Annotated in this window: 45 protein-coding genes, 1 tRNA gene and 3 rRNA genes (2 of these 49 only partly in view); 33 read left to right on the top strand and 16 right to left on the bottom strand. The window is 65.8% G+C overall.

Annotation, left to right across the window (positions count from 1 at the left end):
* The 8 genes from BACI349Y_RS15830 to BACI349Y_RS15795 form a co-directional block, all read left to right on the top strand.
* Positions 1 to 175, top strand: partial view of a PadR family transcriptional regulator gene (locus BACI349Y_RS15830; RefSeq protein WP_159632935.1) — the end only. Its footprint begins 431 nt before the window's first position; 175 of the gene's 606 nt are visible here — the last part of the coding sequence; its start codon lies beyond the left edge, outside the window; it ends in the stop codon at positions 173 to 175.
* On the top strand, positions 172 to 909 hold the full coding sequence (locus tag BACI349Y_RS15825; RefSeq protein ID WP_159632934.1) for an ABC transporter ATP-binding protein: 738 nt from the start codon (positions 172 to 174) through the stop codon (positions 907 to 909). Before BACI349Y_RS15830 ends, BACI349Y_RS15825 begins: the two co-directional genes overlap by 4 nt.
* On the top strand, positions 909 to 3764 hold the full coding sequence (locus tag BACI349Y_RS15820) for a hypothetical protein (protein ID WP_159632933.1): 2856 nt from the start codon (positions 909 to 911) through the stop codon (positions 3762 to 3764). The genes BACI349Y_RS15825 and BACI349Y_RS15820 overlap by 1 nt, the downstream gene beginning before the upstream one ends.
* Positions 3765 to 3911: 147 nt before the next feature.
* Positions 3912 to 6209 (top strand): carbon starvation CstA family protein, encoded by a 2298-nt coding sequence (locus BACI349Y_RS15815; protein ID WP_159632932.1) that lies wholly within the window; start codon positions 3912 to 3914, stop codon positions 6207 to 6209.
* A complete protein-coding gene (locus tag BACI349Y_RS15810; protein WP_159632931.1) occupies positions 6209 to 6412 on the top strand; it encodes a YbdD/YjiX family protein in 204 nt (67 codons plus the stop codon). Before BACI349Y_RS15815 ends, BACI349Y_RS15810 begins: the two co-directional genes overlap by 1 nt.
* 78 nt (positions 6413 to 6490) lie before the next feature.
* Positions 6491 to 7117, top strand: a complete 627-nt coding sequence (locus BACI349Y_RS15805) for a bacterial proteasome activator family protein (RefSeq protein ID WP_159632930.1) — start codon at positions 6491 to 6493, stop codon at positions 7115 to 7117.
* Positions 7118 to 7124: 7 nt separating this feature from the next.
* Positions 7125 to 7568: a hypothetical protein gene (locus BACI349Y_RS15800; RefSeq protein ID WP_159632929.1), complete on the top strand. Its 444-nt coding sequence runs from the start codon at positions 7125 to 7127 to the stop codon at positions 7566 to 7568.
* A 115-nt stretch (positions 7569 to 7683) separates the two neighbouring features.
* Positions 7684 to 8529 (top strand): aldo/keto reductase, encoded by an 846-nt coding sequence (locus tag BACI349Y_RS15795; RefSeq protein WP_159632928.1) that lies wholly within the window; start codon positions 7684 to 7686, stop codon positions 8527 to 8529.
* Between the two features lie 138 nt (positions 8530 to 8667).
* Here the strand turns inward: BACI349Y_RS15795 and BACI349Y_RS15790 are convergent, their stop codons facing one another.
* The 3 genes from BACI349Y_RS15790 to BACI349Y_RS15780 all read right to left on the bottom strand — a co-directional run bounded on the left by BACI349Y_RS15790 (position 8668) and on the right by BACI349Y_RS15780 (position 11223).
* Positions 8668 to 8853, bottom strand: coding sequence for a hypothetical protein (locus BACI349Y_RS15790; protein ID WP_159632927.1), 186 nt, complete (start codon positions 8851 to 8853; stop codon positions 8668 to 8670).
* A gap of 94 nt (positions 8854 to 8947) precedes the next feature.
* On the bottom strand, positions 8948 to 9898 hold the full coding sequence (locus BACI349Y_RS15785) for an NmrA family NAD(P)-binding protein (RefSeq protein WP_201302532.1): 951 nt from the start codon (positions 9896 to 9898) through the stop codon (positions 8948 to 8950).
* Between the two features lie 290 nt (positions 9899 to 10188).
* Entirely contained in the window at positions 10189 to 11223 is a 1035-nt protein-coding gene (locus tag BACI349Y_RS15780; protein WP_159632925.1) for a hypothetical protein, read from the bottom strand.
* A 131-nt stretch (positions 11224 to 11354) separates the two neighbouring features.
* Between BACI349Y_RS15780 and BACI349Y_RS15775 the strand changes: the two genes are divergently transcribed.
* The gene (locus tag BACI349Y_RS15775; RefSeq protein ID WP_159632924.1) at positions 11355 to 12596 is read left to right on the top strand and encodes an NAD(P)/FAD-dependent oxidoreductase; all 1242 of its coding nucleotides are present in this window, start codon (positions 11355 to 11357) and stop codon (positions 12594 to 12596) included.
* Between the two features lie 104 nt (positions 12597 to 12700).
* On the opposite strand, the gene BACI349Y_RS15770 is transcribed toward BACI349Y_RS15775, so the two are convergent.
* Both BACI349Y_RS15770 and BACI349Y_RS15765 read right to left on the bottom strand, forming a co-directional pair.
* Positions 12701 to 13342, bottom strand: coding sequence for a hypothetical protein (locus tag BACI349Y_RS15770; RefSeq protein ID WP_159632923.1), 642 nt, complete (start codon positions 13340 to 13342; stop codon positions 12701 to 12703).
* Positions 13343 to 13483: 141 nt separating this feature from the next.
* The gene (locus tag BACI349Y_RS15765; RefSeq protein ID WP_159632922.1) at positions 13484 to 14395 is read right to left on the bottom strand and encodes a polysaccharide deacetylase family protein; all 912 of its coding nucleotides are present in this window, start codon (positions 14393 to 14395) and stop codon (positions 13484 to 13486) included.
* A 380-nt stretch (positions 14396 to 14775) separates the two neighbouring features.
* Between BACI349Y_RS15765 and BACI349Y_RS15760 the strand changes: the two genes are divergently transcribed.
* The 3 genes from BACI349Y_RS15760 (at position 14776) to BACI349Y_RS15750 (ending at position 16096) form a co-directional block, all read left to right on the top strand.
* Positions 14776 to 14991, top strand: coding sequence for a hypothetical protein (locus BACI349Y_RS15760; RefSeq protein ID WP_159632921.1), 216 nt, complete (start codon positions 14776 to 14778; stop codon positions 14989 to 14991).
* A gap of 177 nt (positions 14992 to 15168) precedes the next feature.
* Positions 15169 to 15660: an HAD domain-containing protein gene (locus BACI349Y_RS15755; RefSeq protein WP_159632920.1), complete on the top strand. Its 492-nt coding sequence runs from the start codon at positions 15169 to 15171 to the stop codon at positions 15658 to 15660.
* Positions 15661 to 15664: 4 nt separating this feature from the next.
* Positions 15665 to 16096: a hypothetical protein gene (locus BACI349Y_RS15750; protein WP_236560859.1), complete on the top strand. Its 432-nt coding sequence runs from the start codon at positions 15665 to 15667 to the stop codon at positions 16094 to 16096.
* Between the two features lie 103 nt (positions 16097 to 16199).
* On the opposite strand, the gene BACI349Y_RS15745 is transcribed toward BACI349Y_RS15750, so the two are convergent.
* From BACI349Y_RS15745 to tmk, 4 genes are all read right to left on the bottom strand, one after another.
* Positions 16200 to 16272, bottom strand: a tRNA-Thr gene (locus tag BACI349Y_RS15745).
* A gap of 105 nt (positions 16273 to 16377) precedes the next feature.
* Positions 16378 to 17946, bottom strand: coding sequence for an alpha/beta hydrolase (locus tag BACI349Y_RS15740; protein WP_159632919.1), 1569 nt, complete (start codon positions 17944 to 17946; stop codon positions 16378 to 16380).
* Entirely contained in the window at positions 17943 to 19106 is a 1164-nt protein-coding gene (locus BACI349Y_RS15735; protein WP_159632918.1) for a DNA polymerase III subunit delta', read from the bottom strand. The genes BACI349Y_RS15740 and BACI349Y_RS15735 overlap by 4 nt, the downstream gene beginning before the upstream one ends.
* On the bottom strand, positions 19103 to 19828 hold the full coding sequence (gene tmk / locus BACI349Y_RS15730) for a dTMP kinase (protein ID WP_159632917.1): 726 nt from the start codon (positions 19826 to 19828) through the stop codon (positions 19103 to 19105). Before tmk ends, BACI349Y_RS15735 begins: the two co-directional genes overlap by 4 nt.
* 133 nt (positions 19829 to 19961) lie before the next feature.
* Here tmk and BACI349Y_RS15725 point away from each other — a divergent pair, with 133 nt between their 5' ends.
* Positions 19962 to 21152: a trans-sulfuration enzyme family protein gene (locus BACI349Y_RS15725; protein ID WP_159632916.1), complete on the top strand. Its 1191-nt coding sequence runs from the start codon at positions 19962 to 19964 to the stop codon at positions 21150 to 21152.
* Positions 21153 to 21161: 9 nt separating this feature from the next.
* On the top strand, positions 21162 to 21515 hold the full coding sequence (locus BACI349Y_RS15720; protein WP_159632915.1) for a DUF2516 family protein: 354 nt from the start codon (positions 21162 to 21164) through the stop codon (positions 21513 to 21515).
* Positions 21516 to 21531: 16 nt separating this feature from the next.
* Here the strand turns inward: BACI349Y_RS15720 and BACI349Y_RS15715 are convergent, their stop codons facing one another.
* The gene (locus BACI349Y_RS15715) at positions 21532 to 22356 is read right to left on the bottom strand and encodes a class I SAM-dependent methyltransferase (protein ID WP_236560857.1); all 825 of its coding nucleotides are present in this window, start codon (positions 22354 to 22356) and stop codon (positions 21532 to 21534) included.
* A gap of 136 nt (positions 22357 to 22492) precedes the next feature.
* Between BACI349Y_RS15715 and BACI349Y_RS15710 the strand changes: the two genes are divergently transcribed.
* Positions 22493 to 23239 carry a phosphoglyceromutase gene (locus BACI349Y_RS15710; protein WP_159632913.1) on the top strand — a complete coding sequence of 249 codons (747 nt, stop codon included), beginning with the start codon at positions 22493 to 22495 and terminating at the stop codon, positions 23237 to 23239.
* Between the two features lie 145 nt (positions 23240 to 23384).
* Here BACI349Y_RS15710 and phoU read toward each other — a convergent pair whose 3' ends face one another.
* Positions 23385 to 24047: a phosphate signaling complex protein PhoU gene (gene phoU / locus BACI349Y_RS15705; RefSeq protein ID WP_159632912.1), complete on the bottom strand. Its 663-nt coding sequence runs from the start codon at positions 24045 to 24047 to the stop codon at positions 23385 to 23387.
* Positions 24048 to 24253: 206 nt separating this feature from the next.
* Between phoU and BACI349Y_RS15700 the strand changes: the two genes are divergently transcribed.
* Both BACI349Y_RS15700 and BACI349Y_RS15695 read left to right on the top strand, forming a co-directional pair.
* Entirely contained in the window at positions 24254 to 25513 is a 1260-nt protein-coding gene (locus BACI349Y_RS15700; RefSeq protein ID WP_159635771.1) for a sensor histidine kinase, read from the top strand.
* Positions 25510 to 26190 carry a response regulator transcription factor gene (locus BACI349Y_RS15695; protein ID WP_142119926.1) on the top strand — a complete coding sequence of 227 codons (681 nt, stop codon included), beginning with the start codon at positions 25510 to 25512 and terminating at the stop codon, positions 26188 to 26190. The genes BACI349Y_RS15700 and BACI349Y_RS15695 overlap by 4 nt, the downstream gene beginning before the upstream one ends.
* A gap of 80 nt (positions 26191 to 26270) precedes the next feature.
* Here the strand turns inward: BACI349Y_RS15695 and BACI349Y_RS15690 are convergent, their stop codons facing one another.
* A complete protein-coding gene (locus BACI349Y_RS15690) occupies positions 26271 to 26858 on the bottom strand; it encodes a hypothetical protein (RefSeq protein WP_159635768.1) in 588 nt (195 codons plus the stop codon).
* A gap of 271 nt (positions 26859 to 27129) precedes the next feature.
* Here BACI349Y_RS15690 and BACI349Y_RS15685 point away from each other — a divergent pair, with 271 nt between their 5' ends.
* The 8 genes from BACI349Y_RS15685 to BACI349Y_RS15650 all read left to right on the top strand — a co-directional run bounded on the left by BACI349Y_RS15685 (position 27130) and on the right by BACI349Y_RS15650 (position 34664).
* Positions 27130 to 27612: a CarD family transcriptional regulator gene (locus BACI349Y_RS15685; RefSeq protein ID WP_011690592.1), complete on the top strand. Its 483-nt coding sequence runs from the start codon at positions 27130 to 27132 to the stop codon at positions 27610 to 27612.
* Between the two features lie 109 nt (positions 27613 to 27721).
* Positions 27722 to 28504: a 2-C-methyl-D-erythritol 4-phosphate cytidylyltransferase gene (ispD, locus tag BACI349Y_RS15680; protein ID WP_159632911.1), complete on the top strand. Its 783-nt coding sequence runs from the start codon at positions 27722 to 27724 to the stop codon at positions 28502 to 28504.
* Positions 28501 to 29007, top strand: coding sequence for a 2-C-methyl-D-erythritol 2,4-cyclodiphosphate synthase (gene ispF / locus BACI349Y_RS15675; protein WP_159632910.1), 507 nt, complete (start codon positions 28501 to 28503; stop codon positions 29005 to 29007). The genes ispD and ispF overlap by 4 nt, the downstream gene beginning before the upstream one ends.
* 31 nt (positions 29008 to 29038) lie before the next feature.
* A complete protein-coding gene (gene cysS, locus BACI349Y_RS15670) occupies positions 29039 to 30505 on the top strand; it encodes a cysteine--tRNA ligase (RefSeq protein WP_159632909.1) in 1467 nt (488 codons plus the stop codon).
* A gap of 79 nt (positions 30506 to 30584) precedes the next feature.
* Positions 30585 to 31574, top strand: coding sequence for a 23S rRNA (guanosine(2251)-2'-O)-methyltransferase RlmB (rlmB, locus tag BACI349Y_RS15665; RefSeq protein ID WP_159632908.1), 990 nt, complete (start codon positions 30585 to 30587; stop codon positions 31572 to 31574).
* An 89-nt stretch (positions 31575 to 31663) separates the two neighbouring features.
* Positions 31664 to 33763 carry a glycogen debranching protein GlgX gene (gene glgX, locus BACI349Y_RS15660; RefSeq protein ID WP_159632907.1) on the top strand — a complete coding sequence of 700 codons (2100 nt, stop codon included), beginning with the start codon at positions 31664 to 31666 and terminating at the stop codon, positions 33761 to 33763.
* Between the two features lie 48 nt (positions 33764 to 33811).
* Positions 33812 to 34300: a ribonuclease domain-containing protein gene (locus BACI349Y_RS15655; RefSeq protein ID WP_159632906.1), complete on the top strand. Its 489-nt coding sequence runs from the start codon at positions 33812 to 33814 to the stop codon at positions 34298 to 34300.
* A 7-nt stretch (positions 34301 to 34307) separates the two neighbouring features.
* Positions 34308 to 34664, top strand: coding sequence for a barstar family protein (locus BACI349Y_RS15650; RefSeq protein WP_159632905.1), 357 nt, complete (start codon positions 34308 to 34310; stop codon positions 34662 to 34664).
* 30 nt (positions 34665 to 34694) lie between these two features.
* On the opposite strand, the gene BACI349Y_RS15645 is transcribed toward BACI349Y_RS15650, so the two are convergent.
* The gene (locus BACI349Y_RS15645) at positions 34695 to 36494 is read right to left on the bottom strand and encodes a thiamine pyrophosphate-requiring protein (protein ID WP_159632904.1); all 1800 of its coding nucleotides are present in this window, start codon (positions 36492 to 36494) and stop codon (positions 34695 to 34697) included.
* Between the two features lie 59 nt (positions 36495 to 36553).
* Positions 36554 to 39172, bottom strand: a complete 2619-nt coding sequence (glgP, locus tag BACI349Y_RS15640) for an alpha-glucan family phosphorylase (protein ID WP_201302460.1) — start codon at positions 39170 to 39172, stop codon at positions 36554 to 36556.
* A gap of 191 nt (positions 39173 to 39363) precedes the next feature.
* Between glgP and BACI349Y_RS15635 the strand changes: the two genes are divergently transcribed.
* The 7 genes from BACI349Y_RS15635 to BACI349Y_RS15605 all read left to right on the top strand — a co-directional run bounded on the left by BACI349Y_RS15635 (position 39364) and on the right by BACI349Y_RS15605 (position 53775).
* Positions 39364 to 41406: an alpha-1,4-glucan--maltose-1-phosphate maltosyltransferase gene (locus BACI349Y_RS15635; protein ID WP_159635765.1), complete on the top strand. Its 2043-nt coding sequence runs from the start codon at positions 39364 to 39366 to the stop codon at positions 41404 to 41406.
* Complete coding sequence (gene treS, locus BACI349Y_RS15630) at positions 41403 to 43196, top strand: maltose alpha-D-glucosyltransferase (protein ID WP_159632902.1); 1794 nt, start codon at positions 41403 to 41405, stop codon at positions 43194 to 43196. Before BACI349Y_RS15635 ends, treS begins: the two co-directional genes overlap by 4 nt.
* A gap of 1 nt (position 43197) precedes the next feature.
* Entirely contained in the window at positions 43198 to 46896 is a 3699-nt protein-coding gene (locus BACI349Y_RS15625) for a 1,4-alpha-glucan branching enzyme (RefSeq protein WP_159632901.1), read from the top strand.
* 990 nt (positions 46897 to 47886) lie between these two features.
* Positions 47887 to 49408 (top strand): 16S ribosomal RNA (locus BACI349Y_RS15620).
* A gap of 472 nt (positions 49409 to 49880) precedes the next feature.
* Positions 49881 to 53008, top strand: a 23S ribosomal RNA gene (locus tag BACI349Y_RS15615).
* Positions 53009 to 53026: 18 nt separating this feature from the next.
* Positions 53027 to 53143: ribosomal RNA gene (gene rrf / locus BACI349Y_RS15610) — 5S ribosomal RNA — on the top strand.
* Together the 16S, 23S and 5S rRNA genes form the textbook arrangement of a ribosomal RNA operon.
* Before the next feature lie 104 nt (positions 53144 to 53247).
* A complete protein-coding gene (locus BACI349Y_RS15605) occupies positions 53248 to 53775 on the top strand; it encodes a hypothetical protein (RefSeq protein ID WP_159632900.1) in 528 nt (175 codons plus the stop codon).
* Here the strand turns inward: BACI349Y_RS15605 and BACI349Y_RS15600 are convergent.
* Together BACI349Y_RS15600 and BACI349Y_RS15595 are read right to left on the bottom strand one after the other, a co-directional pair.
* Entirely contained in the window at positions 53772 to 54827 is a 1056-nt protein-coding gene (locus BACI349Y_RS15600; RefSeq protein WP_159632899.1) for a LacI family DNA-binding transcriptional regulator, read from the bottom strand. The genes BACI349Y_RS15605 and BACI349Y_RS15600 overlap by 4 nt on opposite strands.
* 2 nt (positions 54828 to 54829) lie before the next feature.
* Positions 54830 to 56563 carry a glycoside hydrolase family 13 protein gene (locus BACI349Y_RS15595; protein WP_442858417.1) on the bottom strand — a complete coding sequence of 578 codons (1734 nt, stop codon included), beginning with the start codon at positions 56561 to 56563 and terminating at the stop codon, positions 54830 to 54832.
* A 189-nt stretch (positions 56564 to 56752) separates the two neighbouring features.
* Here BACI349Y_RS15595 and BACI349Y_RS15590 point away from each other — a divergent pair, with 189 nt between their 5' ends.
* Positions 56753 to 57671: the 5' portion of an FAD-binding oxidoreductase gene (locus BACI349Y_RS15590; RefSeq protein ID WP_159632897.1), read on the top strand. The gene runs 452 nt beyond the window's last position; the window shows 919 of its 1371 coding nt (coding positions 1-919); the start codon lies at positions 56753 to 56755; its stop codon lies off the right edge, out of view.

Here is a 57671-nt window from a genome sequence, read left to right as displayed (position 1 = left end):
CTGGCTCCTGGTACTGGACTCGCTGATCTTCCAGACCGAAGCGGAAGTCCGCTGGCTGGACCTCTGTGAGGCCAGGATGGTCCAGCAGGCGCAGGCCGCAGCCGCGGGGTCCGCCCGGAAAACGTCCAACGGGGTCACGGAAGACGCCCCGCTCAACGCGGACAGCCGCCGGTGAGCGTGCAGGGGCCGCAGCAGGTCCTGGAACTTGCCCAGGTTGGCCGGACCTTTGGGGAAGGCGCGACGGCGGTCGCCGCACTCCGCGGCGTCGACCTCACCATCTGCGCGGGGGAGTTTGTCGCAGTGATGGGTCCGTCGGGCTCAGGCAAGTCCTCACTCCTCGCCGTTGCCGGCGGACTGGACCGGCCGACGTCGGGCGCTGTCTTTGTCGAATCCACGCCCCTGGCCGGGCTGGGCCTGAACGAACTGGCCCGCCTGCGCCGCCGCGCCGTCGGCTACGTTTTCCAGGACTTCAACCTGGTCCCCACGTTGACTGCCGGCGAAAACGTGGCGCTGCCGCTGGAGCTGGATGGAACATCCGCGAGGAAGGCGCACCGGCAGGCCGCGGATGCGCTGCGGCAGGTGGGTATCCCGGAGCTGGCGGACCGGTTCATGGACCAGATGTCCGGCGGCCAGCAGCAGCGCGTGGCGATCGCCCGGGCCATCGTGGGCCAGCGGCGCCTGATCCTGGCGGACGAACCCACCGGTGCGCTGGATTCGACAACGGGCCAGGGGGTCATGGAGGTGCTGCGCGGCAGGGCCGACGCCGGAGCCGCCGTCATGCTCGTCACCCACGAGGCCAGGCACGCCGCCTGGGCGGACCGGGTGGTCTTCCTGCGCGACGGACGCATCATTGACCAGGCGGCGGCCATGCACGACCCCACGATGCTCCTGACGCAGGCCGGACTCTGATGCCGCTCGACCTCGCTCCCGCGCCGCAGGGCCGCCGGAGCGGCCGCCGGGTTGCCTTGCGGCTGGCCCGCCGCGACATCGCCCGCCATAAGGGGCGCTCGCTCCTGATCGTCCTTCTGATCATGCTGCCGGTGGCGGGCATGACCGGCGCCGCCACCCTCTACCAGAGCTCCCAGCGCACGCCCGGGGAGATTGTCCGGTACGAACTGGGCAACACTCAGGCGAGGTTCAGCGTCCTGACGGTACCCAGCGCTGACTCCCTGCAGGACCCACTCAACGACGGTGTCGTCGCTTCCAGCTCCGGCCGCTACGACCCGGACTTCCAGCGGACAAACCCTGCCGACGCCATTCCTGCGGGCTACGAGGTCCTTCCGCAGCGGACGCTCACGCTGACCACCGGCGTGGGCGCGGCCCTGGTTTCCTTGCCGGGCCGCGAGGTGGACGCGCTCAATCCGGCCTTTGACGGCAAGTACAGCCTGCTGGCCGGCCGCGCACCGCGCGACGGGACGGAAGTGCTCGCCTCGCCCGGGCTGATGACGCGGTTCCACCTCGCCTTCGGCCAGGAATTTACGACGTCGGCAGGAACCTTCGTCCCGGTGGGTACCATCCGTGACGCGTCCGCCGCGGACAGCAACAGCATCCTGTACCTTAAGGCCGGCCAGGCGCCCGCGGACCTGGCACCGGGCCCTTCGACCCGCCAGTCCGTGTCCTATTACCTGGTGGGCCCCGAGCCGGTCACCTGGCAACAGATCAGGGAGGCCAACAGCGAAGGCGTGGGCGTGCTCTCCCGCAGTGTGGTGCTGGACCCGCCGCCCGCCGGCCAGCGCACGGTTCCCGGTTCCCAGCTGCACGACAACACCCCTGTCCTGGTGACCGTCTATGCCACTTTCGGCCTGGTCGGTGCGCTCGCACTGCTCGAGGTAGGCCTGCTGGCCGGTGCCGCTTTCGCCGTCGGTGCCAAGCGCCAGGTACGTGAGCTGGCACTGCTGGCCTCCTCCGGAGCGGACACTGCCACCGTCGGAGCCGTCGTCACTGCCGGTGGACTGTGGCTTGGCAGCCTGGCCGTGGCCGCCGGCGCCGCAGTGGGGCTGGGGGCTGCGGCCGTCGTCGTCCACGTGGTCCGTTCCACCGGCTCCGCCCGGCTGGCCGGCCTGCACCCGGACCTCCTCCTGACAGCCGTGGCCATGGCCATGGGATTGGGCGCCTGCCTGCTGGCCGCATTGGTCCCGGCGCGCCAGGTGTCAAGGCAGGCCGTCCTGGGTGCGCTCAAATCCGGGCGGGCGCCAGCGCCCACGGGGCGCCGCACCACGGTGGCCGGCGTCGTCGCGCTGGCACTTGCCTCAGGGCTGCTGATGGGCGGCTGGCTTCTCAGCAATTCCACGAACGATCCCGACCAGCGGGCGGAGCAGTTGCCGCTGGTGGTCACGCTGCTGATCGCGGGCGCCGTGCTCGCAGTTGCCGGCCTGGTGCTCCTGACGGGATGGCTGGTCCAACGGCTCACCTCAAGGACCCAGTGGCTGTCCCTGTCCCTTCGCATGGCCGCCCGAGACTCGGCCCGGAACCGCGGCCGGAGCGTGCCCGCCGTGGCCGCGGTCCTCGCCGCCGCCACCCTGGCCAGTGCCGCCCTGGTGCTGTCAGCCAGCCAGCAGGCCGGGCTGCGGGACTCGCATTACTGGGGCGCCCTGGAAAACCAGGCGTACCTGCCGCTCACGGTGGACCAGCCACTCGCTGCCGATGGCAGCATGCGGCCGCCCGTGCACATTGACGCCGGCGTGCTCTCCGCAGCGGTGGATGGTGCCCTGGGGACGGTTCAATCGACCCGGCTCATCACCGCCCCCGCAGGCCTGCGGAACTGCCCGGAGGGCCCCGCCGATCCTGGCCTGCCGGCGCTGACGGACACCTCGAATTGCCTGTTGTTTTCGCTTGCCAGGCCGCAGGCCAATACGTGCCCGACGACACCCGTGGGACGGGTAGTGGACCCGGGGGACTGGCGGTGCCGCGGGTCCATGGTCAATGAACAGCCCTCCGGCAGGGCCATCCTGGTGGGCGGCGCGGACGACATCCGGGCAGTGTTGGGCCGCGACCCCTCTGCGGAGTCCCTGGCGGTGCTGGAGGCCGGCGGGATGGTGGTGACCAACCCCGTCTTCGTCCGTGACGGATCTGTCCTGCTGCAGGCGCAGGATGTGCGGACCCAAGGGCCGGCGCCGTCAGGGCCGGGCACGGTGCCCTCAGTGGTGAGGAGCACTTCCCTGGCCGCAGCGGTGCTTGAGCCGGTGGTCCCGGCCCCATACTTCGGCGTCGTCTCTCCGGAAACCGCGGCACGCCTGGAGCTCCACGCTGAACCCGCCGGGCTGCTTATTCAGCTGGCGAAGTATCCGTCGGAGGCCGAGGCGGATGCAGCCTCCGCCGCCATCGCGGACGTCTACCGGCAACCCGGCATGGCCTTCCGGGCCGAGCCGGGCATTTCCCAGGGCAGCCAGTGGATGACCTGGTCCATTGTGGCCGCGGCGGCCCTCATCACGTTCAGCGCAGCGGGCATCACCACCGGCCTCTCCCTGGCCGATGCCCGTACGGACCATGCCACCCTTGCCGGGGTGGGCGCCTCACCACGGCTGCGTAAGGCCCTGGCAGGATCGCAGGCCCTTTTCACCAGTGGCGTGGGCGCCCTGCTGGGAGTGCTGGCAGGGGTGGTACCTGCGCTCCTGCTTGTCCTGTCGACGGACATGCGGACGGCAGTGGACATTCCCTGGCTGCACTTGCTGGCCCTCGTGATGGCGGTACCGGTGACGGGCGCGGTGCTTGCCTGGACCTTCACCCCGTCCGGCCTGCCCTTGTCCCGGCGCAGCCTGGCGTAAGGGCAGAGCCTCCGTCCCCTCATTCGTCGCCGCGTCGCTGCCGCTCACCGCACGGCCCGGCGCCGCGCCGCCGTCGGCCGCTAAAGCGCGGACCGGCGTTGGTAGGGTGCCCAGTAGGAAAAGTGGGAAATCTCTCAAGGAGGAGACATGGCCGGAGTGCCTGACCAACGGAAGAACGGATCCCGGGCGGAGGGCGGGCTGGCTACTGATCCGGATCTTCCCCCGCCTGCCGTGGACGGCGCCCGGCTCGACGCCGAGGACCGGAAATGGACTCCGGCAAAGATCGCACTCTGGGCCGCGATCGCCCTGCTGGGCGGCGTCGCCTGGTTCATGCTGGCCATCGTCCGCGGCGAGACCGTCAACGCCATCTGGTTCGTCTTTGCCTCCGTGTGCACCTACCTGATCGGGTACCGCTTCTACTCCAAGGTGATCGAACGCTACATCACCAAGCCTGACGACCGCCGCGCCACCCCGGCCGAGTACAAGGCGGACGGCAAGGACTACGTCCGCACGGACCGCAACGTGCTCTTCGGGCACCACTTCGCAGCCATCGCCGGCGCCGGCCCACTGGTGGGCCCGGTCATCGCGGCCCAGATGGGCTACCTTCCCGGCACCATCTGGATCATCGTCGGCGTCGTCTTCGCCGGCGCCGTCCAGGACTACCTGGTGATGTTCTTCTCCATGCGCCGCGGCGGCCGCTCCCTGGGCCAGATGGCCCGCGAGGAACTCGGCGTCATCGGCGGCACGGCAGCCCTGATCGCCACCCTGCTCATCATGGTGATCATCGTGGCCATCCTGGCCCTCGTCGTCGTCAACGCCCTGGGTGAAAGCCCGTGGGGCGTGTTCTCCGTGGGCATGACCATCCCCATCGCCCTCTTCATGGGCGTCTACCTCCGCTACCTGCGGCCCGGCAAGGTCATGGAAGTCTCCATCATCGGCTTCGTCCTGCTGATGGCCGCCATCATCGGCGGCGGCCTGGTGGCCCAGACCGAATGGGGCGCAAACGTGTTCCACCTGGACAAGGTGACCATCGCCTGGGGCCTGATCATCTACGGCTTCATCGCCGCCATCCTGCCGGTGTGGCTGCTCCTGGCCCCGCGCGACTACCTCTCCACCTTCATGAAGATCGGCGTGATCGTGATGCTCGCGCTGGCCATCATCGTGGTCCGTCCCGAGGTCACCGTTCCCGCATTCAGCGAATTCGCCAGCCGGGAAAACGGACCCGTGTTCTCCGGGGCCCTGTTCCCCTTCCTGTTCGTCACCATCGCCTGCGGCGCCCTGTCCGGCTTCCACGCCCTCATCTCGTCCGGCACCACCCCCAAACTGGTGGAGAAGGAACGGCAGACCCGCTACATCGGCTACGGCGGCATGCTGATGGAATCCTTCGTGGCCATCATGGCCCTGGTGGCAGCCATCTCTATCGACCGCGGACTCTACTTCGCCATGAACGCCCCCGCAGCCCTCACCGGCGGAACCGTGGAAACGGCAGCCACCTGGGTCAACAGCCTGGGCCTGGCCGGGGTGAACATCAGCCCGGACCTGCTGTCCGAGACCGCCCGGAACGTGGGCGAGCAAAGCATCGTGTCCCGGACCGGCGGCGCCCCCACGCTGGCCGTGGGCCTGGCGCACATCATGCACCAGTTCGTCGGCGGCACCGCCCTCATGGGCTTCTGGTACCACTTCGCCATCATGTTCGAGGCGCTCTTCATCCTCACCGCCGTCGACGCCGGCACCCGCGTTGCCCGCTTCATGCTGCAGGACTCCATCGGCAACTTCGTCCCCAAGTTCAAGGAAGCCTCCTGGCGCCCCGGTGCCTGGCTCTGCACCGCCATCATGGTGGCAGCCTGGGGCGCGGTGCTGTTGATGGGCGTCACCGACCCGCTGGGCGGCATCAACACCCTGTTCCCGCTGTTCGGCATCGCCAACCAGCTGCTCGCCGCCATCGCGCTGGCCGTGGTCCTGGCCATCGTCGCCAAGCGCGGCACCTTCAAGTACCTGTGGATCGTGGCCCTGCCGCTGGCGTTCGCCGCGGTGGTCACCATCACGGCGAGCTACCAGAAGATCTTCTCCTCCACCCCGGCTGTGGGGTACTTCGCCAACAACGCCGCCTTCAGCAAGGCGCTGGCCGACGGCAAGAAGGAGTTCGGCACCGCGAAATCGGTCGCTGCGATGGAAGCCGTGGTCCGCAACACGGCCATCCAGGGCTGGCTGTCCGTGATCTTCGTGGTGCTGAGCATCATCGTGATTGCGACGGCGGTGCTCGCCACGGCCAAGGCGTTCCGGGACCGGTCGGCAGGGGTGGCCACCACGGACAACGAGGACCCGGCTGTTCCGTCGCGCGTCTTTGCCCCCGCCGGGCTGGTGCCCACAACCGCCGAACGCGAGCTTGCTGCGGAGTGGGCGAAGGTGCCCGCAGAGGCCCGCCTTGAACGGGCCAGGCACTGATGAGCACGGGCATGGCCCTGGTGGCCAACGGGTTTCGCGGGTTTGCCCGCTACCTGGGCGGCGTCATGGGCGCGGACGCGTACGCCAAGTATTTGGAACATCACCGGGCGGCCGGGCATGCAGAAGCACCCCTGACCGAGCGGGAGTTCTGGCGGGACCGCACCGACCGCCAGGACAGCAATCCCCAGGGCCGGTGCTGCTGATTGAGCCCGCAGCGGACAAGCCTGCCACAGGGCTTCACCGGTGGGCCCTGTGCCGATGGGCCGTGAGAGTATGAACGCATGAGCGATCCCAATGACACTCAGGCAGCTGAGGACCTCCCTGTAGAAGGCACCCCCGTTGATGACAACGAGGCACCTGTCCAGGCCCCGTCTGACGGGGACGGCAGGCCGCGGGGCAGCAGCCTGCAGGACCTGGTGGATGAGCCCGCCAAAGTGATGCGGATCGGCACCATGATCCGGCAGCTCCTCGAAGAGGTGAAGTCCGCACCCCTGGATGACGCCGCGAGGGGCCGGCTCGCCGCCATCCACAAGCGCTCCATCAAGGAGCTTGAGGACGGCCTCGCACCCGAGCTGGTAGCGGAACTGGACCGGATCAACCTGCCCTTCTCCGACGACGCCACGCCCTCCGATGCCGAGCTCCGGATCGCCCAGGCCCAGCTGGTGGGATGGCTCGAAGGCTTGTTCCACGGTATCCAGACCGCCATCGCTGCCCAGCACGCCGCCCGGGAACACGCCGCAGCCCAGCTGCAGCTGCGCCAGCTGCCGCCCGGCACCATGATTGCCCCCGGCGTCGTGATTGGGGAAAACGGCGAGCCACAGCGGGCCCCGGCCGGCGCCCGGCCGGGGCAGGCTGCACGGCCCGGCCAGCGTGAGGACCCGGACCACGGCCCGGGCCAGTACCTGTAGGCCCCGCTTGGGCTTTTTCAGCGCCGCCAGGCAGGGGCGCAAGGATGACGCGGAACTGGGCAAGGGGTTGTGGCGCCGCGCGCACGACCGCTTCCATCGGGGACTGGACCGCTTCCACCAGGTCCTCGAGGGCGTGGAGGATGACCAGCTGTATGGCGAGCTGGTGGACATCGCCAACCAGCTCGCTGCCCTGCTTCCGCGCGTCCGGACTGTCTGCATGGAGGCGCAGCGGCGTGCCCCAAGCGACGGGCTGGACATACCGGCGGCCCTGGCGGACGTCCATAGATCCTTGTCCAAGGCAGGGAACTCGCTGGCAACGACGGCAGAAGCGGCGGCTATGCTGCGGCTCGCCGTGGGGCCGGTACCGGTGGGTGCAGCATCCGTCCACCGCCGCGCCGAGTCTGTCTTCCAGCAGGTGGAGGACGCCGAGAGGCAGCTTCACGCGGAATAGCTGCGCGGGTGCCGCCGGAATATTCCCGATTTGGAAGCTTACTTTCCAGTTAAGCGTGTGGCTGACAGGCCCGAATCAGGGGCGCCGGGGCGGGCAGCTTTGGCAGGATGAAAGCATGACTTTTTCACCTACCTTGACTTTCAACGACGGAAACACGATCCCTCAGCTCGGCTACGGTGTGTGGCAGGTTGAGGACGACGTGGCTGAAAAGGTCGTGCGCCAGGCGATCGAGGCCGGCTTCCGGCACATCGACACCGCAAAGATCTACGGCAATGAGGCAGGCGTGGGCCGTGCCATTGCAAGCTCCGGCCTGTCTCCGGAAGAAATCTTCATCACCACCAAGCTGTGGAACGCGGACCAGGGCTACGAGTCCACCCTCGCCGCTTTCGAGGAGTCCATGGACCGGCTCGGCCTGGAAACCCTCGACCTGTACCTGATCCACTGGATGCAGCCCAAGCAGGACAAGTACGTTGACACCTGGAAGGCGCTGATTGAACTCCAGAAGCGCGGACGGGTGAAGTCCATCGGTGTCTCGAACTTCACTGCAGAGGGCCTGCAGCGGCTTATCGACGAAACGGGCGTGGTTCCGGCCATCCACCAGATCGAGCTGCACCCCTACTTCAGCCAGCGCGAACTGCGCGAGTTCGGTGCCGCCAAGGGCATCCTGACCCAGGCATGGTCCCCGCTGGGCCAGGGCGGGGAACTGCTGCAGGACCCGGCGGTCGTCTCCATCGCTGCCAAGCACCAGGCCACCCCGGCCCAGGTGGTCATCGCCTGGCACCTGGCGATCGGCAACGTGGTGATCCCCAAGTCTGTGACGGAGTCACGGATCAAGGAGAACTTCGCAGCCCTCGAGGTATCCCTCGATCCGGAAGACGTCGAAGCCATCAACAACCTGGACCGGACCGCCGGCGGCGAAGGCCGCATCGGACCCGATCCCGCGGTCTCCGACTTCGCCTAGGCCGCGACGGCGGCACCGGTCCCAGCGGCCGGTGGAAGCCCGCCAAGCCAAACTCCAGCCCGTGCTGCCGGCAACCGCCAGGCAGCACGGGCTGAGGCCTTTAATGTGGGCTGTACCGGGCCCGGAGGACGCGGCCGGTCAGGCAGCGATCTGGACGTGTTCCACGGTCACGGCGTCCACCACGGCCCAGCTGTCCTCGCCGTGGCAGTGCCGGCCGGCGAAGCGCTCGGCTTCTTCAAGCGTGTCAAAGACCTCGGACCGGGCCCGGCCGCAGTCGGCGTCGAAGTACGTCACGTGAAATTCCTGTGTTGCTTGGTTTTCCATGAATCCAGTCTGCAACCGGGGTCTGACATTTGTTGGAACCGACTCCGCGTGTTGTGGACAGACGCGAGTAGGACGAACCGGGAATTGCCGTCCATCAGTGCCCGGGATGAGCGATCGTCCGATTTCTCCCGTCGCCGGTTGTCTCCTTCAGGTGCGCTTCGAGGACATCGCGGACCGAGGTCCACTCTTGCCGGCCATAGCGGTCGTTGTTGACGTGCTGAAGCTCCGCCTCGCCGCTGAACATGCTGACGAAGTACTGCATGCCCTGCCACGCCGGGAAGGCCTGGTCATTGTCCTTCGAGAAATGGCGGCCGATCCTGCTTATGGCCGCCAAGACTGTGGTGGTCCCGGCCCATTGCAGGGCGAAAGGCGTCTCTGTGAGTTCGGTCATCGTCCGGGCTATGCTGCGCGCCGTGACGCGGTCGCCGGCTATTTCGACCACGCGGGGCGCGTCCTCATCGAGGGCGGTAAGGGCGACAAACCTTGCGACGTCATCTTTGGTCGTGAAGTCGAGGACCTGGTCCGGTGAGGACCAGAACAGGACCCGGCGGCGCTTAAACAGGATCATCGGCGCCTGCCCGGTGAGCATGTCGGTGAACGCCCCGTTCAGCACGGAAGTTACACGGAGGGGTGCGGCGTCGAGTTGGGCGGCGAACTCGCGGCGGAGCTCGAAGTTGCGGTTGCTGCCGGGGGTGACCCGGCGGTAATCCGCGGAGTAGTCCGACGGGATGAACCGCGCCACCCCTGCTTCGACGGCGGCCGCAAGGAGCGACCGCTGCGCGTCGACGATCACCGGACGCGCACCGCTGACGGCGGAAATGACGGTATCTACTCCGGACAACGCGGAGGCGAGGGCGGCCCGATCCGTGTAGGCGGCCTCGTAAATCTCCACACGGTCCTCCCTGCCGTAGATGCCGTGGGCCGTTCCGCTTCCGGGGCGTGTCAGGACCCGGACCGCGGCGTCGCGGCGGAGGAGTTCGCGCACGATGCGCTGGCCGAGGTCACCGGTGGCTCCGGCGACGAGGACGGTGATGGTAGTGATGATTTGCTCTTCTCGGTAGGTGTCGGTGCGGCGCCGGCGGGAGAATCTGTGCGAGGCCCACGGGTTGCAGGAGCCCAAGCGATGCCCTGCGCAGGGACGCCGGCGGGCGGCCGGGCCGCCCAAGCCCAGGCCGTTCGGATTTGGCCCCCATGCAGAAATAGTACTTGGCGACGGCGAGGGCTGGCCGCGGCCGAGCAGGGGAGTGCTTGCCAGTGGGTGGAAACATCTACAGCGTAATGGCGTCTTCAAGGGCGATAGTGGGAGGTGACGTTCCCCAGCCTTCTGTGAAGCAGTTATTTGCTGCCCAGGCGGAGTACGCGCTCCTGCGCCAGCATGGCGGTCCGGCTGGCTTTGTCTGCCGCCCGTGCGGCCTGTTTCGCTTCGGCCGCGGTGGTGGCCAGCCGCTTGCGGGAGCGGTCAAGGCGTTCTTCGGCGGCCTTGAGCCGGCTCCTGAGTTCAGCCGTTTCCTGCTGCAGGTCCGCGATGTCCGCACGCGCCTGCTCTTCCTGCTCCCGCAGGCCGCCGGCCAGTTGGGATGCTGCTTCTTCGGCCTCCAGGGCCTCCGCGAGGGCGGCCCTGGCCCGTTCCAGCGCGGGCGGCGAGGCCGGGCGTGGAGTCTGCCGGACTGCCTCAAGCCGGGGCTTTGCCGGAGTTGGCCCGGTGCCGTGCGGCGGCGTCGTCCGCGTCTTCGATGCCGCCACGTTCGCCGCCGGCGTTTCCCCGCCCGGCGGCTTCGCTTCTGCCGTCTTCTTACCGGCCACCCGCCGTGCAGGCGGAGGAGTACCGGCGGCCCGGTTCGGCGGTGCGGCCGGAAGCAGTCCGGGGAGGGCCACCGCACCGTCCAGGTCCACGTCGTTGACGCCGTCTGCGGAGAGGACTTTCAGCAACCGCCCGCTGGCAACGGCGTTGGCTGCACCCGTGTCTGCCGTCAGGGCCCGGAGGGTTTCCTCGACGTCGGATGCCATCCCGTCGCTGATGGGCCGGCCCTGCTCCCGGGCCACAGCCCGGGCGGTGTCGACGGCGTCTGCGAGCATGGTGCGCCGCTCCCGGCCGAGTTCGCGCAGGGCAGCGGCGTCCCGCGAGTCCTGGGCGGCCCGCATCCGTGCCCCAAGGTCGCCCAGCCGGGCCGGCACGTCCGGCCGCTGCCTGGCAAGCATGTTGAGCGCCCACGCGGCGACGGACGGTTTCGGCAGTCCCCGCACCGCTGCCGCGAGGTCCTTGTCCCGGCCTGCTGCCTCCTTGGCGGCGGCGGCGCGGGCTGGAATGAAGTCCTCCAGCGCCCCTGCATACAGCCGGTCGGCAATGTCCGCCAGGGCTTCGTCTTCCATGCCGCCATCTTAGGGGCCGGGAACGCTGCCTTTCGCAGATTCACCGGCGTGGGAGCCCGGCACACGCCCCCACGGCGGGTACGGGAAAAGGCACCCTGTTACTCAAACGCCGGGAGGGGTAAGTTGCACGAATGGACGATTCATATCAGGTCATCGTGGTTGGCGGCGGATTTGCCGGGAAAGCTGCGGCTGAAGAGTTGGGCCGCAAAGGTGTCCGCGTTCTGCTGCTTGACGCCAACAGTTACCAACAGTTCCAGCCACTCCTCTACCAGGTGGCTGCGTCCCAGATCGGCGTGTCCACGGTGACGCGGCCGCTGCGCGCGGAGTTCCGCGGAATCAACAGCGTCCGGGTCCTGACGGCGGAGGTGACCGCCATCGACGCGGCGAACCGGACCGTGACCACCGCGGACGGTTCCACCTACCGGGCCCAGGCCCTGGTCATTGCCACGGGGGCAGTTCCGAATTTTTTCAACACCCCGGGCGCGGATGAGCATGCCTACCCGCTGTACTCGGTGGCGGATGCAACGCGGCTCAGCGCGGCCATCACCGCCATCCTGGACGAGGCCGACCGCGAGCCCGGGGCAGGCGCCGACGTCATTGTGGTGGGCGGTGGCCCCACCGGCGTCGAGACTGCCGGCGCGCTGGCCGAAAACGTCAAATACCTCGTGCCGAAGTACTTCTCGCCGGAGCTGGCGGATCGCTGCCATGTCCATCTGGTGGATATGGTTCCAAACGTCCTTGCGGCCTTTTCGGAGAAATCGCAGGCGTATGCCCGGGACCGCCTCACCAAACTCGGCGTGCAGCTGCATATGGGCCAGCCCGTGGCTGACGTCCGCCCGGACGGGGTGACCCTCAAAGACGGGACGGTGATTCCTGCCCGGGTGGTGGTGTGGGCCGGCGGGCTGCAGGCCGGGCGGATCATTACCGAGTCCGGCCTGAAGCAGGGCAGGGGCGGCCGCGTGGACGTCCAGCCCGATCTGAGCGTCCCTGACGTCGAGGGCGTCTATGTGCTGGGCGACTCTGCCAACATCACCGACGCAGCCGGGAACAAGCTGCCGCAGCTCGGGTCGGTGGCCCAGCAATCGGGTAAGTGGGCGGCCCGCAACATCTACGCGGACCTTACCGGCGGTGTGCGCGAGCCCTTCCGCTACTGGGACAAGGGGTACATGGCCATGGTGGGACGCGGCGCGGCGGTCGCGGAACTGGGCCGCCGGCGCCTGCAGCTGCAGGGGCCCTTGGCATTCGTGTCATGGTTGGCGGTCCACCTGGCCCTGCTCCCCGGATTCCAGCAGAAAGTCAGGGCGCTGTTTTCCTGGGCCAACGGCTACGTCACCCACAGCCCCTCCCAGGTGGTGGTGGGCAGGCCGGATTAGGGCCCTTCACCCGGCGGATGGGGCTGGCTGCCGGGCGCCAGCCCCGGTGGGCTGGCGCCAGCCCACCGGGGCTGGCGCCAACCCGGTGGGCTGGGCCGCCGTCGTCAGTTCCTTTCGAAACTCACCAGACGGCCCGCAACGGCCCACCCGGATGCCTCGTAGGAGGCGGCAGCGTCCGGGTGGACCACCATATGCAGGTACTCGGCGCCATGGAGGAATGCCTCCTCCGCCATCGCAGCGAACAGGCCCCGTTCGAAGGCCTCTTTCCCGGGCCCCTGCGGGAGTTCCGTGATGGCCACCGCCGCGAAGGCATCCCGCACCTGGATGCGTCCCTTGGCGACGGGGTGGTCGAAAACGGTGATTTCGACGGCGTCATAGGTCTCCATCGGTGCCAGGGCCACCTGGGAGTTTTCAGGGAGCTCCACAGCCGCGTCGAGCCCGGCTGTCGGGGCCATGAGCAGGACCTGCTCAGCCACGGGAGCGAGGCCGCCGGGTGCCAGGCCCTCTGCGGCGCCGGCGTCGGCGCAAAGCAGGGTAAGGCGCACACTGGGTTCGCCAGCGGCCTGGCCTGCAAGTTTCTCAGCGTCAGGTCCCGGCCAGCCAGCCACGTACTCCTTGCCTGCGGGGTCCTGCCCCATGCCGGCCTCGACGACGAAGCCCGCGCCGATGGGGTCTGCGCCGCGTTCCTGGAGGTCCGCCCAGGCGGGAACCCAGCCGATTGCGGGAAGGCCGTGTTGTTCCGGCATGGGCAGTTCCTCACGTTCGGCAGCGTCAGGACAGGTCCTTCCGATGCGGCTTGGCAGGTTCCCTGTCAACGTATCGGATCGGCACGTGGGCCGCCAGCGGACCGGCACGGCGAGCCAGGGCTGACGCTTCGGTGCAGTGGGTCAGGGCAGGTGGGCGAAGGGCATGCCTGCCGCGAGCAGTTTGTCCACTGCCTGTTTCAGGCCTTCCGCTGTTCCGCCGTTGGGGTGGTTCCCGTGGCAGATGACCACGTCCCCCGCCCGGGCCTTGCCCACCTCCCTGGCAACGACGGCGGCGGGATAGGTTGCGCCGCCGTCGCCATTGATGCTGAAGCCCACCGGCTTGACGCCCAAAGCACCCAGGATGTCCGTGGCGACGTCGTCCATGTAGGCGGTGCCTGGGCGGAAGTACCGGGGACGCTTACCCGTAATGCCTGCCAGGGCGTCATCGTTCGGCATGACCTCGTCATAGACTTCCCCGGCGTTCCGGGTGCCCGGGATGCCATACGCCGTATTGCCGGTGGTGGACAGCGGCTTGTGGGAAGTCCCGTGGTTGGCCACCTCGAAGAGGGGGTCCGCCGCAAGCTGCCGCGTGGCAGCGGGGTTGGCATTGATCCAGCGGGAGTTCAGGAAGAGCGTGGCCGGGATGTGGCGTTGGCGCAGCGTGTCGAGCAGCGCCTGGTCATAGCCGCTGCCGCCGGGGCCGCCGCAAAAGTCAAAAGTAAGGGCGATTCCCTGTGATGGGGGCGGCAGTCGCGTCAGGACTCCGGGTGCCTCCAGGCCCCAGTACCGGGCCGGGTGCTTCCCGTAGGTGTCAACAATCCGGGCGCGTGACGGTACGGGCGCTGCCGGCGTGTTGGGGGCGGGCGCGTCGCCGTCGGGGCCGGAGTGCAGGACGGTCGAGCTGGTACCCGCTGCATCGTCGGGCGCCGGCGTATCCGATCCCCTCACTTGGTGCTTGGGATGCGGCTGCAGGTCGGGCACGGCGGAGGACATCGTCAGCACTGCCGCCAGCAAAACCGCCCTGCGGCCGGGGCCCTTCCCGTCCTGGCTCATATGCCGGGGGACCTGTGGTTCCACCGCTAGTTCCCCTTCCGAATCTGTTCTGCGGCCCGTGCCCGGCTTGCCCTGTCCGGGCCGGCAGACGGAGAAGATGCGGGCAGGCTGCAGCCTGCGGGAAATGCAGCGTCGAAGGCAGCAGCGCGCGCAACAGCAGCCTGGAAGCGGGGGGTCATACCGGGAGGATACCTTGGCTGCCTTGCCGTTTCCTGAACCTTGGCCGGCGCCGGGGCGGCGGCCGTCATAAAGCGCCCGCCGCAGGGACTTTGGTCCCTGTGCCCTCCGCGCGGGCCGGCGTTTACTTGTGGTTTGGGGTGGGCACACCAGCCCGCTTCAGAGTCAGTTCTGTCACCTGAGCACGGAGGCTACATCCAGCAATGAACCTCAAAGACCGGTGGGGCCGCCTTGACCCGGCAACCCAGAAGTGGCTGATCGACAACCCGGGATGCCAGATACTGCCACGAACAATCACGGCGGTGATCTCCAAAGAGAGCGGGGAGAGCCTTCCCACGGGACAGCACGGCGAGGCGGCCGTTTCCCGCGAGGACCAGGACTTCATCCGATCGAAGCTGAACGATTTTCCAAAGGCCTGAGGCCCCGCCCGAGCACGGCCTGGCCCGCGGAAATTTGGCGCGCCCGCAGGTAGTAGACTCAGCGCAACATTGGCACTTGGGGGAGTGGGACATGACAGCAGCAACCTCACCGGTGGCGGCCGGTTTCACCAGCCCGGTGCTCCGCCGGGCAGCCCGCGGTGCCGTCACCTTCCCGTCGTGCATCAAACCGTGAAGCCCATCATCCTGCTCGACATCGATGGCGTCCTGAATCCCGCCGTGCGCCCGGGCGGCGGGAGTGACGGGCCGCTGCTTCGGCTCTCCAACGAGAAGCGCGCCCTGGTCCGGCGCCTGGCCCGCAGCGGACGCATCGCGTGGGCGTCCACCTGGCCGGCGGACACGGTAGCCGGGCTGGAAGCCCAGCTGGAGCTCGACGTCGAACCGCTACGGGTCACCATGGTGTTCCGGCAGTCCGACGCGGGCGTGCCGACGCCAAAACTGACATCGGTTGCCCGGTGGCTGTCCAGGATGGACGCCGGCGACAACGCTGACTGGGACTCAGTCGTATGGATCGATGACGTCCTTGGCCCGGACGCCAGGGAATGGGCCAGCGGTCACGGCCAGCCGGTGCACCTCGAACAGCCTGATCCTGACCGCGGCCTGGCGGAAGTCCACGTGGCACGGATCGAGGCCTTCATCGCCGGCAGGTGACGAGTTGGTTGCCAAGGACAACAGCCCGTTGGGGACGGGTTCGGACACCACGCGGCGGTGGGCCGGAACCACTGCCTGGATCCTGCTCGTCTTCAGCGCGCTGGTCCTGGTCGGCTACGGGATTGCTCGTGCCGGTTGGTTTCTCTGGCTGCCCACGCCGGCTGAAATGGAGCAGTCGTGGACCGGCAACCTGTTTGTCTACGCCGGGTGTGCCGTGTCCGTTGCAGCTTCCATATGGTCACATGCCCGGGGCAACCCGGTGTGGGTGACCGTCTGTGTCGGGCTGCCAGGCGTCCTCGTGGGCTGGGCGGCGCTGGTGGACCCCTACAGCCTGCTGCGTCACCTGGCCGCCGTCGTCGCATTTCCCCTGGCCCTCAGCGCGGTGGCCGAGGTCATCTGGGCCCGCGGCTACCGGCAGCGGGGGCTGGGCCGGTAACGGAGGCCATTTCCCGGGCGTGCGGTAGAAGCCGGAAAAGCCGGTTAACCAGCGAAAAACCCCGGAAACCCCTAAAAGAAGGGGCTGTCCGGGGTTTATCCCGAGCTTCCTATCAGAATCGAACTGATGACCTTTTCATTACGAGTGAAACGCTCTACCGACTGAGCTAAGGAAGCACCGCACGAAATCCCCGGCGGAACCGGACGCTTCATGCAAGAGTCAACTGTAATAGAGTCCCCGCGCCCCGGTCAAAATGGGGTGGGCCCGGGCTGCCGGGGCGGTCAGCAGACAGTGTTGTCGGCCGGAACCTTTCCACTCACCAGGTATTTGTCCACGGAGTCCTCGAGGCAGCTGTTGGCCCGGCCGTACGCGGTGTGCCCCTCGCCTTTCCAGGTCAGCAGCGCTGCGTTCCCCAGCTGCTTGCGCAGTGATGCAGCCCAGTCGACGGGGGTTGCGGGATCGCCGGTGGTGCCGATGACAACGATGGGGGAGTCCCCGCTGTATTCCACCGGCGCCGGTGTGCGGACGTTCTTGTACGGCCAGTCCGCGCAGGTGGTCCCGCCGTAGGCAAAGAAGTAGCCAAGGGTGGGGGAGTCCTGTTCCAGCCGCTTCTCTTCGGCCCGCATGCCCGCGGCGTCCGAAACCATGGGGTAGTCAAGGCAGTTGATGGCGTTGAACGCGAAGGTCGAATTGGAGGTGTACGAACCGTCGGACGCGCGGTCGGCTCCGAGGTCGGCGAGCCGGAGCATGAGGCTCACATCTCCGGACATGGCGGCCTCAAGTGCCTGGGTGAGGGCGGGCCAGCTTTGGTCGTTGTAGAGCGGGGTGATCAGGCCGCTGACAAACGTGGTTGCGTTGACCAGCCGGCCGTCCTTGGCGGTGCGGGGCGTCTCCCGGATGGAGTTGATCAGGTCACGGATCTGCTGCACGCCGGAGTCGGCGTCGCCGCTGAGCGGGCACTTGCCCTGTTTCTGGCAGCTGGCCACGTAGGTGTGGAGCGCTTTTTCGAAGGCCCGGGCCTGGCCGCTGGTCAGCTCTTCATTGGTGATGGAGGGGTCCAGGGCGCCATCAAGGACCATGCGGCCCACGTTGTCCGGGAACAGCGAGGCGTAGGTGGACCCAAGGAACGTGCCGTAGGAGTATCCGAGGTAGTTCAGCTTGGTGTCGTTCACCACGGCCCGGAGCACGTCCAGGTCCCTGGCGGCGCTGACGGTGTCGATGTGGGCCAGGACCGGGCCGGTTTGGGCCGCGCACTGGCCGGCGATGGCCTTGTTGTCCGCCAGCGCCTCCTGCAGCCCGGCATCGGTGTCGAGGGCGTAGATCTTGGCCCGGGATGCGTCACGTTCCGCGTCCGTCATGCAGGCAACGGGGGCGGAGCGCTTGACGCCCCGCGGATCGAAACCTACAAGGTCATAAGCGTTGCGGACAGCAGCTGAAAAATGGGTTCCGGCGGCATCCTTGACGAAGTCATAGCCGGAGGCACCCGGGCCGCCGGGGTTGACCAGGAGGCTGCCCGTCTTCTTGCCCGTGCTCGGCGCCCGCAGCGCAGCAAGCTGGATGGTGTCGCCGCCCGGATTGGCGTAGTCCATGGGGACAGTCACTTTGGCGCACTGGAACTCCCCCTCGCAGGGCTGCCACACCACTTCCTGCGAGTAGAACTTTTCCAGCCCGGCAGGAGCGGACGCAACGATCGAAGGATCGGCTTTGGCGGTGGCCGTCTCCGGCGGGTTCTTGCCGCCGCCGTTGAGGAGGCTGCACGAGGCCAGGACCATGGCCAGGACCAAGGCACCCGCGGCGCGGACGGCGACCGTCAGGGACCTGTGGCGTGCGGGCAGGGGGCGGGCAGTCATCGGGTCTCCTTGGAGGGCTGGATCAGGCTGGCCGCCATGGACTCGATGGTCAGCAGCGGGGCAACATTGGTGGTGGTGATGCGGTCACGGGCTTTGTTGATGGCGTCCATCCGGGCCAGCGTGGATTCCGGAGTGCTGCGGGAGGCGAACTCCTCCAGCTCACTCCTCAACTCAACGTTGACCAGTTCCACGGCGTTCCCCAGCTGGATGACCAGTACATCCCGGTAGAACGACAGCAAATCGGTGAGCGTCCGGTCCAGAGAGTCCGTGATGGATCGCTTGGCGCGGCGTTTCTGGTCGTCTTCGAGCTGTTTCAGCTGGCTGCGCATGGCCGGGGGCAGGGTTCCGGATTCCGGCGCCCCCAAAGTGGCAAGGAGGGCGGCTTTCTCCGCGGCGTCCCGCTCCTCGTTGGAGCTGTTAGCCTCTGCGGTGGCGATTTTGACCAGCTTGTCCGCCATCATGACGGCGGCCGTTACGCCCCGCAGTCCCAGCGGAAAACGGACCGTCTCCAGGCGCCGTTCCCTTGCCGCTGGATCCCTGGCCAGCCGGCGGGCAATGCCCACATGGCTCTGCGCTGTGCGGGCTGCCTGTTCCGCCAGGGCGGGTTCCACGCCGTCGCGCCTGACCAGCAGTGCGGCGACATCCGAGGCCGGCGGCAACCTCAAGGCAACGCTGCGGCAGCGCGAGCGGATAGTGACCAGGACGTCTGCAGGCGATGGCGCACACAGCATCCACACGGTGCGCGGCGTAGGTTCCTCGATGGCCTTGAGCAGCACGTTGGTGGTCCGCTCCGCCATGCGGTCAGCGTCCTCCACCACGATGATCCGCCAGCGCCCCGACGACGGCCGGTTCCCCGCCGTCGCTACGAGTTCGCGGGCCTCGTCAATGGTTATGGTGACCTTTTCCGTGCGAACGAACGTCACGTCAGAATGGGTTTCGCCCAGAATCGTGTGGCACGCCTGGCATTGTCCGCAGCCGCGCAGGCCCACGTCCTCCTGGTCGCAGTTCAACGCCGCGGCGAACGCCTTGGCCGCATTGGAGCGGCCGGACCCCGGCGGCCCGGTAAAAAGCCACGCATGCGTCAGGCCTTCACCGCTGGCAGCCTGGCGCAGTTGTTCGACGACGGCGGGCTGGCCCTGCAGGTCATCCCAGACGGTCACGAGCCACCGCCGTCGCTCGTGGCACCCGGGACGGCCGGCTGCGGAACAGCATCCTGCACGGCTGCATCCTGCACTGCTGCGAAGGGAGCATCAAGCAGGGTGTCGACCTTCGCGAGGATCCGTGCGGCCAGGTCATCGACCGGCCAATGGGCCGGCAGGACCAAATATGAGGCGGGGCGGCGCGCCGCGAGCTCAAGGAAGGCGTCACGGATGCGGGTGTGGAACTCGTCAGCTTCGGATTCCAGGCGGTCCTCGGCTGCCTGGCCCGCGGTCCTGCGGGTACGCCCCAGTTGCGGGTCAACGTCCAGGAGGACAGTCAGGTGCGGCTGGAGACCCGCCGTGGCCCACTCATTGAGGGAACGCACAGCGTCCTGGCCCAGGTCGCGGCCGGCCCCCTGGTAAGCCACGGAAGAGTCGATGTACCGGTCAGTCAGCACAATCTCGCCACGGCCAAGTGCGGGGCGGATGACCTGGGCGGCGTGGGAAGCGCGGGAAGCCGCAAAGATCAGGGCCTCCGTGTGGGCGTCGATCTCGCCGTTGCCGTGGTCCAGGACCAGGGAGCGAAGTTTTTCGCCGACGGGAGTGCCGCCGGGTTCACGGGTCCGCAGCACCGTGTAGCCGCGGGATTCCAGCGCCGCAGCAAGCCGGGCCGCCTGGGTGGACTTGCCGGCACCATCGCCACCTTCGAATGCGATGAATACGCCGGCCCTCTGTTTGTTCACTTCTCAAGCCTACCGAGGCGCGGCGACATTCCGGGCCTCCGAATATCCCCTGTGCAGGACGGGTGGATGGACCGGCGTCCACAAAGCGACATTGCTTTTCCGCCCGATTGGGCCGAACAGTACGCTTTTGACCATGAGTCTTTCCGAGCACCAGGCCGCGTCCCTTTCACCCGAGACGGTGGTGGTGGCAGCGGGACGTCCGCCACGGGAAAGGGACCAGCCTGTCAATCCTCCCATCACCCTTTCCTCCACCTACTTCGGGACCGGCCCGCTCGGGGACGGGGACCGGGGCTACGGCCGCTACTCCAACCCCACCTGGGACCCCTTTGAGGAAGCGCTTGGCCAGCTTGAGGGGGCCGCGCTTCCGGGCCTGCTCTACGCATCGGGCCTGGCGGCGGTCAGCTCGGCACTGTCCCTGATTCCCGCCGGCGGCGTGCTGGTCATGCCCAACCACAGCTACTCCGGCTCGCTGGTCATGGCCACGGAACTCGCGCAGAAAGGCTTCATCGAACTGCGGACCGTGGACATTGCCGATACCGATGCGGTCAAGGACGCCCTCGCTTCAAAAGGCCCGGAGGGGAACGCCGCCGCAATGTTGTGGCTGGAGAGCCCCACCAACCCCATGCTGGGCATCGCTGACATGACCGACGTCGCGGAGGCCGCGCATGAGGCCGGCGCAATCGTCGTCACGGACAACACGTTCTCCACGCCCCTGGTCCAGCAGCCCCTGCTGCTGGGATCCGACGTCGTCCTGCATTCGGTGACGAAGTACCTGGCCGGGCACTCCGACGTCGTCCTCGGTGCGCTGGTCACCTCCGACCCGGAAATCCGCTCCGCACTGCTGCACCACCGCATCATCCACGGCGCCATCGCCGGGCCGTTTGAGGCGTGGCTGGCCCTGCGCGGGCTGCGGACCCTCGCGCTGCGCGTGGAGCGGTCCCAGGAATCGGCCATGATCCTGGCGGAACGCCTTGCCGCGCACCCCGCCATTGAGTCCACTCGGTTCCCGGGCCTCGATACCGATCCGGGCCATGCCCGCGCCAAAGCGCAGATGAAGGGATTCGGTTCCATCATCTGCGTGCAGGTGGCGCCCGCAGCAGGGCTCAGCGGTGCCGACGCTGCGGACAAGCTGGTGGAGGCACTGGATCTTTGGCTCCCCGCCACGTCCCTGGGCGGTGTCGAGTCCCTCATCGAACGCCGGCGCCGCCACACAGCCGAACCCGCCAGCGTCCCCGAGAACCTGGTGCGGCTGAGCGTCGGGGTGGAGAGTGTCGAAGACCTTTGGGCTGACCTGAAGCAGGCGCTGGACACGCTGGACGGCTAGGCTGGGCTTGTGGACGGTCGAATAATAATCAGTTACATAGAGCAGGCAGTGTTCTTCATCCTCGGCCTGGTGGCCCTGGGGCTTGAGCTCTGGGCGTTCGTGGACTGTGCCCGGCACCGGCCCAACGCCTTCGAAGCCACCGGCAAGCGGACCAAGACGTTCTGGCTCGCCCTTACCGGCGGGTCGGCCCTGATTGGCGTCATTTCGCTGTTCGGCGCCGGCGGAGGCCTCTTCAGCACCCTTGGCCTGTTCGGACTGGCCGCGGTTGTCGCAGCCTCCGTCTACCTGGCCGATGTCCGTCCCGCCGTGAAGGACGCAGGCCGCGGCGGCAGCCGCAACATGGGCCCTTACGGTCCCTGGTGATCCGCCCCGGCAGGGCCTAAACCTGGGGGGCCACTGCCTCCCAGTCCACCGTCAGCTCCCCAAGGCGCCACCGGGCGGGGCCGTCCTGGACCGGCCACCCGGCCGCGCGCAGGCTGCGGCACATGCCAACCCAGCGCTGCCTGTTGCCGAATGAGGCCAGGGGTGCGCTCTCAAGCCATGCCCGGTCCATCGCCTGCATGAAGGCATGAACCGGTTCTCCAGGGATGTTCCGGTGGATGAGGGCCTTGGGAAGCCGTTCGGCCACTTCCGATGGCAGCTCGAAGCTGCCGAAACGGACCGACATACTCAGGGACAGCGGCCGGTCCCGGTCCAGCGCCACCCAGGTGACGCGCCGTCCGATTTCGTCGCAGGTGCCGTCCACGAACAAACCGCCGGGGGACAGCCGGTCCTGCACCAGCCGCCAGATACCCTGTACGTCGGCTTCCTCATATTGCCTCAGGACATTGAACGCACGGACCAGGACGGGGCGCCCGGGAACGGGCAGTTCAAAGCCACCCACCTGGAAGGTCAGTCCGGGACGCTGCAGCGGAAGGGCCGCCCGCACGCGCGCGGGGTCAATCTCAATCCCGCAGACCCGCACGTCCGGCCGGATGGCGGCGAGCCTTTCATAAAGTTCGACGGCGGTGGCCGGCGTCGCGCCATAGCCCAGGTCAACCACCAGGGGGTCCGCCGCGGACCGGAGCCGCCAGGCCTGCGGTCCCGTCAGCCAGCGGTCCACCCGGCGCATCCTGTTGGGGTTGGTGGTGCCGCGGGTCACGTTGCCAACCGGCCGGCCCTGCCTGGCGGGGGACGTCCTCCCGGAAAGTTGCGGGGCGTTCACCCGTTCAGCCTTTTGAACCACTGCCCAACCCTATCCCTTGCCTCCGGGCCGGTGTCCTGCGGGTACCCCCGGGGCTTCCGGCAGGAGCCATGTAACGCTGGGCGGGCGGCAACACTGCTCGGCTAGGATGAAAATCATGACTTACAAGCTGATTCTGCTGCGCCACGGCCACAGCGAATGGAACGCCAAGAACCTGTTCACCGGCTGGGTGGACGTTGACCTGAACGACCAGGGCCGCGCGGAAGCAGCGCGTGGCGGCGAGCTGCTGGTGGAAAACAATATCCTCCCGGATGTGCTCTACACGTCCCTGCTGAAGCGGGCCATCAATACCGCAAACATTGCCCTGGACAAGGCCGACCGCGGCTGGATTCCGGTCAAGCGCGACTGGCGCCTGAACGAACGCCACTACGGTGCGCTGCAGGGCAAGGACAAGGCCCAGACCCTGGCCGAATACGGTGAAGAGCAGTTCATGGAGTGGCGCCGTTCCTACGACACCCCGCCGCCGCCCCTGGACGACAACAGCGAATTCAGCCAGGCCCACGACCCCCGCTACGCGGACCTGGGCGACGCCCTTCCGCGCACCGAGTGCCTGAAGGACGTCCTGGTGCGGCTCCTGCCCTACTGGGAATCGGACATCAAGGAAGACCTCAAGGCCGGCAAGACCGTCCTGGTCACCGCGCACGGCAACTCGCTCCGCGCGCTGGTCAAGCACCTGGACGGCATCAGCGATGAGGCCATCGCCGGCCTGAACATCCCCACGGGCATCCCGCTGGTGTACGACCTCGACGAAAACTTCCAGCCGATCAAGCCTGGTGGCACCTACCTCGATCCCGAGGCCGCCGAGCAGGCCATCCTGGCAGTCGCCAACCAGGGCAAGAAATAAGACTTCGCGGTTCTTCGCCGGGTGCTCGGTCGTTCCTCCCTTAGACGCACTCCGGCCGAAGAACGCGCTGCGTCAAAAGTGAAACGACGACGGCGGGCTGGTCACCTCAGGTGACCAGCCCGCCGTCGTACTCCGCGGTTTTTGTTCAGCTGTGTTCGGTGGCGTTCGGCTGCCACGCGCCGGTCACCAGGTAGGTCACCTTCTGCGCGACGGAAACACCGTGGTCTGCGAAGCGCTCGAAGTAGCGGCTGGCGAGGGCAACATCCACCGTGGTGGCGGGGGACTCGGACCACTCGGGGGCAGCGATGGCCTTGAAGACGCTCAAGTGCAGATCGTTGATGGCCGTGTTCGCCTTGAGGATGTCCCGGGCCACCTCGAGGTCGCGGCTTTCCAGCAGGACCGTCAGCTTGTCGGCGATCTCCTGGTCCAGTTCGGCCATCCGGTTGAAGGTCTCCGTCATGGATGCCGGAATCACAGTGGAGGGGTACCGGAGGCGGGCCAGCTGTGCGATATGGCGCGCCAGGTCACCCATCCGCTCCAGGGATGCGCTCATCCGGAGGGAACCTACGATCATGCGCAGGTCGCTGGCGACAGGACCCTGCAGCGCCAGGATGTCGATGGCCCGCTCATCGAGGCTGTTCTGCAGGAAGTCAATGCGCGCATCCGCAGCGATGACGTCCTGGGCGAGGTCCACGTCCGCCACCTGGAATGAGGTGGTGGCCTTGTCCATCGCTTCGCTGACCAGCCGGGAGATCTCCACCAGCTGGTCACCAACCTGGGTGAGTTCTTCCTGAAAAACCTTACGCACTTAGGGCGTCCTTTCCTTGGAACTCCCGCCGGCCGCTCCAGGGCAGCAGGAATCGTGTCGCCGTTGGGCGCTCTGACCTCTAACTTTGTCATCGCCCGGTAAACGATTATGCCCACACAGGTGAACGTTAGTTGAACCGTTCGCTGTAAGTGCCTTGAGTCGGCTGGAGCCGCCGGGCAAGAGCATAAAGTGGAGCTGTGGATCCTATGCTCATTGGTCTGGTCGCCGGCCTTATCGGCCTGGCGCTTGGCACGTTCGGCGTGCTTGCCTACCGGGTCAGCGAGAAGCAGCGCGAACTGCTGGACGTCGATGCCGAAGAGATTGCCCTGCCGGCGGGAGCCGCGGAGGTGCTCGCCGTCGTCGGACGGGCCTTCGTGGTGCTGGACGACGTCGACGGCGTGGTCCGCGCCAGCCCCGCGGCCTACGCGTACGGCCTGGTCCGCGGGCACACCGTCGTGCACAAGGAACTCCTGGACATGACCGCGGGGGTCCGGCGGGACGGCGTCATCCTGGAAAAACAGCTCGAGCTTCCGCGCGGACCGCTGGGACAAGGCACCATCATCGTCCAGGTCCGGGCCGCCATGCTGGGTGAGGAATACATCCTCCTCCTGGCCGATGACCGGACCGAGATCACCCGGACAGAAGAGATCCGCAACGACTTCGTGGCCAACGTGTCGCACGAACTGAAGACCCCGGTGGGTGCCATCTCCCTGCTGGCGGAGGCCCTGGAGTCCTCCGCCGACGACGAAGAAGCTGTGCGCCGCTTCGCCAAGCGCATGCACAAGGAATCCGCACGACTGGCCGCCCTGGTCCAGGACATCATTGAACTTTCCCGCCTGCAGGGCGCCAGCGTGACGCAGCAGGGCGGCCCCGTGGACATCAACGCCGTCATCGCCGAAGCCGTGGACCGGTCCCAGCTGCCCGCCGAAAGCAAGAACATCAGCATCGTGGTGGGCGGCCGCACCGAAGGCAAGGTGTTCGGGGACCAGGACCTCCTGGTCACCGCACTGCGGAACCTCATCGACAATGCCATTCGCTACTCGCCCCCGAACACCCGCGTTGGCATCGGCGTCCGGTCCAGGGACGGCCTGGTCTCCATTTCCGTGACCGACCAGGGGGACGGGCTCTCGCCGGAGGACCAGGAACGCGTCTTCGAGCGCTTCTACCGGGTGGATGCCGCCCGCTCCCGCCAGACGGGCGGCACGGGCCTTGGCCTGAGCATCGTCAAGCACGTGGCATCGAACCATGGCGGCGAGGTGACGCTGTGGTCCCAGCCCGGGCAGGGATCCACCTTCACCCTCCGGCTGCCCGAGATGGAAGGGCAGGACGGCGACGCCGGGCTGTCCGTTTCCGCCGCAACGGCACCTGCACCGGCTCCGGGGCAGGCGCACGGGGCGCCCGAACAGGCCACTCTGACCCAAGTACCCCGCGCCGCCGGCGCAACAGAACGAGGAGCTAGCGCTTGAGCAGGATTTTGATTGTTGAGGACGAGGAGTCGTTCAGCGATCCCTTGTCCTATTTGCTGGGCAAAGAAGGGTTCGAGGTTGAGGTGGTGGACAACGGGCTGGACGCCATTACCGAATTCGACCGCAACGGCGCCGACCTGGTGCTGCTGGACCTGCAGCTCCCCGGGCTTTCCGGCACGGAGGTGTGCCGCCAGCTCCGGCAGCGCTCCAGCGTCCCCGTGATCATGCTGACCGCCAAGGACTCGGAAATCGACAAAGTGGTGGGCCTGGAACTCGGCGCCGACGACTACGTCACCAAGCCCTACTCATCCCGTGAACTGGTGGCCCGCGTCCGGGCTGTCCTGCGGCGCCAGGGAGAACCTGAGGAACTGATCTCCGCCACGGTCCAGGCCGGGCCCGTCCGCATGGACATTGAACGACACGTGGTGAGCGTGGACGGCGAGCAGGTCCTCCTTCCCCTGAAGGAGTTCGAGCTTCTGGAGATGCTCCTGCGCAACTCGGGCCGGGTGCTCACGCGCGGGCAGCTGATCGACCGTGTGTGGGGCTCGGACTACGTTGGCGACACCAAGACCCTGGACGTCCATGTGAAGCGCCTCCGCGGCAAGATCGAGCCGGACCCCTCGGCCCCCCGTTACCTGGTGACTGTCCGCGGCCTCGGCTACAAGTTCGAGCCGTAAGGCAGCATCGCCAAATACCGCAAAAAGGGAGGAGCCGCATGGCTCCTCCCTTTTGGTGTCCGCTGCTTGCAGCGCCCGCTTTAGCGGGTGGTGGCGGTTGCCGTTGCCGTGGCGCCGGAGGTTGCGCCGGCGGAGGACGTTGCGCCCGCACCTGCGGAAGAAGAGGACGACGGCGTGGGCGTCGCCGAGGGGCTCGGGGTGGGGACGTAGTCCTTGTACTCCTGCAGGGTGGCGTCCAGGACGGGAACCTTGACCGTGCTGCTGACGTTGGTGCCGTTCTCGCTGATCTTGACGTCCACCAGGGAGCCCGGCTTGCCGCCGGTGGTGCTCAGGATGGCCGCGTCGGTCTTCTCGGTCAGCATGGTGGAGGAGTTGGCCTTCACCGAGACCTCGGTCTGTGAGCCCTTCGCACCGTTGACGGTCAGCTTCACGTCCTTGGAGGAGGAGTTGTAGACGGCACCGATCAGGCGGCCGGGCTCGTTCTCGCCGGTGGAGACGATGAGGATGTTCCGCAGCTGCAGCGGACCGAGGTCTGCGCGGATGCCGTCCGAGGCAGAGTACTGATGGCTGGTCTGCTGGGGCGTGATGTAACCGCAGCCCGCGGTCAGCAGGCTGGCGCCAAGGGCAGCAGCCGTCAGTGCCAGTTTGCCGCGCTGGGCCCGGTTCATCGCAGTGGAACGCACGTCACGTACTCCTCGAGAAATTTGAAGTCTTTTTCAGCCATAGCCTATCGGCAAAGAGGGGCAAACGAGGATTCGGCGGTGTCACATCCCCCGTGGGAGCGCTCACCTGATGCACTAATCAGCGCATCCGTCAAGGGGGTGGAGGGGGTTGATTGGGCCGTTTTCCCGCGTATTTTCGCGGTTGGGAGCCCTTTCTCCGGCCGGTCATATGCCTGAATCGTGATAAACTGGTCTGCGGGAAAGGGGAAATGTCCACATGGTATTTGAGGTCGGCGAGACAGTAGTTTACCCTCACCACGGTGCTGCGAAGATTGAAGAAATCAAGATGCGCACCATCAAGGGCGAAGAGAAGATGTATCTCAAGCTCAAGGTGGCTCAGGGTGATCTGACCATTGAAGTTCCAGCAGAGAACGTTGACCTTGTTGGGGTCCGGGACGTAGTGGGCAAGGAAGGCCTGGAGCACGTGTTCGATGTGCTCCGCGCCGAGTTCACCGAGGAGCCCACCAACTGGTCACGCAGGTACAAGGCAAATCTGGAGAAGCTTGCTTCCGGTGACGTCATCAAGGTGGCAGAGGTTGTTCGCGACCTGTGGCGCCGGGATCACGACCGGGGCCTTTCCGCAGGCGAGAAGCGAATGCTGGCCAAGGCCCGCCAGATTCTGATTTCAGAACTGGCGCTGGCTGAAAAGACCGACGAGGAGAAGGCTGCAAGCGTTCTCGACGAGGTCCTGGCTTCCTAAGAATTTAGCCCCGGCTGCACGCAAGTGCCGCCGGGGCTTCTTTTTTTGGGCCCACCGCGGCGGTGCCTAAATCGCCCATCGGAAGTGGCGGCGTCGTAGGCTAGTCCGCATGAGTGAATCACCCACGCGCCTGGTCACAGCGGTCATCGTGGTTGCCGCAGGTTCCGGGCAGCGCCTCGGCTACGGCATGCCCAAGGCAGCCGTTCCGCTGGGCGGAGAACCAATCCTGATGCATGCCCTGCGCGGCATTGTCGCGTCCGGTGTGGCCACCCAGGTGTGCGTCGCGCTGCCCGCCGGCGACCAGGACCTGCGCCGGCTGTGCGACGACTTCCGGGAGGAACTTGCCGACGGTGGCCCCCTCCTGACTGTTGTCGACGGCGGATCCACCAGGGCCGGGTCCGTGCGCGCCGGGATTGCCGCACTCATGGAGGGCATCGAGGCCGTCCTGGTCCATGATGCCGCACGGGCCCTCACCCCCGAATCCGTCTTCCACCGCGTCAGCGACTCCCTCGTTGCCGGCGCCGCCGCGGTCATTCCCGTGCTCCCGGTGGTGGACACGGTCAAAACCGTGGCGGCCACGGCCGGCGATGACACGGCGCTTGCCCCCGAGGTCGTCACGGGGACCGCCCGGCGCGAGGAACTGCGGGCAGTGCAGACTCCGCAGGGCTTCACGATCGGCACCCTGCTGAAGGCGCACGAGGCGGCGCAGGGCCTGGACGGCCAGCAGGCCGCAGCGGTCACCGATGACGCGATGCTCGTGGAGATGCTGGGTACCCCGGTCCATGCAGTCCGCGGGTCCACACAATCCCTGAAGATCACCACCCCCCTGGACCTCATCTTCGCCGAAGGGCTCCTTGAGGGTCCGCTTGGTGCCCGCTGGGTGGAAGGATGAGCCCGGACGTGGTCCTTCCGCGCACGGGCGTGGGAATCGATGTCCATGCGTACGCCCCGGAGGATTCCCCCCGTCCGCTGTGGCTCGGCGGCCTCCTCTGGCCCGGCGAACGCGGCCTCGCCGGACACTCCGACGGCGACGCCGTGGCCCATGCCGCCGCTGACGCCTTGTTTTCGGCCGCCGGCATCGGCGACCTCGGCACCCACTTCGGTACGGACCGTCCGGAATTCGCCGGAGCGTCCGGTGCCACCCTCCTCGCCGAGGCCGCACGGATCGTCAGGGCGGCCGGGTTCGAGATCGGCAACGTGGCCGTGCAGTTCGTGGCCAACCGGCCCAAGTTCGGGCCCCGCCGGGAAGAGTCGCAAAAGGTCCTGAGCGAGGCGGCAGGCGCCCACGTCGGCGTCACCGCAACCACCAGTGACGGCCTGGGATTCACCGGGCGCGGGGAGGGCATCTCCGCCGTAGCCACCGCCCTGGTGTATCCGCAGCCCCTACGCCCGTGAGGTGGCCGGGCCTATCAGTTAGTCTGGAGCGGTGACCCTGCGCTTCTATGACACTGCCTCCGCCGAAGTCCGGAACTTCGTCCCCCTCGTCGAGGGCAAGGTCAGCCTCTACTACTGCGGAGCCACGGTCCAGGGGATGCCGCACGTCGGCCACATCCGCTCAGCCATCGCGTTCGACCAGCTCACCCGCTGGCTGCAGTACCGGGGCCTGCGCGTCACGGTTGTCCGCAACGTGACGGACATTGACGACAAGATCCTGGCCAAGTCCGAGGCCTCCTTCGCCCCCGGTTTCAGCCCGGAACCCGGAGAAGTAGCCGGCGAAGAATGGTGGGCCCTGGCGTATCGCTACGAGCAGGAGTTCCTGAAGGCCTACGACACCCTCGGTGTTTCGCGCCCCACCTACGAACCCAGGGCCACCGGCCACATTCCGGAGATGCACGCCCTGATCCAGCAGCTGATCGACCGCGGCCACGCCTACCCGGCCCTGGATGACTCGGGCGACGTGTACTTCGACGTCCGCTCCTGGAACAAGTACGGCGCGTTGACCCGGCAGAACATCGACGACATGCAGGCAGCGCCCGACGCCGATCCCCGAGGCAAGAAGGACCCCCGCGACTTTGCGCTGTGGAAGGGTTCCAAAGAAGGAGAGCCGGCCACCGCCAGCTGGTCCTCGCCCTGGGGTAACGGACGGCCCGGCTGGCACCTTGAGTGCTCCGCCATGGTCACCAAGTACCTCGGCACCGCCTTCGACATCCATGGCGGCGGACTGGACCTGCGGTTCCCGCACCACGAAAACGAGATGGCGCAGTCGCAGGCGGCCGGACACCCGTTCGCCAACTTCTGGATGCACAACGGCATGGTGACCTACCAGGGCGAAAAGATGTCCAAGTCCATTGGCAACACCATCAGCCCGGCGGAAATGCTGGAACTCGCCCCGCCCCGCGTGGTCCGCTACTACCTGGGGCAGGCGCACTACCGGTCCATCCTGGACTACCGCCCGACGTCCCTGCAGGAGGCCGCCGCCGCCGTCGAACGCATTGACGGATTCCTGGCCAAGGCTGCGGCGCGCTTCGACGGCGACACGGGCCTCGCGGACGGCCCCCACGGTTCATCGTCCGCAGCCGTGGATGCCTTCTGCGAAGCAATGGACGACGACCTCAACGTCCCGCGCGCCCTGGCCGCCCTGCACGAAACCGTCAGGGCGGGCAACACAGCCCTCGCCGAGGGTGACGACGACGCCGCCCGGAACGCGATGCACGCCGTCATCCTCATGACCGGGGTCCTGGGCCTGAACGCCGTGGCAGGCTCCGCGGCGGTGAGCACGCGTGAAGCCGAGGCGCTGGGCGTTCTGGTGGAGGCGCAGCTGTCCGCCCGGGCGGCTGCCCGCGCCGACAAGGACTGGGCAAGGTCCGATGCCATCCGGGACACCCTCAACCAAGCCGGGGTCGTCGTGGAGGACGGCCCGGACGGCGCCACCTGGAGCCTCAAGCGGGACTGAACAGGCCGCTGCCCCCGATTTTTTTCGGGTCAGTAGACTGGTATGCAGATTCAGTCAGCACAATCAAGGGTGGAACATCATGGCCAACAATGGTCGCCGATCGGTTAAAGCGAAGAAGGGCCCAACCGTCGGAACCGGTGGCCATGGCCGCAAGGCCCTCGAGGGCAAGGGCCCCACGCCCAAAGCCGAGGACCGCGTGTACCACAAGGCGCACAAGGCACGGCAGCTTTCCGAGCGGTCCGCTGCGAAGCGCGGGACCGGTGCCCGCAGCGCCGGCGCCGCCAAGTCCGGCCCCAAGGGCCGTGCCACCGAGGAAGTAGTCACCGGGCGCAACTCCGTGGTCGAGGCGCTCCGCGCCGGCATCCCCGCGAAGGCCCTCCACGTTGCCATCCGCATCGAAATGGATGACCGGGTCAAGGAATCACTGAAGCTCGCCGCCGAACGCGGCATTCCGCTGCTGGAAACGGGCAAACCTGAACTGGACCGGATGACGGATGACGCCGTCCACCAGGGCCTGGTGCTGCAGATCCCGCCCTACGAGTACTTGGATGCCTACGAGCTGGCCGAGGAAACCGTGGACAAGTGGAAGAAGGGGCACATCGCCAACGCGCCGCTCTTCGTGGCCCTGGACGGCATCACCGACCCCCGGAACCTGGGTGCGATCATCCGCTCCGTCTCCGCCTTCAGCGGCCACGGCGTCATCGTGCCCGAGCGCCGTTCCGTGGGCGTTACCGCCTCGGCCTGGAAAACCAGCGCCGGCGCGGCCGTCCGCGTGCCCGTGGCCCGCGCCTCCAACCTGAACAACGCCCTCAAGCAGTTCAAGACCATGGGCATCTATGTCCTGGGGCTCGACGGCGACGGCGACGTTTCACTGCCCGATCTCACCCTTGCCACCGAACCGGTGTGCATCGTGGTGGGCTCGGAAGGGAAGGGCCTGAGCCGCCTGGTGCGGGAAAACTGCGACCAGATCGTCTCCATCCCCATCGATTCCGCCATGGAATCCCTGAACGCTTCGATGGCTGTGGGAATCTCGCTGTACGAGGTCTCCCGCCAGCGCGCGGCCGGATAGTTTCACCGGTCCGTAATCCGCGGGTGGGTTCCCGGCGCCACAGGCGCGTATGGGCAGGTCAAGTGCCGCTGACCGCTACTATTTAGGTGATGGTCATGCCGCTTTTCGACACCGCTTCCACCATGGACGCCTCCACGGCCGTTCCCCTCGGTGTCAGCGTCCCGCGCGCTGATTCCGGCGGTACCCGCCACCACGCCGGCGGACGCGCCAACGTTGCCTGCTTCGCCCCCGGCGTCGCCAGCCTGGACATCGCCTACTGCCCTCCCGGCGGCCAATGGCGGACCCAGACCCTGCCCAACGTCACCAAGGGGGTCCACCACGGCATCGTGGAGGACCTGCCCTACGGATCGCGCTACGGCTTCCGCCCGGCGTCGGACAGCCGGCCGTTGCCGCCGGAGCTTCCGGCAGGCAACGGCTCCGCCCGCCAGCCCCTATTGCTGGACCCATACGGCAGGGGAGTGGACCAGCAGGATGGCTTCCTTACCAGCGTCCGCACCGCCGTCGACTTCGACTGGGAAACAGACGAACGGCTGCGCCTGCCGTGGCGCAACACGATCGTCTATGAAGCGCATGTCCGCGGCCAGAGCATGCTCCATCCCGACGTACCGGAAGAGCTCAGGGGCACCTATGCCGGCCTGGCCCACCCCGCCGTCGTAGAGCACCTCACCGGCCTGGGCATCACCTCAGTCCAGCTCTTGCCCGTCCACTTCCACATCGATGAGCCACACCTGCAGGACCTGGGCCTCAGCAACTACTGGGGGTACAACACCGCCGCCTTCTTCGCCCCGCACCCCGGCTACGCCACCCGCGCAGCCCAGGAAGCGGGCCCGCAGGCGGTCCAGGACGAGTTCAAGGCCATGGTGAAGGCACTTCACGCCGCCGGGCTGGAAGTCATCCTCGATGTCGTGTACAACCACACGGCCGAGGGCACGGCGGACGGCCCTGTCCTGAGCTTCCGCGGCCTCGGCGAAGACACGTACTACCGGGTGGACGGCCACGGCAAGTACCTCGACACCACCGGCTGCGGCAACTCCCTCAACTTCGGGGACCAGCACGTGGTCCAGCTGGTGACCGACTCCCTCCGGTACTGGGTGGACGAGTTCCACATCGACGGTTTCCGGTTCGACCTGGCAGTCACGCTGTGCCGCAACGCCGCGAACGAGTTCGACCCCCATCACCCTTTCCTCACCGCCGTCGCCGCCGATCCCGTTCTGTCCGGGGTCAAGTTGATTGCCGAACCCTGGGACATTGGCTACGGAGGCTGGCAGACGGGCCGGTTCCCCCGGGGGTGGGTCGACTGGAACGACCACTTCCGCGACGCTGTCCGGACCTTCTGGCTGGCAGACCGCGCAGCCATCGACTCCGGCGGGCACGGCGGGACCATGGCGAAACTCGCCGACGCGCTGTCCGGCTCCGCAGGCCTCTTCCAGGCATCCGGCCGCTCGCGCCTGGCCTCGGTCAACTTCGTCACCGCCCATGACGGCTTCACCATGAACGATCTCGTGTCCTTCGACCGCAAGCACAACGAGGCCAACGGCGAAGAGAACAGGGACGGGCACGGAGACAACCGCAGCTACAACCACGGCGTGGAGGGCCCCACTGAGAACAGCGCCATCCTGGCACAGCGTGCGCAGTCGCGGCGTAACCTGATGGCCTCGCTGATGGTTTCGCTCGGAGTTCCCATGATTACTGCCGGGGACGAGCTGGCCAGGACCCAGCACGGGAACAACAACGCCTACTGCCAGGACAATGCCATCACGTGGCTGGACTGGACGCTGACACCGGAGGCGCACGAGATGTTGCGCAGCACCAAGCGGTACATCCGGTTGCGCAAGGAGTTCCTCGCCGCCCAGCCGCATGATTTCCCGGTCCGGGATGAACAGTCCTACCTGTACTGGTTCGACCAGCACGGCCAGCCCATGTCCAATGAGCGCTGGAACGATCCGCATCACCGCGTCCTGCAGCTCCTGCTCCGCGACGACGGCGGCGACCTTGCCGGGCTGGTGGTGGTCAATGGCAGCGCGCGGGACGTCCAGGTGACCCTGCCCGACGCCGGAAGGCCGGCTCCGAGCCTGTTCGAGCTCCGGCTGACCACCTCGCCCCGCCACAAGCAGCGGCAGGGCATCCAGGTGGCTGCAGGAGACATCGACCTGGCCGAGGCCAACTCCATCAGCATTTACCGCACGTAGCTACAGCACCACCAGACGCCAGTCCACCCCTCCGGCAGGTAAACCCGAATGCGCAACCGCTCCATCCTCCCGCTGCTCCTCACCACCCTGGTGGTACTGGCCATGGTGGCGTTCGGCGGTGCCGGGCTGCTGGGCGGGCAGACGGACGGCACGACGCCGGACGCTGGTTCCAGCCGCACGTCCACTCCCGGTGGAACGGCCACGTCCCCGGCAGCGAAGCAGTCAGCGCCCCACCGGGGAGCCAATCCGTCCAGCCTCCCGGAGATCAGGGAATCCGCGCTTCCGGTGGAGGGCCGCCGGGTGCTGGCGCTGATCCGGGCGGGCGGCCCGTTCCAGTACGGGCAGGATGACCAGGTGTTCGGAAACTTCGAGCGGGTCCTCCCAGCCCGGGACCGCGGCTATTACCGCGAGTACACCGTCCCCACCCCCGGTGAACCGGACCGGGGTGCACGCCGCATCGTGGCGGGCAGTGGCGGGGAGAAGTACTACACCGGGGACCACTACGCAACGTTCAAGTACATAGCGGAAGGCAGCTAGCACAACCATGAGAATCTTCTCCGGCGACACCTGGACCCTTGAAGAGCTGCAGGAACAGGTGGCCGACGCCGGGCGCCGCAGCGTGGTGGTTCCCCCGGCGGACAGCAAGCGCGCCGTCCTGGAAACCTTCGGCGAGGTTTTGGATTTTCCCGAGCACTACGGCGTGAACCTGGATGCGTTGAACGACTCGCTCCACGACTTTGCGGACAGCATCAGCGAAAACGGCACCCCGCCTGTCACGGTCCTGTGGCAGGTGGCGGCGCCGTTCCGCGCCGACAGGTCGTTCGGCATCCTGTGCGAGATCCTGCAGGACGCGGAACGGTACGCGGGCAAGGACCTGGCCGTCACCGCAGTGCTGCTCTAAACCCGCAATCACCGGGCAACCAGTCCGCAGCTAGCTCCCCGGGCGTTCCTCGTGCGCCACGTAGGTGTCCAGCAGCGTAGAGGCCCTGCCGCCGTCGTCCTCCGCTGCCAGCCCCTCGCGCATGCTTTCAGCCTTTTCGCGCCCGGCCGGGAACGGCGGAAGCAGCGGGATTTCCGGGTCGGTCAGGACCTCGATCACCACCGGGCAGTCGGCCGCGAAGGCCTGGTCCCAGGCCTCGCCCACCAGTTCCGGGTCCTCGACGCGGATGCCTTTGAGCCCGAGCAGGTCCGCGTAGGCGGCGAAGGGAAAATCGGGCAGTTCCTGGCTTGCAGCAAACCGCGGCTCGGCTTCCGATTCACGCTGCTCCCAGGTGACCTCCGTCAGCTCGCGGTTGTTGAAGACGCACACCACGAACCTTGGGTCCTGCCACTGGCGCCAGCGGTGCGCCACGGTGACCAGCTCCGCGATGCCCGCCATTTGCATGGCGCCGTCACCGGCCAGAGCCACCAGCGGGCGGTCCGGGCGGGCGAGTTTGGCAGCAAGCCCGTAGGGGATGGAGCAGCCCATGCTGGCCAGGGTCCCGGACAGGTGTGCGGGGACTCCGGCGGGCAGCACCAGCTGGCGGGCGTACCAGTAGACACAGCTTCCGACGTCGACGCTCACCTGGGCGTTCCCGGGCAGCCGGCCGTTGAGCTCGCGGACCACCCGCTCGGGATTGACGGGGCTGGCGGGCACGGCGGCACGGTCAGCTGCGAGGATACGCCAGCGGCTGACTTCCCTTTCCACATCCGTGCGCCATTGCGTGCGTGGCCGGTGCTCCAGCCTCTGGTTCAAAGCGTCCAAGGCTGACGCTGCGTCGCCGGCCAGGCCCACCTCCACGGGGTAGCGGTTGCCGATCTTCTTTTCGTCGATGTCGATCTGCACCGCACGGGCGGCCCCGGGCGGCGGATAGAACTCGGTCCAGGGATCATTGGAACCCACGATGAGGAGGGCATCACAGTTGCCCAGCAGGTGCGCACTCGCGGTAGTGCCCAGATGCCCCATGGTTCCCACCGCAAAGGGCAGGTTTTCGTCCACGTACGGCTTGCCGAGCAGACTGGTGGCGATGCCGGCACCCAGCTTTTCCGCCACGGCAACCACTTCCTGTGCGGCGTGCCTGGCGCCCTGTCCCACCAGGAGGGCCACCCGTTCCGCGGAGTTAAGGAGGGCGGCCGCGGCGGCCAGGTCCTCGTCGCGGGGACTCTTGGCCGCCGCGCTCCAGGACGGCGCCGTGACCACGATGCCGTGCTGCTGCTCCAGCCCGGGCGCGGGTGCGGACTGCACATCGTGCGGAATGATGACCACGCAGGGGGAGGCGGTGGCCTTGGCCGTCCGGAAGGCACGGTCCAGCACCATGGGCACCTGCTCTGCCGTGCTGACCAGCTGCACGAACTGGGACGCGACGTCCTTGAACAACGCGGTCAGGTCGATTTCCTGCATGTAGCCGGACCCCAGCACGGTGCGGCTCTGCTGCCCCACGATGGCCACCACCGGTACGCCGTCCAGCTTTGCGTCATACAGCCCGTTGAGCAGGTGGACGGCCCCGGGCCCCTGGGTGGACGTCACCACCCCCACGCCGCCGGTGTACTTGGCGTGGCCGACGGCCATGAACGCGGCCGCTTCCTCATGCCGGGCCTGGACAAACTCAACCTGCCCCTCGGGCCGGTCCCCGGTCCGGCGGAGGGCACCCATGAAGCCGTTGATGCCGTCCCCGCTGTAGCCGAAGACCCGGTTCACGCCCCAGGTAGTGAGGCGCTCCACGATTACATCGGCCACCGTACGTTCGGTCATCGGACCCTCCTGGTTGGGTATTGCTGCCTGCCAGGAGCCGTACCCAGGAGACCGGCGGGCTATGCGTTGACGATCAGTCCGAGCTCCGCTTTGGAGGCCAGGGCATCATGCCGGGGCAGGACGCGGACCGTGTAACCGAACGGGCCGGAGCGGTCGATGACCAGGGAACCGCTGAACAGGTGCCGCCCGCTGCCCAGGTCTTCCTTCACCTGGAGCTCCATCATGGTGATGTCGGCAAGGGCGTCATTCTCCTCGGCCCGGCCGTAGGCCACCTCGACGCAGACGTCCTCCGGGGTGAGGGCGTTCAGCGCCACGTAGGCGTTGACCTGGAGCGTGTCGCCGATCTGCGGATCCTCCGATACCCCCACCGAATCAACGTGCTCAACGTGGACCTGTGGCCAGGCGCCGCGTACCTTGGCGGACCAGGATGCCAGCGCACGTGCCTGGGCATAGGAGTTGGCGGTGGCGCTGCGTCCCGCTTCCGCGGCGGGGCGGTACAGGATGTTCACGTAGTCCCGGAGCATGCGCTCAGCGGACACGGCCGGGCCGAGGTGCGAGAGGGTGTGCTTGATCATGGACACCCAGTGCGTGGGCACCTTCTCGCTCCGGCTCGTGGACGGCCCGGCGGAGCCGGCTCCCTCGGACACCGTGCTGCCGTAGAATCGCGGCGCCACCTGTGTTTCCAGCAGCTCATACAGCGCTGCGGCCTCGATGTCGTCCCGTTCCTCGGGGGAAGCATCGTTGTTGGCCGTGGGAATCGCCCAGCCGTTCTCGCCGTCGTACATCTCATCCCACCAGCCGTCCAGGACGGACAGGTTCAGCGAGCCGTTCAGGGCTGCCTTCATGCCCGACGTGCCGCAGGCCTCCAGCGGCCGCAGCGGGTTGTTCAGCCAGACGTCGCAGCCCGGGAACAGGGTCCTGGCCATGGCGATGTCGTAGTTGGGCAGGAATGCGATGCGGTGCCGGACCTCGGGGTCATCCGTGAACCGCACCAGGTCCTGGATCATTTTCTTCCCGGCGTCATCGGCAGGATGCGACTTGCCGGCGATAACCAGCTGGATGGGGTGGTCCTTGTGCAGGAGCAGCGCCTTCAACCGCGCCGGTTCCCGCAGCATCAGGGTCAGCCGCTTGTAGGTGGGCACGCGGCGGGCAAAACCAATGGTGAGGATGTCCGGGTCCAGGACGTTGTCTGTCCAACCCAGCTCTGCGTCCGCCGCGCCGCGCTTCTTCCAGGCCGCCCGCAGCCTGCGGCGGACGTCCTCCACCAGGGCAGCGCGCATCTCGCGGCGCAGCGCCCAGACGTCGGCGTCGCTGACGTTGTAGGCCAGGTCCCATTTGCCCAGCGCTTCGGCCTCGCTGCCAAACTGGTCGCGGGCGAGCTTGGAGATGCGGCTGTCCACCCAGGTGGGCACGTGCACGCCGTTGGTGACCGAGGTGATGGGCACCTCGGAGTGGTCGAAGCCCGGCCAGAGGGCGGAGAACATGCCGCGCGACACCTCGCCGTGGAGCTTGGCCACGCCGTTGGCGCGCTGGGCCAGGCGCAGGCCCATGACCGCCATGTTGAACACGGCCGGGTTACCGTCCGCGTAGTTCTCCCGTCCCAATTCCAGGACACGGTCCACGGGCACGTCCGGAGCCAGTCCGGCCTGGAAGAAATGGCTGATCTGGTTAATCTCGAACCTGTCGATGCCGGCCGGCACCGGCGTGTGCGTGGTGAACACGGTGGAGGCCCGCCCGGCGGCGAGTGCTTCGTCGAATGTCAGGGCCTGTTCGCCGGACATCAGTTCCTGGATGCGCTCGATGCCAAGGAACCCCGCGTGGCCTTCGTTGGTGTGGAACACCTCCGGTGCGGCGCTGCCCGTCAGCTTCTGGAAGGCGCGCAGGGCCTTGACCCCGCCCATCCCCAGCAGCAGCTCCTGCTGCAGCCGGTGGTCGCCGCCTCCGCCGTACAAACGGTCGGTGATGCTGCGGGCGGCGTCGTCATTGCCCGGCACGTTGGAGTCCAGGAGGAGCAGGGGAACGCGTCCGACGTCGGCCCGCCAGATGTGTGCCAGCAGCCGGCGCCCGTTGGGCAGGGGCAGGGATACCTCCAGGGCCTTGCCGTTGCCGTCGGGAGAGGGCTCCCGGAGCAGTGTCAGCGGCAGGCCGTCCGGATCCAGGACGGGGTAGGTCTCCTGCTGCCACGCGTCGCGGGACAGTGACTGCTTGAAGTAGCCCGCCTGGTACAGCAAGCCCACACCGATCAGGGGGACGCCGAGGTCCGAGGCAGCCTTCAAGTGGTCGCCGGCGAGGATTCCCAGGCCGCCCGAGTACTGGGGGAGGACCTCGGTGATGCCGAACTCGGGGGAGAAGTAGGCGATGGAGGCGGGTGCATCCGGGCCCAGGCCCTGGTACCAGCGCGGTTCCTGCAGGTACCGGTCAAGGTCCTGTTCTGCGGCGCGCACCCGGTCCACCACCGACTGGTCCGCGGCGAGCTGCTGGAATTCCTCCCGGCTGACCATGCCCAGGAAACCGATGGGGTCCTGCCCGCTTTCCTCCCACAGCCGCGGGTTCAGCCCGGCGAAAAGCTCCCGGGTGGGGCGGTGCCAGGACCACCGCAAATTGCTGGCCAGCCTGGCCAAAGGCCGAATGGGTTCGGGGAGGACTGTACGGACCGTAAACCTGCGGATTGCCTTCACCTGCGTCACACTAACCGACAACATGCGCGGCCGGAACCAGCTTTCGGTTTCTTTTGGGTAAATGACAGGGGCATGAAGAAATTAGGCCGCGGCACGGCGATTTTAGGGAGCAGGCTTAGCAATCCGGGTCATTTCTCGCTAACGTCGAGCCTGTGACGACTAACTCAGGAACCAGTGCCGCATCCACCAAAATGCCCCAGCGCAGTATCACCGAGGACTTGCGGTTTGGGCGTTTTCCCATCACTGCCGTGCAGCCCGTCGTCGAGGGCGGCAAATTCCCGGCCAAGGCCCTGCCCGGCGAGGCCATCGTCGTGGGCGCCACCGCCTTCCGCGAGGGGCATGACCAGCTCGGCGTCAGCGCCGTGCTCCTTGACGCCTCCGGCGCCGAGCGCCAGCGCGTCCGGCTTGCGCCACCGCGCGGGGAACGTGGCATGGGCACGGACCGCTGGGAAGGCGTGCTCACGCCGTCGGAAACGGGGAACTGGTCTTTTGTCATCGAAGCCTGGCACGACCGCTACGGCACCTGGCACCACAACGCCGAAGTGAAGATCGACGCCGGAGTCGACGTCGAACTCATGCTCGCCGAAGGTGCCAAACTGCTGGGCGAAGCGTCCGCGGAGGACTTCCGGGACGAGGTGGACCGGGCAGCCCTGCGGCATGCCTCGGAGGTCCTGGGCGACCAGTCCCGCAGCACGGAGGAACGGCTTGGGGCCGGGTTCAGCCAGGAAGTCGCGGACATCGTGTCCCGCCAGCCCATCCGGGAACTCGTCACCGTTTCTGAAAAATACCCCCTCCTGGTGGAGCGGGACCGGGCCGGGCGGGGCGCCTGGTACGAGTTCTTCCCCCGGTCCGAAGGCGCCGTCAAGGACCACAACACCGGCGCCTGGACGTCAGGCAACTTCCGTACCGCCGCCAAACGGCTGGACGCCGTGGCAGCCATGGGCTTCGACGTCCTCTACATGCCGCCCATCCACCCCATCGGCGTGCAGTTCCGCAAGGGACCCAACAACACCCTGGTGGCCGGCCCCAATGATCCCGGCTCACCCTGGGCCATCGGAGCCAAGGAGGGCGGCCACGACGCCATCCACCCCGATCTCGGATCCTTCGAGGACTTCGACGCCTTCGTGGCGCGTGCCAACGAACTGGGCCTGGAGGTAGCCTTGGACCTCGCACTCCAGGCCGCCCCGGACCACCCGTGGGTGCAGTCCCATCCGGAATGGTTCACCACCAGGGTGGACGGCAGCATTGCCTACGCCGAAAACCCGCCAAAGAAGTACCAGGACATCTATCCGCTCAATTTCGATAATGATCCGGAAGGACTTTCCCGGGAAATTCTGCGGATCGTGCTGCTGTGGGTCAGCCACGGCGTAAAGATTTTCCGCGTGGATAATCCGCACACCAAACCCGTGTGGTTCTGGGAATGGCTCATTGCGGAAGTGGAAAAAGCCGAACCAGGTGTTGTGTTCCTGGCCGAAGCCTTTACCCGCCCGGCCATGATGCACGCGCTCGGCAGGGCCGGCTTCCAGCAGTCCTACACGTACTTCACGTGGCGCAACACCAAGAAGGAAATCGAGACCTACTTCGAGGAAGTCAGCCACGAATCACCGGCGTTCTTCCGGCCCAACTTCTTCGTCAACACCCCGGACATCCTCACGGAATACCTGCAGTACGGCGGACCGGCGGCGTTCCGGATCAGGGCTGTCCTGGCCGCCACCGGAAGCCCGCTCTGGGGCGTCTACGCCGGCTATGAACTGTACGAACACGTTGCCCGGCCCGGTGCGGAAGAGTACATCGACAACGAGAAGTTCGAGTACAAGGCCCGCGACTGGGACGCCGCCGCCGAGTCCGGACGCACGCTGGCCCCGTACATCACCCGGCTGAACCACATCCGGCGGGACCACCCCGCGCTGCTGGACCTGCAGAACCTCACGGTCCACCAGAGCACCGACGACTCCACTGTTGTCTACTCGAAGCACAAGACCCTTCCCGACGGCTCCAAGGACACCATCATCGTGGTGGTCAACGTGGACCCGCACGTCACCAAGGAGTGCAGCGTCTCCCTGGACCTGGCGGCCCTCGAACTGGACCCGCAGGACATCACCCCGGGCGGCGGCTTCTATGTGGATGACCTCATCTCCGGCCAAAGCTGGGAGTGGGGCGAGTTCAACTACGTGCGGCTTGATCCGCACGTGGAGCCCGCCCACATCCTGAGCGTGAGGAGAATGCATCAGTGAGTTTCAACCCGCAGAGTTCCGGCCACTTCACTCCCAAGAGCACGTTCGAGCTAAATGCGCCTGGCCTTCAGCATGACCCTCTGTGGTACCGCAAGGCAGTGTTCTATGAAGTACTGGTCCGGGCCTTTGCGGATGCCAACGGCGATGGGTCCGGGGATTTCTCCGGACTCATCGACCGGCTGGACTACCTCCAGTGGCTGGGCGTGGATTGCCTCTGGCTGCCCCCGTTCTTCCAGTCGCCGCTGCGGGACGGCGGCTACGACATCTCCGACTACAACTCGGTCCTGGATGAATTCGGCACCATCAGCGACTTCAAGCGGCTCGTGGCAGAAGCGCATGCCCGCGGCGTCCGGGTAATCATCGACCTCCCGCTGAACCACACCTCCGACCAGCACCCCTGGTTCCAGGAATCCCGGAAGGACCCGGACGGTCCCTTCGGCGACTTCTACGTCTGGAGCGACACGGACGAGAAATACCAGGACGCACGCATCATCTTCGTTGACACGGAGGAATCGAACTGGACGTTCGATCCCATCCGCCGGCAGTTCTTCTGGCACCGGTTCTTCAGCCACCAGCCGGACCTGAACTTCGAAAATCCCAAGGTGATCGAGGCCGTCTTCGACGTTGTCCGGTTCTGGCTGGACCAGGGGATTGACGGTTTCCGGGCGGACGCCATTCCCTACCTCTTCGAGGAGGAGGGCACCAACTGCGAAAACCTTCCGGCCACCCACGAGTTCCTCCGCCGGCTGCGGGAAATGGTGGATGAACGCTATCCCGGCCGCGTGATCATCGCCGAAGCAAACCAGCCGCCCAACGAGGTGGTGGAATACTTCGGCACCGTCGATGAACCCGAGTGCCACTTGGCGTTCCACTTCCCCATCATGCCCCGCCTTTACTACGCGCTGCGGGACCAAAAGGCGGCGCCCATCATCGAAACGATGCGCGACACCCCGGACATCCCCGAGGGCGCGCAATGGGGCACGTTCCTCCGCAACCACGACGAGCTGACCTTGGAAATGGTCACCGCCGATGAGCGTGCGGCAATGCTGGGCTGGTACGCCCCGGACCCGCGCATGCGGGCCAACATCGGCATCCGCCGCCGGCTGGCACCCCTGCTCGACAACTCGCGGGCCGAGATCGAACTGATCAACGCCCTCCTGCTCTCGCTTCCGGGCAGCCCGTTCCTGTACTACGGCGACGAGATCGGCATGGGGGACAACATCTGGCTGGAGGACCGTGATGCCGTCCGCACCCCCATGCAGTGGAACCCGGACCGGAACGCCGGCTTTTCCCATGCCGATCCCGGCAAGCTGTACCTGCCGCCCATCCAGTCCCTGGTGTACAACTACGCCATGGCCAATGTCGAAGCCGAGGCTGCCCACTCCGGGTCCCTGCTGCGCTGGACCCGGCAGATCCTCAGCGTCCGCAAGAACCATCCCGCGTTCGGACTGGGCGGCTTCAAACATGTGGAAGCAGACCACGACGCCGTCCTGGCGTACCTGCGCGAGCTGCCGGCCAGCAACCCTGACGGTGCCGACGCCGAGACCATCCTGTGCGCCTTCAACCTCTCCCAGCACCCGGTCGCTGCCACGCTCCGGATTCCTGAATATGCCGGCCGGGGGCTCCGCGATGTGTTTGGCGGACAGATCTTCCCCGGCATCGGCGACGACGGCACCCTTACCCTGACCATCGGAAGCCACGATTTCTTCTGGCTTCGGATGCGGTCGGCGGGGTCGAACCCATCGTCGCCCTACACCCAGGCCATGCCCATCCTGTCGATAGAGAACTGAGATGAACCAGCCAATCCTCACTCCCGCCCTCACCGCGCTGCTCAAGGAATGGCTGCCGCAGCAGCGTTGGTTCCCAATCAAAACCCCGGATTTCGCCATCTCCCAGGCCGGCAGCCTGGGACTGGCGGACCCCAGCGGACACGCGGCGCTGGCCGTGTTCCTCCTCAACGTCACCACCCAGGGGCCCGACGGCGGTCAGCGCACCGCCGTCGTCCAGGTTCCCTTGAGCTTCCGGCCGGCGCCGGCCGGGGGCATGGAGCGTGCGTTGGTGGGTGAAGCGGCAGGAATGGATCCTACCCGCCCCTGGGTGTACGACGCCGTCCACGACCCCGACTTCGTGGGCGCGTGGCTGGAGCTCATTCGGCAGGAAGGAAAGGCGGACAGCGGCACCGCGACGGGATTCCGCGTGGAAGGACCCTACCGCCTGCCCACGGCGAAGGGCGTCGTGAAGGTGCTCTCCGGTGAGCAGTCCAACAGTTCCGTCATTGTGGACGACGGCGAATCGGCCGCCATGGTGAAATTCTTCCGGGTCCTGTCTGACGGGACCAACCCGGAGATCGAGGTGGGAGCGGCGCTGACGAAGGCAGGAACTTCGGAAGTCCCTGCCACCCTTGGCTGGGTCCGGGGCGAGTGGCTGGGGCACGGCAACCACGCCTCCAGCGGCACCGGCCAGGGTACCCGGTACGTCCAGGGTGAGCTTGCGGTGGCCCACGAATTCCTCGCCGGTGGCCGCGATGCCTGGCGGCTGGCAGTGGACGCAGCCCGCTCCGGCACGGACTTCACGGCAGAAGCAAGGGCCCTGGGCGCCGCCACCGCTACAGTGCACAAACGCTTGGCGGAAGCCCTCGGGACGTCCGCCGGCTCTGCACCCGGCAAGGGAGCAGGACCCGCTGTTGCACAGCGCGTCCGGAACGCCTGGGCGGAAGCGCGGGCCGCCGTCGGGCCTTACGACGATGCCTTGGACGCCCTGCTGGCTGACCTGGACAAGGTTCCCGACGCGCCCCTGCAGCGCATCCACGGCGACCTCCACCTGGGCCAGATCCTCCAGGTCACCGGCCAGTCCGGCGACGAGTCGCGCTGGGCCATCCTGGACTTCGAGGGCGAGCCCCTGCGACCCATCGCCGAACGGAACGTCCCGGACGTGCCCCTGCGCGACGTCGTCGGCATGCTGCGGTCCTTCGACTACGCCGCCGGAGCAGCCGAGCGCGAGCAGGAGGGAGCCCAGGTTCCGGACAGCTGGGTTGACGACTGCTCTGACGCCTTCCTGGCAGGGTATGCCGGGGTCATTCCCGGAACGGTGGACCGAACCTCACCACTGTTTGTGGCATTGTGGCTGGACAAGGCACTGTACGAAGTTGTTTATGAAATGCGAAACAGGCCCGACTGGGTGGCGATTCCCGTAAACGCCTCCAGGCGGCTCCTGGGCAGTAACGGTGCCGGCGACTCCGCCGGTGCAGCATCGGAAGGTAACGAAATGACTGGCTCAGCACGAACTGACCGCCCGGGGGTGCCCCTGCACGTGGATGAAGGCACCCTGGGCAGGATCGCGAACGGTGAACACCACGCCCCCCACTCCGTCCTGGGCGCGCACCTGGACGACTATGGGCACGTCACCATCCGGACCGTGAAGCACCTCGCCGAAGCAGTCACCGTGGTCACCCGTGCCGGTGAAGTTCCCATGGAACACGAGGCCCACGGCGTCTGGGTTGCCGTCCTGGAACCGCTGGAGCAGGGGCACGTTCCCGACTACCGCCTCACGGTCGCCTACCCGGGCAAGGACCCGGTGACCGTTGACGAGCCCTACCGCTACCTGCCCACCGTGGGCGAAGTTGACCTCCACCTCATCGGTGAAGGCCGGCATGAGAAACTGTGGCAGGTGCTCGGCGCCCATGTCCGGCATTACAAGTCGGCGCTGGGAGACGTCAACGGTGTGTCCTTTGCCGTCTGGGCCCCCAACGCGCAGGCCGTCCGCGTCAAGGGCGACTTCAACGCCTGGGACGGACGGGAACACTCCATGCGCTCCCTGGGTTCCTCCGGCGTGTGGGAGGTCTTCATCCCCGGCGTCGCCGCGGGGGCCTGCTACAAGTACGAAATCCTGACCCGGGGCGGCTACTGGGTTGAAAAGGCCGATCCGCTGGCGTTCGGCACCGAAGTTCCCCCCTTAACCGCGTCCAGGGTGGTGGAACCCTCGTACGCGTTCAAGGACGAGGAATGGATGGAAGCGCGGGCCAAACGCGATCCCCACAACTCCGCCATGAGCGTGTACGAGGTGCACCTCGGATCCTGGCGCCTGGGCCTCGGCTACCGCGAGCTCGCCAAGGAACTGGTGGAGTACGTCAAGTGGCTGGGATTCACGCACGTGGAATTCATGCCCGTCGCAGAGCACCCGTTCGGCGGTTCCTGGGGTTACCAGGTCACCTCCTACTTCGCGCCCACATCCCGGTTCGGACACCCGGACGAGTTCCGCTACCTGGTGGACGCCCTCCACCAGGCAGGAATCGGCGTCCTGCTGGACTGGGTGCCCGCACACTTCCCGAAGGACGCCTGGGCCCTGGCCCGGTTTGACGGCGAGCCGCTGTACGAACACTCGGACCCGGCACTTGGCGAACACCCCGACTGGGGCACCCTGATCTTCGACTTCGGGCGCACCGAGGTCCGGAACTTCCTGGTGGCCAACGCCCTCTACTGGCTGGAGGAATTCCACATCGATGGCCTGCGCGTGGACGCGGTGGCCTCCATGCTCTACCTCGACTACTCACGCCAGGAAGGCCAGTGGCGGCCCAACCGCTTCGGTGGCAGGGAGAACCTCGAGGCCATCTCCTTCCTGCAGGAAGTCAACGCCACCGTTTACAAGACCCACCCCGGCGCCGTCATGATCGCGGAAGAATCCACGGCGTTCCCGGGCGTTACTGCGCCCACCAGCCACGGCGGCCTGGGCTTCGGCCTGAAGTGGAACATGGGCTGGATGCACGATTCCCTCAAGTACATCTCCGAGGACCCCTACAACCGCAGGTGGCACCACGGGACGGTGACGTTCTCCCTGGTCTACGCCTTCACGGAGAACTTCCTGCTGCCCATCAGCCACGACGAGGTTGTCCACGGCAAGGGCTCCATGCTCCGCAAGATGCCCGGTGACCGCTGGCAGCAGCTGGCGAACCTCCGCGCCTTCTTTGCCTACCAGTGGGCGCACCCAGGCAAGCAGCTCATCTTCATGGGCACCGAGTTCGGCCAGGAAGCCGAGTGGTCTGAACAGCACGGCCTGGATTGGTGGCTCGCGGATATCCCTGCACACAGGGGACTGCAGCTGCTCACCAAGGACCTCAACGAGCTGTACGCGTCCACCCCGGCGCTGTACACGCAGGACAACGTTCCGGCTGGTTTCCAGTGGATCAACGGTGGCGACGCGGACCGCAACGTCCTGTCCTTCATCAGGTGGGACGCCGACGGCAACCCGGTTGTCTGCGCCATCAACTTCTCCGGCGCCCCGCATGTCGGCTACACCCTGGGTGTCCCCACCGCCGGGGCCTGGACAGAGGTCCTGAACACCGACCACACCACCTACGGCGGATCCGGTGTGCTGAACGACGGCGAGCTGAAGGCAGTGGACGAAGGTCAGGATGGCCAGCCGGCGACGCTGACTGTCACGCTGCCTCCGCTCGGGGCGTCCTACTTCAAGCCGGGAGCATCAACGGCTGGCTGATCCGTCCGGCCGGTGAACTGCGAAAGGCCCGGAATCCGCGTGATTCCGGGCCTTTCGGCTGCCATCAGGACACCACGCGAGGGCGGACTGGCGATCCCGGAGGAGTGGTGGTAGAGTTTATTTCCGCGCTGCTCCACGGAGTCAGACGGAAAACCGATCCCCCAAGCATATGCTGAGGATGGTCGCGGACGCCGGTTTGACACGCAGGAAGCCAGCCGGTAAGTTTGAAAAGTTGCTCCGGAGCGATCCTGAACGTTGGTTTGGGTGGTGCCGGGTGTGTCTGTTGTTTGAGAACTCAATAGTGTGCCAAGTTTGTTGATACCGATTATGTATGTAATTGGTTGAATTTGCCGAATCGTGCCGCCCCTGTGGTGTGGTTTGGTGTTTTTAGCTGGTTTCAAATTTTGTGCAGCCATTATGACCGTTATTTCCGGTGGTTTTGGTTGTGTCTGTTTGTTTTCAACGGAGAGTTTGATCCTGGCTCAGGATGAACGCTGGCGGCGTGCTTAACACATGCAAGTCGAACGATGATGCCCACTTGTGGGTGGTCCTGAACGTTGGTTTGGGTGGTGCCGGGTGTGTCTGTTGTTTGAGAACTCAATAGTGTGCCAAGTTTGTTGATACCGATTATGTATGTAATTGGTTGAATTTGCCGAATCGTGCCGCCCCTGTGGTACTGGTTTGGTGTTTTTAGCTGGTTTCAAATTTTGTGCAGCTTTTGTCGCCGTTATTTCCGGTGGTTTTGGTTGTGTCTGTTTGTTTTCAACGGAGAGTTTGATCCTGGCTCAGGATGAACGCTGGCGGCGTGCTTAACACATGCAAGTCGAACGATGATGCCCACTTGTGGGTGGATTAGTGGCGAACGGGTGAGTAACACGTGAGTAACCTGCCCTTGACTCTGGGATAAGCCTGGGAAACTGGGTCTAATACCGGATATGACCTTCCATCGNGACCGTTATTTCCGGTGGTTTTGGTTGTGTCTGTTTGTTTTCAACGGAGAGTTTGATCCTGGCTCAGGATGAACGCTGGCGGCGTGCTTAACACATGCAAGTCGAACGATGATGCCCACTTGTGGGTGGATTAGTGGCGAACGGGTGAGTAACACGTGAGTAACCTGCCCTTGACTCTGGGATAAGCCTGGGAAACTGGGTCTAATACCGGATATGACCTTCCATCGCATGGTGGTTGGTGGAAAGCTTTTGTGGTTTTGGATGGACTCGCGGCCTATCAGCTTGTTGGTGGGGTAATGGCCTACCAAGGCGACGACGGGTAGCCGGCCTGAGAGGGTGACCGGCCACACTGGGACTGAGACACGGCCCAGACTCCTACGGGAGGCAGCAGTGGGGAATATTGCACAATGGGCGCAAGCCTGATGCAGCGACGCCGCGTGAGGGATGACGGCCTTCGGGTTGTAAACCTCTTTCAGTAGGGAAGAAGCGTAAGTGACGGTACCTGCAGAAGAAGCGCCGGCTAACTACGTGCCAGCAGCCGCGGTAATACGTAGGGCGCAAGCGTTATCCGGAATTATTGGGCGTAAAGAGCTCGTAGGCGGTTTGTCGCGTCTGCCGTGAAAGTCCGGGGCTCAACTCCGGATCTGCGGTGGGTACGGGCAGACTAGAGTGATGTAGGGGAGACTGGAATTCCTGGTGTAGCGGTGAAATGCGCAGATATCAGGAGGAACACCGATGGCGAAGGCAGGTCTCTGGGCATTAACTGACGCTGAGGAGCGAAAGCATGGGGAGCGAACAGGATTAGATACCCTGGTAGTCCATGCCGTAAACGTTGGGCACTAGGTGTGGGGGACATTCCACGTTTTCCGCGCCGTAGCTAACGCATTAAGTGCCCCGCCTGGGGAGTACGGCCGCAAGGCTAAAACTCAAAGGAATTGACGGGGGCCCGCACAAGCGGCGGAGCATGCGGATTAATTCGATGCAACGCGAAGAACCTTACCAAGGCTTGACATGAACCGGAAAGACCTGGAAACAGGTCCCCCACTTGTGGTCGGTTTACAGGTGGTGCATGGTTGTCGTCAGCTCGTGTCGTGAGATGTTGGGTTAAGTCCCGCAACGAGCGCAACCCTCGTTCTATGTTGCCAGCACGTGATGGTGGGGACTCATAGGAGACTGCCGGGGTCAACTCGGAGGAAGGTGGGGACGACGTCAAATCATCATGCCCCTTATGTCTTGGGCTTCACGCATGCTACAATGGCCGGTACAAAGGGTTGCGATACTGTGAGGTGGAGCTAATCCCAAAAAGCCGGTCTCAGTTCGGATTGGGGTCTGCAACTCGACCCCATGAAGTCGGAGTCGCTAGTAATCGCAGATCAGCAACGCTGCGGTGAATACGTTCCCGGGCCTTGTACACACCGCCCGTCAAGTCACGAAAGTTGGTAACACCCGAAGCCGGTGGCCTAACCCCTTGTGGGAGGGAGCTGTCGAAGGTGGGACTGGCGATTGGGACTAAGTCGTAACAAGGTAGCCGTACCGGAAGGTGCGGCTGGATCACCTCCTTTCTAAGGAGCACCTACAACAACCGGCCTGGATGTATGTCCGGGTGTGGGGGTTGTCAGGAAGCAAGCCCGTTGCGCAGGCGATTGTCCTGCGGCGGGTGCTCATGGGTGGAATATCAACAAATAGCGGCCGTTGTGTTGTCGTGTCCTTTCCTAGTACGAACCCTGGTGGTTCTGGAACGGTGGGCGTGGTGATGTGGTGGTTTTCGTGTTTGGCACACTGTTGGGTCCTGAGGCAACAGGACCGGGGTTTTTGGCCCTGGGTTTGTTTGTTTCTGGTTTCCCTGCCATGACGGTCCATGCACGTGTGTGTGGGGTGTGTGGTGTGGGGTTGTTGTTTGAGAACTACATAGTGGACGCGAGCATCTTGTATAAGAAGCAATTTCCAAGATAAATGAACCTGGATCTGGTTCGTGTGCCTTTGGGTGCGCGGGACAGTTTTCGTGGTTCTCTCGAAAATGTTTTTGATCTTTGTGGTCAAGTTTTTAAGAGCACACGGTGGATGCCTTGGCATTAGGAGCCGAAGAAGGACGTAGGAATCTGCGATAAGCCTGGGGGAGTCGATAACCGGACTGTGATCCCAGGGTGTCCGAATGGGGAAACCCCGCCAAGCGCGCGAGTGACTTGGTGACCCGTACCTGAACACATAGGGTGCGTGGGGGGAACGCGGGGAAGTGAAACATCTCAGTACCCGCAGGAAGAGAAAACAATAGTGATTCCGTTAGTAGTGGCGAGCGAACGCGGATCAGGCTAAACCGTTCCATGTGTGATAGCCGGCGGGCGTTGCATGGTCGGGGTTGTGGGACTTTCCATACCAGTTCTGCCGGGCTGGTGGGGTGTGATGTGCGCGCATAGGTGAACGGTTTTGAAAGGCCGGCCAGAGAGGGTGTTAGTCCCGTAACCGTAATGTGTTTGTACCGCCTGTGAGAGTATCCCAAGTAGTACGGGGCCCGAGAAATCCCGTGCGAATCTGTCAGGACCACCTGATAAGCCTAAATACTCCCTAATGACCGATAGCGGACCAGTACCGTGAGGGAAAGGTGAAAAGTACCCCGGGAGGGGAGTGAAACAGTACCTGAAACCGTGTGCTTACAATCCGTCGGAGCCAGTCTGATTCTGGTGACGGCGTGCCTTTTGAAGAATGAGCCTGCGAGTTAGTGTTACGTCGCGAGGTTAACCCGTGTGGGGCAGCCGTAGCGAAAGCGAGTCTGAATAGGGCGTGTGAGTGGCGTGATCTAGACCCGAAGCGAAGTGATCTACCCATGGCCAGGTTGAAGCGACGGTAAGACGTCGTGGAGGACCGAACCCACTTCAGTTGAAAATGGAGGGGATGAGCTGTGGGTAGGGGTGAAAGGCCAATCAAACTTCGTGATAGCTGGTTCTCCCCGAAATGCATTTAGGTGCAGCGTTGCGTGTTTCTTGCTGGAGGTAGAGCTACTGGATGGCTAATGGGCCCTACAAGGTTACTGACGTCAGCCAAACTCCGAATGCCGGTAAGTGAGAGCGCAGCAGTGAGACTGTGGGGGATAAGCTTCATAGTCGAGAGGGAAACAGCCCAGACCACCAACTAAGGCCCCTAAGCGTGTGCTAAGTGGGAAAGGATGTGGAGTTGCCCAGACAACCAGGAGGTTGGCTTAGAAGCAGCCACCCTTAAAAGAGTGCGTAATAGCTCACTGGTCAAGTGATTCCGCGCCGACAATGTAGCGGGGCTCAAGTACACCGCCGAAGTTGTGGCATTCAGATATTAGCTAAGCCCTTGTGGTTCAGGCGTCTGGATGGGTAGGGGAGCGTCGTGTGGGCAGTGAAGTCGCGGTGTAAACCAGCGGTGGAGCCTACACGAGTGAGAATGCAGGCATGAGTAGCGAAAGACGGGTGAGAAACCCGTCCGCCGAATGATCAAGGGTTCCAGGGTCAAGCTAATCTGCCCTGGGTAAGTCGGGACCTAAGGCGAGGCCGACAGGCGTAGTCGATGGACAACGGGTTGATATTCCCGTACCGGCGAAAAACCGTCCATGTTGAACAGGGGATACTAACCGCCCGAGACCTGCCCGATCACCCTTGTGGTGTGAGGGTTTTGGTGGAGCGCGGGACCTGATCCTGGGAGGCAAGCGTATTAACAGGTGTGACGCAGGAAGGTAGCCGAGCCGGGCGATGGTTGTCCCGGTCTAAGGATGTAGGGCGAGTGGTAGGCAAATCCGCCACTCATGTGCCTGAGATCTGATGGGACCCCCGTTTGGGGGGATTTGGTGATCCTATGCTGCCGAGAAAAGCATCGACGCGAGGTTTTAGCCGCCCGTACCCCAAACCGACACAGGTGATCAGGTAGAGAATACTAAGGCGATCGAGAGAATTATGGTTAAGGAACTCGGCAAAATGCCCCCGTAACTTCGGGAGAAGGGGGGCCCCAACCTTGATCGGACTTCGCGTCCGGGAGGGGATCGGGGCCGCAGAGACCAGGGGGAAGCGACTGTTTACTAAAAACACAGGTCCGTGCGAAGTCGCAAGACGATGTATACGGACTGACTCCTGCCCGGTGCTGGAAGGTTAAGAGGACCGGTTAGCCTCACGGCGAAGCTGAGAATTTAAGCCCCAGTAAACGGCGGTGGTAACTATAACCATCCTAAGGTAGCGAAATTCCTTGTCGGGTAAGTTCCGACCTGCACGAATGGAGTAACGACTTCCCCGCTGTCTCAACCATAAACTCGGCGAAATTGCAGTACGAGTAAAGATGCTCGTTACGCGCAGCAGGACGGAAAGACCCCGAGACCTTTACTATAGTTTGGTATTGGTGTTCGGAGTGGCTTGTGTAGGATAGGTGGGAGACGTTGAAGCCCGGACGCCAGTTCGGGTGGAGTCATCGTTGAAATACCACTCTGGTCACTTTGGACATCTAACTTCGGCCCGTAATCCGGGTCAGGGACAGTGCCTGATGGGTAGTTTAACTGGGGCGGTTGCCTCCTAAAAAGTAACGGAGGCGCCCAAAGGTTCCCTCAGCCTGGTTGGCAATCAGGTGTCGAGTGTAAGTGCACAAGGGAGCTTGACTGTGAGAGAGACATCTCGAGCAGGGACGAAAGTCGGGACTAGTGATCCGGCGGTACATTGTGGAATGGCCGTCGCTCAACGGATAAAAGGTACCTCGGGGATAACAGGCTGATCTTGCCCAAGAGTCCATATCGACGGCATGGTTTGGCACCTCGATGTCGGCTCGTCGCATCCTGGGGCTGGAGTAGGTCCCAAGGGTTGGGCTGTTCGCCCATTAAAGCGGTACGCGAGCTGGGTTTAGAACGTCGTGAGACAGTTCGGTCCCTATCCGCTGCGCGCGCAGGAAATTTGAGAAGGGCTGTCCTTAGTACGAGAGGACCGGGACGGACGAACCTCTGGTGTGTCAGTTGTACTGCCAAGTGCACCGCTGATTAGCTACGTTCGGATGGGATAACCGCTGAAAGCATCTAAGCGGGAAGCTCGCTTCAAGATGAGATTTCCATACACATTATTGTGTGAGAGGCCCCCAGCCAGACCACTGGGTTGATAGGCCGGATGTGGAAGCGAGGACTAACGACTCGTGAAGCTGACCGGTACTAATAGGCCAATAACTTACACCACACAGAAAGGTACAAGGGTTACGGCGGTCATAGCGTGGGGGAAACGCCCGGTCCCATTCCGAACCCGGAAGCTAAGACCCACAGCGCCGATGGTACTGCACCCGGGAGGGTGTGGGAGAGTAGGTCACCGCCGGACATACATTACGAAGGGCCCTGACAAGGATTGTCAGGGCCCTTCGACTTTAACCCCAAGACCGGTGCCGCCGGACGGCCAAAGGTCCGCGGGTAGGATTGACCCTCATGAGCAGCATCTTCAGCCACGCCCAGGACCCCTCCCAAGACGACGGCCGCCAGGCCTCAGATCCCTTGGAGCCCGTGGTGAACACCGTCCGCGTACCGGGACCGGTGGCCCGGGCTTTCGCAGGCTTCACCGACCACGCCCACCTGTGGTGGCCCTTGGAGCGGCACGGCGTCTACGGGGCCGGCTCCTATGTGGAGTTCGAGGAGAACATCATCCTTGAGACGGCTGACGATGGCCGCACCAGCATCTGGGGGACCCTCGATGACTGGCAGCCGCCGCTGTCCTTCCATGCCTCCTGGCACCCCGGAACCACGGCGCTGTGGTCCACCGAGCTCCTGGTGGTGTTCCGCGCCGTTGAGGCGGAAACGGAAGTCCGGGTCTTCCATGAGGGCTGGGAAGGGGCCGAGGACCCGGTTGCCGCCCGCGAAGCCTATGTGGAGGCGTGGCCGTTGATCCTGGAACGGTTTGCACGGTTCATGGGTGCCGGCGACCCAACGGATGCCGCCCCTTCCGAAGGCCTGTCCTAGGCCGTCGTCGCGGCAAGGTCCGGTGGTACGGCGGTGCTGTGCCGGATCACGAATTCCGTGGGGTATTCCTGGTCCTGGGCTGCCGTAACTGCCGGACCGCCGTCGGGATCCCTGCCGGCGCCGTCCAGCAGGGCCAAAGCAGTCGCGGCCGCCAGCTTCCCCTGGCCCCGCGGGTCCTGGCTCACAGTGGTCAGCCCGAAGGTCTCTGCCAGCTCATGCCCGTCAATCCCCACCACGGAGAGATCCTCCGGGACCCGAAGGCCGAAGTCGCGCGCGGCAAGCATGACGCCCACCGCCATCTCATCGGAGGCGGCAAAGACTGCCGTGGGCCGTTCGGTGGGTGTTCCCAGCAGCCGGCGGCCTGCCGCGTAAGCGCCCTGGATGGTGAAGTCGGCAGTGGCATGCCACTCGGGCCGAAACCCAAGCCCTGCTGCCGCCATGGCCGCCGCGAAGCCCTTTTGCCGGAGCTGAGGAAGCTTGAAGTCCCTGTTCAGCCCCGCGTCCCCGGTGATATGCGCAATCCGGGTATGTCCCAGCCCAATCAGATGGCTGGTGGCCATCTTCGCCAGGCCCTCGTCGTCGATCCTGATGGTGGACGCCCCGGGCAGGGCGCCTCCGATCACCACGATGGGACGGTGCACGGCCAGCAGCTGCCCGATCTCTTCCTCACTGAGCACCAGCGCCACGGCAATTACCGCATCCAGGCGTTTCCGCAGCAGGAAGTCGGTCAGGATGCTGTTGCGCCGCTCCGGCTGTTCACCCACGTTATAGAGCGTCAGGTCATAGCCGGCATCGAGCAGGGTTTCGGAAACGCCTTCCAGTACAGAAGAGAAGTACCAGCGCTGGACGTTGGGTACCACCAGCCCGATGTTGTGGTTCCGCCCTGAGGCGAGGCTCGACGCGTGGTAGGACGGAACGAACCCGAGTTCCCGGGCAGCCTCCTGGGCCAGCCGGCGGCTCTTGGAAGAGACGTTGGATTTGCCGCTCAGTGCCCGCGAGACGGTGGCCACCGACAGCCCGGCCCGGCTGGCAACTTCTTTGATGCCTGCCACGGTCAGAGGGCTGCTGCGGCGTCCGGTCCAAGCTGGATCCACGCGGTCTCACCGGAGGCAAGGGCGCGGCCCGCGCCTGCGGGCAGGCTGCGGATCAGGACATGTCCCGCAGGCATTTCCAGCGGCTCGTGGTTCAGGTTCATAACCACCAGCGTAGTGCCGTTCATGTAGCCCAGGGAGTAGCCGGTGCACCAGTCCTCGGCCCAGGACAAGGATCCCCTGCCCAGGTCCAGCTCCCGCCGGAAGGCCAGGGCGTCACGGTACAGGGACAGATGCGACGCCGGTGATTCCGCTTGCAGGTCCCTTGCCAGCGCCTTGAACGAGGCGGGAATGGGCAGCCAGGGGTCGCTGCCCGAGCCAAACCCCAGGTGCGGGTCCCCGCCCCGCCAGGGCAGCGGCACCCTGCAACCGTCACGGCCCAGCCGCTGGCCGCCGGTGCGGGCGAACGTGGGGTCCTGGCGCAGGTGGTCCGGAATGTCGATGCCGTCCGGCAACCCGAGCTCTTCGCCCTGGTACAGGTACGCGGCGCCGGGGAGTCCCAGCATGAACATCGAGGCAGCGGCCGCGCGGCGGCGGCCAAGATCGTGGTCCGGCTGGTGATCTGCCGGGCCAATGCCGTCTCCGTCCCGCGGACCAAGCCCGTTGTACCCGAATCGGCTGGCGTGGCGGACCACGTCATGGTTCGACAATACCCAGGTGCTGGGAGCACCTACCCCGTCGAGGACTGTCAGGGAGTCGGTGATGACGGAGCGGAGGCGGTAGACGTCCAGGCCCGCGTGGAGGTACGGGAAGTTGAACGCCTGGTGCATCTCGTCGGGCCGGACCCAGTGCGCCAGCCGGTGCAGGTCCACGCTTGCCTCGGCGCAGAGGATCCGGTCGGGTCCGTATTCGTCCAGGATCAGCCGCCATGTGCGGTAGATGTCGTGGACAGCTGGTTGGCCGAACATGGGTGCTTCATGGCCCGGGTACCCGTCGCTGCTGCCGCCGTCGGCGCGGCCGCCCCAGGCGGGCAGTCCGGGGGCCTTGACCAGCGCATGGGCGACGTCCACCCGGAAACCTGAGACGCCGCGGTCCAGCCAGAAACGGAGCACGCGTTCGAATTCTGCGTGGACGGCGGGGTTGTCCCAGTTGAAGTCCGGCTGCGAGGAATCGAAGAGGTGGAGGTACCACTGCCCCGGCTGTCCGTCAGTTCCTGCCACCCGCGTCCAGGCGGGTCCGCCAAAGTGGGACTGCCAGTTGTTGGGTGGCTCCTGTCCGTCGGGGCCGGTCCCGTCCCGGAAGATGAACATGTCCCGCTCGGGGCTTCCGGCCGGCGCGGCAATGGCTGCCTGGAACGCCGGGTGCTGGTCGGAGCAGTGGTTGGGCACCAGGTCCACGATGACCCGCAGGCCCAGGCGGTGGGATTCGGCCATCATGACGTCGAAGTCGGCCAGCGTACCGAAGACCGGGTCCACGTCGCAGTAGTCGCTGACGTCATAGCCGGCGTCACGCTGCGGGGAACGGTAGAAGGGCGAGAGCCAGACTGCATCGACTCCCAGGTCTGCGAGATGCGGGAGCTCCTGGGTAATTCCCGCCAGGTCGCCAATGCCGTCGCCGTTCAAGTCACGGAAGGACCGGGGGTAGACCTGGTAGATCACAGCAGAGCGCCACCAGCCCGGAGCGGTGTCAGCAGCATGGATGAGCGTCAGGGGACCGGCACAAGCCAGAGTGTCCTGGGTCACAGTTTCGACAGACATGGAAGTCAGCATAGCTGCGTCGCGCCGATTAACTGAAAACGCTTCCATAATTGTTTCGCGGCGCTCATCGCGCAGGCGAATGTATACAGAGCAAGGGAACTGGAAACGATTACACGGGCAGGTAGCCGCGGTGTCAGCCGGCAGCGCACCTAGACTGGGAAGGTATGTCCGACGACGGGTGGAGGCTTTGTGGGAAGCATCGTTGACGAGCTGGAAGCCATCCTGGCGCCGGGCCAGGTGGACACGGGCGAGGTCCCGCTCCGCCGGTACGCCGTAGACCAGGCGCCCGTGATCGACTTCCAGCTTCCGCAGGCCGTGGTGTTTCCCGAATCAGTGGCGGACGTGCAGGCGGTGGTGAAAGCCTGCCTCGGCAGCGGGGTGGCGATCGTGCCCCGTGGCGCCGGAACGGGTGTATCCGGCGGTGCCCATGCCACCACCAACTGCATCATCCTCTCCCTGGAGCGGATGGACCGGATCCTCGCCCTGAACCCGGACGATGAAACCGCCATGGTGGAGCCCGGTGTGGTCAATGCCGTCCTGAATGAAGCGGCCGCAGAGCATGGCCTCATGTACGCGCCGGACCCTGCCAGCTTCCGGAGCTCCACGATCGGTGGCAACGTTGCCACCAACGCCGGTGGCCTGCGCTGCGCCAAGTATGGGGTCACCCGGGACTCGATCCTGGCCCTGGATGTCGTTCTTGCTGACGGCTCCCTCATCCACACCGGCCACCAGACCTTCAAAGGCGTGGCGGGCTATGACCTCACGGGCCTCTTCGTGGGGTCCGAGGGCACGCTGGGCATCGTCGTCGGAATTACCGTGCGGCTGAAGTACCTGCCCCGGGAAGTACACACCATTGCCGCGTTCTACCCGGACTTCAGGCTTGCCGCCGCAGGCGTCCTGGCGGTGGGAAGGGCCCGTGTCCAGCCCGCCATCATGGAACTGCTCGACGGCGGCACACTGGCCCAGCTCGACGACATCCATGGCTCCGACCTCACCGCACGCGGCACATCACTGCTGCTGATCCAGACAGACGGGTTTGGGGCTGCCGCGGAAGCCGATGTGGTGCGGCAGGTCCTGCGCGAAGGCGGGGCCGCCGTCAGCACCGAGG

Origin of the sequence: Arthrobacter sp. 8AJ (assembly GCF_902506025.1) — a bacterium.
GTDB lineage: Bacteria > Actinomycetota > Actinomycetes > Actinomycetales > Micrococcaceae > Arthrobacter.
The sequence above is the reverse complement of the archived record's forward strand: the minus strand, read 5'-3'. Positions and strand labels throughout refer to the sequence as shown.

What these genes read in the sequence shown, in the direction of transcription:
- BACI349Y_RS15605 (WP_159632900.1), top strand. Translation starts at nt 53,248, where the DNA reads ATGAGCAGCATCTTCAGCCACGCCCAGGACCCCTCCCAAGACGACGGC.
- rlmB (WP_159632908.1), top strand. Translation starts at nt 30,585, where the DNA reads ATGGCCAACAATGGTCGCCGATCGGTTAAAGCGAAGAAGGGCCCAACC.
- BACI349Y_RS15710 (WP_159632913.1), top strand. Translation starts at nt 22,493, where the DNA reads ATGACTTACAAGCTGATTCTGCTGCGCCACGGCCACAGCGAATGGAAC.
- BACI349Y_RS15655 (WP_159632906.1), top strand. Translation starts at nt 33,812, where the DNA reads ATGCGCAACCGCTCCATCCTCCCGCTGCTCCTCACCACCCTGGTGGTA.
- BACI349Y_RS15790 (WP_159632927.1), bottom strand. Translation starts at nt 8,853, where the DNA reads ATGGAAAACCAAGCAACACAGGAATTTCACGTGACGTACTTCGACGCC.
- ispF (WP_159632910.1), top strand. Translation starts at nt 28,501, where the DNA reads ATGAGCCCGGACGTGGTCCTTCCGCGCACGGGCGTGGGAATCGATGTC.
- BACI349Y_RS15645 (WP_159632904.1), bottom strand. Translation starts at nt 36,494, where the DNA reads ATGACCGAACGTACGGTGGCCGATGTAATCGTGGAGCGCCTCACTACC.
- BACI349Y_RS15760 (WP_159632921.1), top strand. Translation starts at nt 14,776, where the DNA reads ATGAACCTCAAAGACCGGTGGGGCCGCCTTGACCCGGCAACCCAGAAG.
- BACI349Y_RS15690 (WP_159635768.1), bottom strand. Translation starts at nt 26,858, where the DNA reads ATGAACCGGGCCCAGCGCGGCAAACTGGCACTGACGGCTGCTGCCCTT.
- BACI349Y_RS15795 (WP_159632928.1), top strand. Translation starts at nt 7,684, where the DNA reads ATGACTTTTTCACCTACCTTGACTTTCAACGACGGAAACACGATCCCT.
- BACI349Y_RS15650 (WP_159632905.1), top strand. Translation starts at nt 34,308, where the DNA reads ATGAGAATCTTCTCCGGCGACACCTGGACCCTTGAAGAGCTGCAGGAA.
- BACI349Y_RS15725 (WP_159632916.1), top strand. Translation starts at nt 19,962, where the DNA reads ATGAGTCTTTCCGAGCACCAGGCCGCGTCCCTTTCACCCGAGACGGTG.
- BACI349Y_RS15770 (WP_159632923.1), bottom strand. Translation starts at nt 13,342, where the DNA reads ATGCCGGAACAACACGGCCTTCCCGCAATCGGCTGGGTTCCCGCCTGG.
- BACI349Y_RS15625 (WP_159632901.1), top strand. Translation starts at nt 43,198, where the DNA reads ATGAACCAGCCAATCCTCACTCCCGCCCTCACCGCGCTGCTCAAGGAA.
- BACI349Y_RS15685 (WP_011690592.1), top strand. Translation starts at nt 27,130, where the DNA reads ATGGTATTTGAGGTCGGCGAGACAGTAGTTTACCCTCACCACGGTGCT.
- BACI349Y_RS15765 (WP_159632922.1), bottom strand. Translation starts at nt 14,395, where the DNA reads ATGAGCCAGGACGGGAAGGGCCCCGGCCGCAGGGCGGTTTTGCTGGCG.
- glgX (WP_159632907.1), top strand. Translation starts at nt 31,664, where the DNA reads ATGGTCATGCCGCTTTTCGACACCGCTTCCACCATGGACGCCTCCACG.
- BACI349Y_RS15820 (WP_159632933.1), top strand. Translation starts at nt 909, where the DNA reads ATGCCGCTCGACCTCGCTCCCGCGCCGCAGGGCCGCCGGAGCGGCCGC.
- BACI349Y_RS15810 (WP_159632931.1), top strand. Translation starts at nt 6,209, where the DNA reads ATGAGCACGGGCATGGCCCTGGTGGCCAACGGGTTTCGCGGGTTTGCC.
- BACI349Y_RS15595 (WP_442858417.1), bottom strand. Translation starts at nt 56,563, where the DNA reads ATGTCTGTCGAAACTGTGACCCAGGACACTCTGGCTTGTGCCGGTCCC.
- BACI349Y_RS15775 (WP_159632924.1), top strand. Translation starts at nt 11,355, where the DNA reads ATGGACGATTCATATCAGGTCATCGTGGTTGGCGGCGGATTTGCCGGG.
- BACI349Y_RS15700 (WP_159635771.1), top strand. Translation starts at nt 24,254, where the DNA reads ATGCTCATTGGTCTGGTCGCCGGCCTTATCGGCCTGGCGCTTGGCACG.
- BACI349Y_RS15740 (WP_159632919.1), bottom strand. Translation starts at nt 17,946, where the DNA reads ATGACTGCCCGCCCCCTGCCCGCACGCCACAGGTCCCTGACGGTCGCC.
- BACI349Y_RS15805 (WP_159632930.1), top strand. Translation starts at nt 6,491, where the DNA reads ATGAGCGATCCCAATGACACTCAGGCAGCTGAGGACCTCCCTGTAGAA.
- BACI349Y_RS15815 (WP_159632932.1), top strand. Translation starts at nt 3,912, where the DNA reads ATGGCCGGAGTGCCTGACCAACGGAAGAACGGATCCCGGGCGGAGGGC.
- ispD (WP_159632911.1), top strand. Translation starts at nt 27,722, where the DNA reads ATGAGTGAATCACCCACGCGCCTGGTCACAGCGGTCATCGTGGTTGCC.
- BACI349Y_RS15780 (WP_159632925.1), bottom strand. Translation starts at nt 11,223, where the DNA reads ATGGAAGACGAAGCCCTGGCGGACATTGCCGACCGGCTGTATGCAGGG.
- BACI349Y_RS15635 (WP_159635765.1), top strand. Translation starts at nt 39,364, where the DNA reads ATGCCCCAGCGCAGTATCACCGAGGACTTGCGGTTTGGGCGTTTTCCC.